This window comes from Fulvivirga sedimenti (assembly GCF_020328055.1).
Genome location: NZ_JAIXNE010000001.1, coordinates 1,208,370 through 1,266,040 on the forward strand (window position 1 = coordinate 1,208,370; position 57,671 = coordinate 1,266,040).

Annotated in this window: 51 protein-coding genes (1 of these 51 only partly in view); 30 read left to right on the forward strand and 21 right to left on the reverse strand. The window is 45.6% G+C overall.

The features are described from left to right. Positions 1-204, reverse strand: the beginning of a protein-coding gene (locus LDX50_RS05590; RefSeq protein ID WP_225697422.1) for a hypothetical protein. It extends 1,653 nt beyond the left edge of the window; only the first 204 of its 1,857 coding nucleotides appear in the window; it begins with the start codon at positions 202-204; its stop codon lies beyond the left edge, outside the window. 185 nt (positions 205-389) lie between these two features. Here LDX50_RS05590 and arfB point away from each other — a divergent pair, with 185 nt between their 5' ends. Both arfB and LDX50_RS05600 read left to right on the forward strand, forming a co-directional pair. Next, positions 390-803: an alternative ribosome rescue aminoacyl-tRNA hydrolase ArfB gene (gene arfB, locus LDX50_RS05595; RefSeq protein ID WP_225697423.1), complete on the forward strand. Its 414-nt coding sequence runs from the start codon at positions 390-392 to the stop codon at positions 801-803. Positions 804-902: 99 nt separating this feature from the next. Further along, positions 903-1,688: a hypothetical protein gene (locus LDX50_RS05600; protein WP_225697424.1), complete on the forward strand. Its 786-nt coding sequence runs from the start codon at positions 903-905 to the stop codon at positions 1,686-1,688. Positions 1,689-1,965: 277 nt separating this feature from the next. Here the strand turns inward: LDX50_RS05600 and LDX50_RS05605 are convergent, their stop codons facing one another. Then, on the reverse strand, positions 1,966-2,385 hold the full coding sequence (locus LDX50_RS05605) for a hypothetical protein (protein ID WP_225697425.1): 420 nt from the start codon (positions 2,383-2,385) through the stop codon (positions 1,966-1,968). Positions 2,386-2,394: 9 nt separating this feature from the next. Then, a complete protein-coding gene (locus tag LDX50_RS05610) occupies positions 2,395-3,102 on the reverse strand; it encodes a LytR/AlgR family response regulator transcription factor (RefSeq protein ID WP_225697426.1) in 708 nt (235 codons plus the stop codon). A 188-nt stretch (positions 3,103-3,290) separates the two neighbouring features. On the opposite strand from LDX50_RS05610, the gene LDX50_RS05615 reads away from it, so the two are divergent. Both LDX50_RS05615 and LDX50_RS05620 read left to right on the forward strand, forming a co-directional pair. After that, complete coding sequence (locus LDX50_RS05615) at positions 3,291-3,671, forward strand: MotA/TolQ/ExbB proton channel family protein (RefSeq protein WP_225697427.1); 381 nt, start codon at positions 3,291-3,293, stop codon at positions 3,669-3,671. 97 nt (positions 3,672-3,768) lie between these two features. Continuing rightward, entirely contained in the window at positions 3,769-4,662 is an 894-nt protein-coding gene (locus LDX50_RS05620; RefSeq protein ID WP_225697428.1) for an SDR family oxidoreductase, read from the forward strand. Here LDX50_RS05620 and LDX50_RS05625 read toward each other — a convergent pair. Then, the gene (locus tag LDX50_RS05625; RefSeq protein WP_225697429.1) at positions 4,654-6,096 is read right to left on the reverse strand and encodes a long-chain fatty acid transport protein; all 1,443 of its coding nucleotides are present in this window, start codon (positions 6,094-6,096) and stop codon (positions 4,654-4,656) included. The two genes, LDX50_RS05620 and LDX50_RS05625, sit on opposite strands and share 9 nt — an antisense overlap. A 108-nt stretch (positions 6,097-6,204) precedes the next feature. Between LDX50_RS05625 and LDX50_RS05630 the strand changes: the two genes are divergently transcribed. The 3 genes from LDX50_RS05630 to LDX50_RS05640 all read left to right on the forward strand — a co-directional run bounded on the left by LDX50_RS05630 (position 6,205) and on the right by LDX50_RS05640 (position 11,835). Further along, positions 6,205-7,761, forward strand: coding sequence for a M81 family metallopeptidase (locus LDX50_RS05630; protein ID WP_338029995.1), 1,557 nt, complete (start codon positions 6,205-6,207; stop codon positions 7,759-7,761). A 263-nt stretch (positions 7,762-8,024) separates the two neighbouring features. After that, positions 8,025-10,547 (forward strand): TonB-dependent receptor, encoded by a 2,523-nt coding sequence (locus LDX50_RS05635; protein WP_225697430.1) that lies wholly within the window; start codon positions 8,025-8,027, stop codon positions 10,545-10,547. Positions 10,548-10,551: 4 nt separating this feature from the next. Further along, positions 10,552-11,835 (forward strand): PepSY-associated TM helix domain-containing protein, encoded by a 1,284-nt coding sequence (locus LDX50_RS05640; RefSeq protein WP_225697431.1) that lies wholly within the window; start codon positions 10,552-10,554, stop codon positions 11,833-11,835. A gap of 105 nt (positions 11,836-11,940) precedes the next feature. Here the strand turns inward: LDX50_RS05640 and LDX50_RS05645 are convergent, their stop codons facing one another. Continuing rightward, entirely contained in the window at positions 11,941-15,078 is a 3,138-nt protein-coding gene (locus tag LDX50_RS05645) for a WD40/YVTN/BNR-like repeat-containing protein (RefSeq protein ID WP_225697432.1), read from the reverse strand. 198 nt (positions 15,079-15,276) lie between these two features. Here LDX50_RS05645 and LDX50_RS05650 point away from each other — a divergent pair, with 198 nt between their 5' ends. Then, positions 15,277-16,623, forward strand: a complete 1,347-nt coding sequence (locus tag LDX50_RS05650; protein WP_225697433.1) for a DUF418 domain-containing protein — start codon at positions 15,277-15,279, stop codon at positions 16,621-16,623. A gap of 134 nt (positions 16,624-16,757) precedes the next feature. Here LDX50_RS05650 and LDX50_RS05655 read toward each other — a convergent pair whose 3' ends face one another. Next, on the reverse strand, positions 16,758-17,219 hold the full coding sequence (locus tag LDX50_RS05655; protein WP_225697434.1) for a hypothetical protein: 462 nt from the start codon (positions 17,217-17,219) through the stop codon (positions 16,758-16,760). A 122-nt stretch (positions 17,220-17,341) separates the two neighbouring features. Here LDX50_RS05655 and LDX50_RS05660 point away from each other — a divergent pair, with 122 nt between their 5' ends. Continuing rightward, positions 17,342-18,670, forward strand: coding sequence for an adenylate/guanylate cyclase domain-containing protein (locus tag LDX50_RS05660; protein WP_225697435.1), 1,329 nt, complete (start codon positions 17,342-17,344; stop codon positions 18,668-18,670). An 8-nt stretch (positions 18,671-18,678) separates the two neighbouring features. Here LDX50_RS05660 and LDX50_RS05665 read toward each other — a convergent pair whose 3' ends face one another. The 6 genes from LDX50_RS05665 to LDX50_RS05690 all read right to left on the reverse strand — a co-directional run bounded on the left by LDX50_RS05665 (position 18,679) and on the right by LDX50_RS05690 (position 26,718). Next, positions 18,679-21,105 carry an ABC transporter permease gene (locus tag LDX50_RS05665; RefSeq protein ID WP_225697436.1) on the reverse strand — a complete coding sequence of 809 codons (2,427 nt, stop codon included), beginning with the start codon at positions 21,103-21,105 and terminating at the stop codon, positions 18,679-18,681. Positions 21,106-21,164: 59 nt separating this feature from the next. Beyond that, the gene (locus LDX50_RS05670; protein WP_225697437.1) at positions 21,165-22,466 is read right to left on the reverse strand and encodes an APC family permease; all 1,302 of its coding nucleotides are present in this window, start codon (positions 22,464-22,466) and stop codon (positions 21,165-21,167) included. A gap of 147 nt (positions 22,467-22,613) precedes the next feature. After that, the gene (locus LDX50_RS05675; protein WP_225697438.1) at positions 22,614-23,057 is read right to left on the reverse strand and encodes a cupin domain-containing protein; all 444 of its coding nucleotides are present in this window, start codon (positions 23,055-23,057) and stop codon (positions 22,614-22,616) included. Between the two features lie 11 nt (positions 23,058-23,068). Further along, complete coding sequence (locus LDX50_RS05680; protein ID WP_225697439.1) at positions 23,069-24,454, reverse strand: FAD-binding oxidoreductase; 1,386 nt, start codon at positions 24,452-24,454, stop codon at positions 23,069-23,071. A gap of 107 nt (positions 24,455-24,561) precedes the next feature. Continuing rightward, a complete protein-coding gene (locus LDX50_RS05685; protein WP_225697440.1) occupies positions 24,562-25,665 on the reverse strand; it encodes a nickel-binding protein in 1,104 nt (367 codons plus the stop codon). A 258-nt stretch (positions 25,666-25,923) separates the two neighbouring features. Next, the gene (locus LDX50_RS05690) at positions 25,924-26,718 is read right to left on the reverse strand and encodes a hypothetical protein (RefSeq protein WP_225697441.1); all 795 of its coding nucleotides are present in this window, start codon (positions 26,716-26,718) and stop codon (positions 25,924-25,926) included. Positions 26,719-26,807: 89 nt separating this feature from the next. Between LDX50_RS05690 and era the strand changes: the two genes are divergently transcribed. Next, entirely contained in the window at positions 26,808-27,692 is an 885-nt protein-coding gene (gene era, locus LDX50_RS05695; RefSeq protein WP_225697442.1) for a GTPase Era, read from the forward strand. On the opposite strand, the gene LDX50_RS05700 is transcribed toward era, so the two are convergent. Next, complete coding sequence (locus tag LDX50_RS05700) at positions 27,693-28,736, reverse strand: metallophosphoesterase (protein WP_225697443.1); 1,044 nt, start codon at positions 28,734-28,736, stop codon at positions 27,693-27,695. Positions 28,737-28,806: 70 nt separating this feature from the next. Here LDX50_RS05700 and der point away from each other — a divergent pair, with 70 nt between their 5' ends. The 3 genes from der to LDX50_RS05715 all read left to right on the forward strand — a co-directional run bounded on the left by der (position 28,807) and on the right by LDX50_RS05715 (position 31,148). Continuing rightward, positions 28,807-30,111, forward strand: a complete 1,305-nt coding sequence (gene der / locus LDX50_RS05705) for a ribosome biogenesis GTPase Der (RefSeq protein WP_225697444.1) — start codon at positions 28,807-28,809, stop codon at positions 30,109-30,111. Positions 30,112-30,178: 67 nt separating this feature from the next. Further along, the gene (locus LDX50_RS05710; RefSeq protein ID WP_225697445.1) at positions 30,179-30,442 is read left to right on the forward strand and encodes a hypothetical protein; all 264 of its coding nucleotides are present in this window, start codon (positions 30,179-30,181) and stop codon (positions 30,440-30,442) included. A gap of 61 nt (positions 30,443-30,503) precedes the next feature. Then, positions 30,504-31,148, forward strand: coding sequence for a SprT-like domain-containing protein (locus LDX50_RS05715; RefSeq protein ID WP_225697446.1), 645 nt, complete (start codon positions 30,504-30,506; stop codon positions 31,146-31,148). On the opposite strand, the gene LDX50_RS05720 is transcribed toward LDX50_RS05715, so the two are convergent. Genes LDX50_RS05720 through LDX50_RS05740 form a run of 5 tightly spaced genes read right to left on the reverse strand, consistent with a single transcriptional unit; the run spans position 31,121 to position 34,339 of the window. Beyond that, a complete protein-coding gene (locus tag LDX50_RS05720; RefSeq protein WP_225697447.1) occupies positions 31,121-31,687 on the reverse strand; it encodes a hypothetical protein in 567 nt (188 codons plus the stop codon). The two genes, LDX50_RS05715 and LDX50_RS05720, sit on opposite strands and share 28 nt — an antisense overlap. Next, positions 31,674-32,486: an N-acetylmuramic acid 6-phosphate etherase gene (gene murQ / locus LDX50_RS05725; RefSeq protein WP_225697448.1), complete on the reverse strand. Its 813-nt coding sequence runs from the start codon at positions 32,484-32,486 to the stop codon at positions 31,674-31,676. The genes LDX50_RS05720 and murQ overlap by 14 nt, the downstream gene beginning before the upstream one ends. 7 nt (positions 32,487-32,493) lie before the next feature. Beyond that, complete coding sequence (locus tag LDX50_RS05730; protein ID WP_225697449.1) at positions 32,494-33,339, reverse strand: N-acetylglucosamine kinase; 846 nt, start codon at positions 33,337-33,339, stop codon at positions 32,494-32,496. A 52-nt stretch (positions 33,340-33,391) separates the two neighbouring features. Then, on the reverse strand, positions 33,392-33,631 hold the full coding sequence (locus LDX50_RS05735) for a cytochrome b5 domain-containing protein (RefSeq protein ID WP_225697450.1): 240 nt from the start codon (positions 33,629-33,631) through the stop codon (positions 33,392-33,394). Next, a complete protein-coding gene (locus tag LDX50_RS05740) occupies positions 33,632-34,339 on the reverse strand; it encodes an RDD family protein (protein ID WP_225697451.1) in 708 nt (235 codons plus the stop codon). A gap of 175 nt (positions 34,340-34,514) precedes the next feature. On the opposite strand from LDX50_RS05740, the gene LDX50_RS05745 reads away from it, so the two are divergent. From LDX50_RS05745 to LDX50_RS05805, 13 genes are all read left to right on the forward strand, one after another. Further along, positions 34,515-35,735 carry a dipeptidase gene (locus LDX50_RS05745; protein WP_225697452.1) on the forward strand — a complete coding sequence of 407 codons (1,221 nt, stop codon included), beginning with the start codon at positions 34,515-34,517 and terminating at the stop codon, positions 35,733-35,735. Between the two features lie 14 nt (positions 35,736-35,749). Then, the gene (locus LDX50_RS05750) at positions 35,750-36,718 is read left to right on the forward strand and encodes a stage II sporulation protein M (RefSeq protein ID WP_225697453.1); all 969 of its coding nucleotides are present in this window, start codon (positions 35,750-35,752) and stop codon (positions 36,716-36,718) included. Beyond that, positions 36,696-37,673 carry a hypothetical protein gene (locus tag LDX50_RS05755; protein ID WP_225697454.1) on the forward strand — a complete coding sequence of 326 codons (978 nt, stop codon included), beginning with the start codon at positions 36,696-36,698 and terminating at the stop codon, positions 37,671-37,673. The genes LDX50_RS05750 and LDX50_RS05755 overlap by 23 nt, the downstream gene beginning before the upstream one ends. Next, positions 37,657-38,376, forward strand: a complete 720-nt coding sequence (locus LDX50_RS05760) for a DUF4129 domain-containing protein (RefSeq protein WP_225697455.1) — start codon at positions 37,657-37,659, stop codon at positions 38,374-38,376. Before LDX50_RS05755 ends, LDX50_RS05760 begins: the two co-directional genes overlap by 17 nt. Beyond that, positions 38,373-39,554 (forward strand): DUF4350 domain-containing protein, encoded by a 1,182-nt coding sequence (locus LDX50_RS05765; RefSeq protein ID WP_225697456.1) that lies wholly within the window; start codon positions 38,373-38,375, stop codon positions 39,552-39,554. The genes LDX50_RS05760 and LDX50_RS05765 overlap by 4 nt, the downstream gene beginning before the upstream one ends. Positions 39,555-39,559: 5 nt before the next feature. Continuing rightward, on the forward strand, positions 39,560-40,540 hold the full coding sequence (locus LDX50_RS05770) for an AAA family ATPase (RefSeq protein WP_225697457.1): 981 nt from the start codon (positions 39,560-39,562) through the stop codon (positions 40,538-40,540). Further along, entirely contained in the window at positions 40,537-41,865 is a 1,329-nt protein-coding gene (locus tag LDX50_RS05775) for a DUF58 domain-containing protein (RefSeq protein ID WP_225697458.1), read from the forward strand. The genes LDX50_RS05770 and LDX50_RS05775 overlap by 4 nt, the downstream gene beginning before the upstream one ends. Before the next feature lie 103 nt (positions 41,866-41,968). Then, a complete protein-coding gene (gene carB, locus LDX50_RS05780; RefSeq protein WP_225697459.1) occupies positions 41,969-44,782 on the forward strand; it encodes a carbamoyl-phosphate synthase large subunit in 2,814 nt (937 codons plus the stop codon). Between the two features lie 44 nt (positions 44,783-44,826). Continuing rightward, positions 44,827-45,087 (forward strand): DUF4834 family protein, encoded by a 261-nt coding sequence (locus LDX50_RS05785; RefSeq protein ID WP_225697460.1) that lies wholly within the window; start codon positions 44,827-44,829, stop codon positions 45,085-45,087. A 55-nt stretch (positions 45,088-45,142) separates the two neighbouring features. Further along, positions 45,143-45,928: a diaminopimelate epimerase gene (gene dapF, locus LDX50_RS05790; protein WP_225697461.1), complete on the forward strand. Its 786-nt coding sequence runs from the start codon at positions 45,143-45,145 to the stop codon at positions 45,926-45,928. Positions 45,929-45,987: 59 nt separating this feature from the next. Then, positions 45,988-49,338 (forward strand): preprotein translocase subunit SecA, encoded by a 3,351-nt coding sequence (gene secA, locus LDX50_RS05795; protein WP_225697462.1) that lies wholly within the window; start codon positions 45,988-45,990, stop codon positions 49,336-49,338. Then, positions 49,338-49,844, forward strand: a complete 507-nt coding sequence (locus LDX50_RS05800) for a hypothetical protein (protein ID WP_225697463.1) — start codon at positions 49,338-49,340, stop codon at positions 49,842-49,844. Before secA ends, LDX50_RS05800 begins: the two co-directional genes overlap by 1 nt. Next, positions 49,844-51,025, forward strand: coding sequence for a M20 metallopeptidase family protein (locus LDX50_RS05805; RefSeq protein WP_225697464.1), 1,182 nt, complete (start codon positions 49,844-49,846; stop codon positions 51,023-51,025). Before LDX50_RS05800 ends, LDX50_RS05805 begins: the two co-directional genes overlap by 1 nt. Here LDX50_RS05805 and LDX50_RS05810 read toward each other — a convergent pair. After that, positions 51,022-52,155, reverse strand: a complete 1,134-nt coding sequence (locus LDX50_RS05810; protein WP_225697465.1) for a hypothetical protein — start codon at positions 52,153-52,155, stop codon at positions 51,022-51,024. The two genes, LDX50_RS05805 and LDX50_RS05810, sit on opposite strands and share 4 nt — an antisense overlap. A 224-nt stretch (positions 52,156-52,379) precedes the next feature. Here LDX50_RS05810 and LDX50_RS05815 point away from each other — a divergent pair, with 224 nt between their 5' ends. The 4 genes from LDX50_RS05815 to LDX50_RS05830 all read left to right on the forward strand — a co-directional run bounded on the left by LDX50_RS05815 (position 52,380) and on the right by LDX50_RS05830 (position 55,484). Further along, positions 52,380-53,960 carry a Na/Pi symporter gene (locus tag LDX50_RS05815; protein ID WP_225697466.1) on the forward strand — a complete coding sequence of 527 codons (1,581 nt, stop codon included), beginning with the start codon at positions 52,380-52,382 and terminating at the stop codon, positions 53,958-53,960. Positions 53,961-54,060: 100 nt separating this feature from the next. After that, complete coding sequence (locus tag LDX50_RS05820; RefSeq protein WP_225697467.1) at positions 54,061-54,393, forward strand: phage holin family protein; 333 nt, start codon at positions 54,061-54,063, stop codon at positions 54,391-54,393. Further along, positions 54,383-54,751: a hypothetical protein gene (locus LDX50_RS05825; RefSeq protein ID WP_225697468.1), complete on the forward strand. Its 369-nt coding sequence runs from the start codon at positions 54,383-54,385 to the stop codon at positions 54,749-54,751. The genes LDX50_RS05820 and LDX50_RS05825 overlap by 11 nt, the downstream gene beginning before the upstream one ends. Beyond that, positions 54,723-55,484: a phosphoglycerol geranylgeranyltransferase gene (locus LDX50_RS05830; RefSeq protein WP_225697469.1), complete on the forward strand. Its 762-nt coding sequence runs from the start codon at positions 54,723-54,725 to the stop codon at positions 55,482-55,484. Before LDX50_RS05825 ends, LDX50_RS05830 begins: the two co-directional genes overlap by 29 nt. Here LDX50_RS05830 and LDX50_RS05835 read toward each other — a convergent pair. Beyond that, positions 55,470-56,390: a helix-turn-helix domain-containing protein gene (locus tag LDX50_RS05835; RefSeq protein ID WP_225697470.1), complete on the reverse strand. Its 921-nt coding sequence runs from the start codon at positions 56,388-56,390 to the stop codon at positions 55,470-55,472. The two genes, LDX50_RS05830 and LDX50_RS05835, sit on opposite strands and share 15 nt — an antisense overlap. Positions 56,391-56,506: 116 nt before the next feature. Continuing rightward, complete coding sequence (locus tag LDX50_RS05840; RefSeq protein ID WP_225697471.1) at positions 56,507-57,649, reverse strand: acyl-CoA dehydrogenase; 1,143 nt, start codon at positions 57,647-57,649, stop codon at positions 56,507-56,509. Positions 57,650-57,671: the final 22 nt, after the last annotated feature.

A 57,671-nucleotide genomic window follows, 5' to 3' on the forward strand; every position in this document is an offset into this window, starting at 1 on the left:
AAACGCCCAGGCCAGAATAAGGGCTATCGGAAAGCCAATGGCCACCAGGATAATAGTTGCCGTATCGAACCATGGCGGCAAAGAAAGCGGTTCATTAATGGCTACAACCACCTGAATGATCAGCCATCCAACAATAGCATAGGCAGTGGCTACTTTAATTACATTACGTCGCCGGAGCTCGGAAATTAATTTGTTAATATTCATAATCGCCCGAAGGCTAAGAAATCAATTGCGATAAAAGCGTAATATAATAAGAAGATATTTCTTTTGATAGTGGCCAGGCGCAAGCTGATTCGATTGGTTTCATTTGTGGTAAGGGTGACTGAAACCTATATCAGGATTTATTCTCGAAAAATTAAATTTATAAATTCACACTAAAGAACCCGTTGATGACACACCGCATATCCATCCACCGCATCAAAGCTGAGATACAGGTTAAAACTTCGCGCAGCAGCGGTCCGGGCGGACAGCACGTAAACAAGACGGAATCCCGTGTTCAGCTCATCTTTAACATCCGGGAATCAGCCATCCTGGAAGACCAGGAGAAGGAAACGTTGCTGGCATTTTTCAAATCTCAGCTAACGAATGAAGGGGCGATAATCGTCGCCTGCGAAAGCAATCGATCACAACTCAAGAACAAGGAAGCCGCTTTCAAAAAACTCGACCGGATGCTGGCAAAAGCATTCGCCAAAAAGAAGAAACGAAAACCGACCTCACCATCCAAGGCCGCAAAGCAGAAGCGCCTGAAATCCAAAAAGATCCAGTCGGAGAAAAAACAACAGCGGGGGAAGATCGATTTTTAGCTGATAGAGGCCTATTTCCCTTAAAATCAATTATTTATATATGAATTATCATATTAAATAGGTACATTCTTACAATTTAGACACCTTAACCAATCAATCATGAAAAGACTAATCTATGCCACGGGCTGTCTGGCCCTGTGGGTGGCACTTCTGTGTCCACAAAAATCAAGCGCACAAGAGCTTACTGCTTACCGTTACATTCATGTTCCTTCAGAGAATATGAGTGAATACATGGACCGGATGGAGAACTACTGGGCGAAGATCGCCGAGGCGGCAATTGCGAAGGGAAACCTTCAGTTCTGGGCTGTTCTGGTAAAACAGGGCGGCTTCGACATGCCCAATTCTCCGAATATCCTGATGCTCGTGAGATTCAAAGACTGGGATAACCGTCAGGGAACCTGGGATTCTAAGGCAGTATTTCCCGATGTGCCGATGGAAAAAATGGAGACCGGATCACTCGCTACCGTCATGCACCATATCTGGGTACAATCTGAGAACTGGGTGAACAAAGAAGGCGCCGTACCTGTAGATGATTACAAGTACATTTCCATGCTCTATCATGATACCAATTCTCCCGGAGCATTGATCGACCTGGAAAATGAGCATTGGGCACCATTCATTAAGGCTCAGATGGATGCAGGGCATACCAACCAAAATGCCTGGGGTAATGCCACGATTGTCTCGCCGCGCGGACCGAATGTTGGCGCTTCAACCATCTCATTTGATATTTACAGTACTCTTTCCGCGGCCCTCAGTCCGAACTGGTCGGATGATACAACTTTTCCGGACGAAGGTCTCACCAAAATCAATGAGCTGGAAAATACGCCCCGCAGGCAATACATCTACCGAATCGCCATGGTGCGCGATAACAGCAATATGAACTGAGCTGGATATTTATTCTGGTCGTAGGTAGGGAACCTACGACCAGGTTTTATGGGGAAAATCTAATGCTTATTCATGCGCCGTACCTACCCCGAAGGGATGCCATTGGCACGGCACGGATTTGTACCTAACATCTTTTGCTACCAATTCGTCGTCCCTACAGGACGGGGTTTGCTACTACCATATGACGGCCCGATGGGACGGTCCCGTCGTCCCCCCTCGAGGGGGGATTAAGGGGGGTGTCACCCCAGTCTTCTTATTCCTTATTCCCTATTCTCTGTTATTCCCCTGCCCGATGATTATCCGCCATTTCAAATACTGCCTTCAGCATACCGATCATTCCTACTCCCATCACAATCATCCCCAGGGATACTTCCGATAATTTCGCATCTGAAGCCGCAAACAATCCGATTAAGCCAACAACGAGGAAGAAAAGAATGAGCGCGATCATCACAATAATGAAAATCCTGGCGTAGGTTGGATTCTGATATATCCGGAGCGACAATTTGTTCTGTGTTTTAGTGGTATCCTGAAGTGTGGAAAAAGTAACACCAAGGCCCATAAATACCAGGCCCTTATTAATGTAACCCAAGGCATCCTGAAATCCATAGTAGGGCTGTATTATAAAATACAGCGCTATCAGCATAAGGGGATATTGCAAATAGCTGATCCTGTGAAAAAATAACGTGGCCTTTTTCATAGATAATCCTTAAACAGACGGCGATTCCATAAGTTTCAAATTGTCCTTATACTTCCGACCCACCGGAAGGACCTTTTCCCCTACGACTACCTCCTCCCGGCTGAATGAACTCACGCATGCCGCATTCACAATGAATGATCGGTGAACCCTGATGAAACTGGCGGGAAGTCTTTCTTCCAATTTACTGATGCGCTCACGGCTTACCACCACCTCATTTTCCAGGTTCACTTCAATATAATCAGCGCGGCTTTCAACAAAAAGGATGTCATCAAAATTCAGTAACCTGTTTTTTCGGTCTGCTTTTAACACCAGTTGCCCGAGGTCATGTTCGTCCCGCTGCTTCTCAAGTTTTTTTATTTCATTGCGGGTCGCTGCAAGACGAATGAACATATTGATGAATGCCTGTATGAATACGATCAGGTAGATGACGATGGCCAGCACTTCTACATTACGGATCATCGGATTGAGATTCGAAATGTTGTAATTACCCAGCACAACAAAAGCTACAAATACAATGATCAACTGAAGCCAGACAGAAATGACGCCTGAGTAAAAAAGATACAGCACAAATTTTCCATATCGCCCGGGAATCAGATACCGCGGTACGAGAACCTCATTAAAAAACCATGAGGTAGTGATCGCTACCGGAAGCAGCATACATACAAAGTAAAATGAAAGTCCGTAACGATGATCTGTCAGCCCGAAAATGAGCGTCATAAACAAGGTTACCGCTATCCAGAAATATATATGCTGCCGGAAAGTCATATCATGCAATTATGGCCTTTTTTTACAGATTATCCAGCTTTGAACGACAAACAACGGGTTTAGTACAGGATATGACATTGCCTTGCGAGGTTATCAGGCATACATTTGAAATATAAAATTTTTCATTAAACTGATATACTATGTTTGACTTATTTAATGAAGGCGGACCGTTGTTCATGGGCCTTCTCACCATCGAATTCATCCTCGTGATTGTGGTCGCTGTGCGAACTATGATCAAATACTCAGGAGATGCTCTTTCATATGCCGAGGCACAGAAAACCCTTGGATATGTCCGTTCGCTCGGCCTTCTTGCTTTTGTAACAGGGATATTCGGACAGTTAATCGGATTGTACGACGCTTTTACAGCCATTCAGGAAATCGAAAGTGTGTCACCTGCCATGCTCGCCGGTGGTTTGCGGGTATCCTTAATTACAACACTCTACGGAACTTTTATCCTTATGATCAGTCTGATCCTTTGGATGGTTCTGGACAACCGGCTTAAATCAAAGTCGGTTGAATAATAAACAGATGGTGGGTGAGGTGGTTGATTATAATCAATAATTATAGGTATATTGTTGGTATTGGTCTGACTTTCAGATCTTAACCAAATTCAACCTTATGAACCCCTACAAAATTCTTATTACCGGTACCAGCAGAGGGATCGGATTTAACGCAGCCATTGCACTGGCAAAAGCCGGCCATACCGTATTTGCCACCATGCGTAATCCGGCAAAATCTCCTGCACTTGCTGAACATGCAACAAGTGAAAATCTGCCAATTCATATTTCCGCTATGGATGTAGATAGTGATGAATCTGTTTCTTCCTGTATTCATGCTATCTATGAAAAGTATGGTGAAATTGATGTACTAATCAATAACGCCGGAATTGAAAAGCACGGATCGGTAGAAGAGCTTTCAATGGACGACTTCAAAGCGGTCATGGAAACCAATTATTTTGGTGTATTGCGCTGCATGAAAGCAGTCATCCCAAAAATGCGGGCAGCAAAAAAGGGATGCATCATCAACATCGCCTCCGTTGCAGGTAAAATCGCCAACCCTCCCCTTGCACCTTATTGCGCATCTAAATTCGCCCTGGAAGCGGTTACAGAAGCTATGGCTGCAGAGTTAAAGCCTTTTAACATACGGACCTATATTGTTGAACCGGGCATTATCGATACTGATATGGCCCATGACATTAGCGATTCCAACAAGTCGATTTACCCCCATGTTCATCGCTTTGCAGGAATGTTTTTAGCGACCCTTCAGAATCCCGCATCTCCGAATATCGTTTCAGACGCCATCGTGGAACTTATTGAAGGTGATTCAGAAACCCTCAGACATCCAGTAGGCCCCGATTCTTTGCCTTTCCTTGAATGGAGAGCCTCCATGACGGATGAGGAGTGGATTCAGTGGAATTCGCTGGAAGATGAGGAGTGGTTCGATTATGTGCTCAATACGTTCGGACTGGATGCTCGTGCCGCACTGGGGATTACTTCTGTGAAATCAGTTTGAATCGGATGATTTATTGAACTTACGTTTCGCGAATTCCTCCAGAAATGGTACGGATATACTGAACACAAACCGATACCGCTGCCATTTGAAGTTACTTTGATTTTCGGAATCAAATATATCATCATCGTTTCCTTCAGGCATCGAAACGGGACGGGGAAGGTTCTGCTTTGCCCTGGTATAGGATACGCCAAGTGTAAGATCGGCGCCTGTAAAACTTAGAACAACACCACCGGCATAGTGAAAATTATTGGCAGAAAATGTGGAATTAAATGCCTCTGATTGGTTTGCGATAAAATTTGTATTGTTCGGAATTGCAGCAGAAAAATCGGTACTGAAACTGGCGTAGCTGGTAACATGATCACTAAATTTCCAGGCTGCCCCAATGGCGACATTGAAAACCGGATCCAGCTCATCAACCAGTGAAAAGTTGATTACAGAATCCGGCTGACTCTGCATTGCGTGAGGTTCAGCATCCAGCAAGGTATACCTGTTAATTCCGCCAAAATATTCAGCGCTGAAAAAGATCTGACCGGAACCAACATGATACTCGGCGCCCGCTCCAATTGAATAGGGTGATTTCTTTTTAACCTTGAGATCTTTTTGATAACTGCTGGCGTATACATCATTTGCGGTTGAAACGGATATACCGGAATAATATAATTGATAATCATAGTCACCCTTGTCCATCAAATTCATCATTGGGCTGGTAACCGTGAGACCTAAGTTAATTCGCTCCAATTCATACGCCAGTGCAACTTTGATAAGTATACTATTCACATCGTAGGATACCGACCGTTTGTAATCATAAATTGCAACTTCTGAAAAACTCGAAAGTGCTCTCAACCGGATATGTGAAAGAACATCCTGATTATTCATACTTAAAAAACCTGTGGCGCCGATACTCAGTTTATCTGAAAGCCCATAGGACCAGGACAATCCCCACCAGATTTCCTTTATTCCACTGGTGATATTAATTTCTCCTTCGAATATTTCTTCCCCTTCCCATTGCTTCACAGCATCACCAATAAACTCCTCACGGTACCCGAAATCAAGATTGCTTCTGTTCCTTGATAGAACGGTATAGGCAAAATGATGCTTCGGCAAAAACCCTACTTTGAACATACCAGCGGCAAAGGAAGGTATTCCATCAAATTTTGATTTCGACAGATCTGCACGTTCTCCGAAGGCGTTTTCCACCCTTATGCGCTGCCATTGATAAACGTTGGCACTTATCAGGAAAGCAGGATTTTCGACGAGTGCCAGCCTTGCCGGATTGTAATAAACCGCACCCAGATCCGTTACACCACCAATGACTGAGCCCCCAAGGAGCATGGAGCGTGTGCCATATTGCTGACTCCAGTAATGTGCATTTTGAGATTTCAGTGGGTAATTTGAAATCAACAATATTCCGGAAATGATCAGGAGCCGTTTCATTATTAGATTAAATTCTGAGGAAATTTATAAGATAATATAGTTTATTTCCATGATCATATCCGCTTCCAATTCATGATAAATGTCTTATCTTATCAAACCATAATCTCTATGAAGCGCATGAATTACATTAAGGTCTCCTGCCTGCTGGCAATAATCTTCATCACCGGATGTCAAACCAGCGAACCAGTTTCGTCTCAGTTTCCAAAAATTGCCATTGCTGGCATCGGCATAGAATCGAGCACCTTCTCTCCGGCCCAAACGGAGGAAGAAGCATTTCATGCCAGTACAGGTTCCGATGTTTTTCAGATGTACTCCTTCCTCCATCAGGATTCAAGCCTTCGGAACCGGGCGGAATGGATCCCGACGTTGCGGGGCCATGCTCTTCCGGGTGGGATCGTAACACGGGAAGCATACGAATCCCTGGTAAGTAAAACCCTGAAAATGCTGCGTGAAAACGGTCCGTATGACGGACTCTTCTTTGATATTCACGGTGCCATGAGTGTTGTTGGCCTGGAAGATCCTGAAGGCGACATGATCGAAAGGATAAGGGAGGTGGTTGGTCCGGATGTGCTTATCTCCACATCCATGGATCTCCATGGAAATGTTTCGCAACGACTGGCAACTTATTCAGATCTGATTACCTGTTACCGGATGGCGCCGCATGAAGATGCAGTGGAATCCGACAGGAGGGCGGTTACAAATCTGCTGGAACGCCTTGAATCCGGCAAGGGAAAGCCCGCATTTAAGGCCTGGATCCCTGTGCCGATACTTCTCCCCGGAGAAAAAACCAGTACACGTATTGAGCCCGGAAAAGGTCTTTATGCAAAGGTTGATCCTGTGACCCGTCAGGATGGGGTTATTGACGCCGCCATCTGGATCGGATATGCATGGGCGGATGAACCCCGCAATCATGCCGTCGTAATGGTTACCGGAGATGACCGCGAACAGGTGGTTTCATCAGCGGAAATGCTCGCCAATGAGTTCTGGAAAGTGAGAAATGAATTTGAATTTGTGGCACCTACTGCCACGCTGGAAGAAAGCCTTGCTATGGCACTCACCAGTGACAGCAAGCCATTCATCATCAGCGATATGGGTGACAACCCAACCGCCGGCGGAGCGGGTGATGTAACATGGACCCTGCAACAGATCCTTGAAAGGCCGGAATTTAAGGATGAATCAGGCCCGCAACTCATTTATGCATCAATTCCCGGGCCTGACCTTGTTGCAAAGGCGGTTGATGCCGGCGAAGGACAAACCGTCACAGGCATGGTGGGCGCCATGGTCGATGATCGCTATGCCGGTCCGATTTCACTTACAGGTACCGTCACTGCAATCCGAACCGGAGATATTCATGCTGAAACAGAAGTGGTAGTAAGGGTGGGCAGCGTTCATGTGATCGTTACCAAAAAACGAAAGCCCTATCACCACGAGTCTGATTTTACCAACCTGGGGCTCGATCCGCGTAGTGCAGATATAGTGGTGGTAAAGATCGGCTACCTCGTTCCCGAACTATACGACATGCGTGGCGGCTGGGTCATGGCCCTCACGCCGGGCGGAGTTGATCAGGATCTTGAAAGACTGCCGTACAAACATATCAAAAGACCCATGTTCCCACTTGATAAGGATATGGAAGACCCGGATTTATCTGCACAACTGATGGAGTAATTTTAATTCAATACTCCTTTTTAAATACAAACCACTGTCCGTCACTGGTAAAAGCCGTCCCCACAAACCCCCATATCAGGGGAAAATATAGATGTATGCGGACAAACAAAACTTCCCGGACCGATTTTTTGGCCGACTACATTTGGTTAATTTCCTCAACATGAAATTAATTAGATTAATTCTAAATAAGTCTTGCATAATTTAGATGACCAGGATTATATTTGGACTTCTTTATTTTTAATTAGTCTAAATAGTCGTACACCATGGATTATATTTACAGGGTTTTTGCAGCCTTGCTATTTATTACTTTGTCCCATTCAACCATCGCACAAACAGGGTCCGTAAGAGGATTAGTTACAGATTCTGTTGGTTATCCCATCGCATACACCAATATTATTCTTGACGGAACTTCGCTGGGAACCGTTACTGATGATAAAGGAACCTTCCTCATTAAAAGTATCCGTCCCGGCAACTATACCCTCCTTGCCTCTTTCGTGGGTTATGATGTAATTAATCGCCCAGTCACTATTGAACCCGGCAAGGAGACTAATCTTGAGATCAGGCTTAGTACCCGCGCCGAATACCTTGAGGATATCATCATTACAGCTCAAACGAATAACCCGAATGAACGGTTTGTTCCCACAATATCCCGCCTGCCGGTAAAATTGAAATACCAGACTCAGTCGATCACAGTGCTGGATAATAAGCTCCTGTATGATCAGCAATTAATCAATCTTGATGAAGCCATCAATTATGCTCCCGGATTCAACCTGGAAAGTACCCGTGGAAACCAGTTTCCAAAAATCCAGATTCGCGGTTCTTCTGCAACACTCCTGATCAACGGCCTTCGGCTGGAGTCGGACACACGCAGCGGCGATGGAAATGTTGATTTTAACGCCGTTGATAATATCCAGTTCATCAACGGTTCTTCTTCAATCGGCCTGGGAAATGCCAGTATAGGAGGAGCTGTGAACATCATCACAAAAACTGCAACCTTCGAAAATAGCGGGAGGGCATTTTTGTCGGCCGGAAGCTTCGGAAGAACAAATTTGGGTTTCGACAAGCAATTCACCACCAGGAGTGAAAGGCTTGGAATGCGACTCAACGGAAGCTGGAACCGTGGAGAGACTTTTCGGAAAGACGTTGATTACCAATATTTCACTATTGCGCCCTCAGTCGCCTACCGGCTCTCCGAAAAAGACAGGATATCCGTTGATTACATTTTTCGATCAGATGAGCGCTCCCAGGATGTGGGCCAGTTACGCGTAGACAGTGCCTTGATGGCTACCGAAGGCATTACGATCCCCAATAGTTTCAGACCTTCGCAACGGCAATCGATCCGTGAGGACTTCATCGGATTCGGGGATGATTTTCAGCACCAGCTGGAAAATACACTCTTTGTGAATTATACCCGCGATCTGAATTCAAAACTGCAGTTCCAGGTAACTGGCGGACTTTACGACAAGGACCGCAGTTCACGCGGCATCAATACGCGTGGTGCTTATGCCGACACCAACCGCGACCGGATCACCGATTCATTTATCAGAAGTTCCGTTTTCCAGGAAACCGGGGCCGTATCAAAAACAATAAGGGCCGATCTCACAGGACGTGATATACAGACCGGACCAATACGCCACAATTTCCAGGTAAGTGCCGACCTTTATTCAAACCGAAATTTTGTACGCGGAAACGGATCACAAAGCAGGAATCCCGGTCCGCCGATCGATACAATCAATATCCTGAATCCTGTATTCATGAGTGATGTCGACGGCTTGTCGCCTGCCGCCAGAACAGCGTATTACACCAAGTTGCTGAATACTGAAAACGGACGTGAAAGGAACATTAACGGAATTACACTCCAGGACCAGATCGAGTTTACCAACCGGTTACGGGTAACCCTAGGCGGTCGATACACCTGGGGTCAAACAACAGAATTACTTACCTCCAACCTGGGTACAGATTCGGCGGCAACCGCGGTGAGCGACAAGCTGAGCTATGACGGATTTTCCCCCAGCATTGGTATTTTTTATGACCTCACCCGAAATATTATTGCCTATGGAAGCTATAGCAGCACGTTTGATGAGACATCAATTTCCCCGGACCGTGTGGACATTAGCGGCGACATCATAGGAAGTGAGGTATTTGAACAGATGGAATTTGGTCTGAGATCGAGCTTTTTCGATAACCGGTTTGGTGCAAACCTGGTCTTTTACAATATCTTCAACAACAATATTGCACAGCTGGCTACAGACATCGATGGTGAACCACTCACTTCTCCGGGAGCCGTAACACCTACCAATCCGAATGGTGAATATTATGTGCTGGTGGAACGCCAGACACGTCGCGGAGTTGAGTTAAGTCTTCAGGGCAAGATTGCAAATGGCTTCAATGTTTACGGAACCTATGCCTATTATCGATTTTCACAACAGGCCAATGAAGATCAGCCTGCGGTAGTTCTCTCGACTGATTACAATCCAACCCACAGTGCAAGTCTGATCACCAATTACGAATTCCAGCGCGGGATCCTTGATAATTTCCGCATCGGGGGTGGATTTGTCTACACCGGCGAGCGAACTGTGACAGCCCGCGGAAGAAACGGTTTTACATTCATTAATGAGGCCTTTACCACCTTTACCCTTACTGCCGGTTATCGCTACAAGCAGTTCGAGCTGGATGCAAAATTCAATAATGTTTCGAACGAGTTGAATTACAACTTCTTCGGAACCACATTCATCAACCCAATCAGTCCGTTCAATTTCGATTTCCGTCTCACCTATAATTTCTGATCCCATGCCGTCTCTGCTTAGAAAAAAGAAGAAAAAAGAATCCTGGTTTAAATACATGTTTTCCGTTGCACACCTGTGGCTCGGCCTGGCTTCTTCATTAGTCCTGTTTGTTGTATGCCTCACAGGTACAATCCTGGTATTTGAAGAACCAATCAAACATGCCATCAACGCGGAGGTTAGACATGTGGAACCCGGACCGGATCGCAAAACCACCGATCAGCTTCTTGCACTGTACACAGATCAGTTTGATCTTGCACCCGGCACAATTACTGTACCGGATGCTGAGGATCAAGCGGTACATTTCTTCGCATTTGACCGGCAAAGCGGGGAGCGGATTTCTGTTTATGCGAACCCGTATACCGGGGAATTCCTTGGTTCGGAAAACGAAGCCGCGATGACTTTCTTTTCAACGACACTCCGGCTGCATCGCTGGCTGCTGGTACAGGGAACAGGTAAGGCGATCGTTGGCGTCTGTACGATCATCTTTTTGTTTATGCTTCTTTCGGGTATCATCCTCTGGTGGCCGGGTGGAAAGCGTGAACTAAAAAACGGGCTTACAATCAAATGGAGAGGAAATGCATACAGGATCAATTATGATCTGCACAATGTATTAGGTTTCTACGCCATGATTGGTCTTTTCTTCATTGCCGCGACGGGACTGTTCTTTGCATATCCGTCAGTTAGAGATGGGTTGCGACTGGCCCTTGGCGGAGAAATTGAACAGACACAACGCAGTGAGGGTCAGCAGCGGGCAGGCGCAGATCGCCAGGCGAAAGAAAATAAAAAATCAGGAAGCAAGCGGAGTTCGCGGGAGAAAAAAAGTGGTAAAAAGGAGTCCACATCTAATATTCTCGAGCAAGGCCTGGCAGAAGTTAGGAAGCAACTTCCTTATTCATCCGACATCCGGATTTCCCTTCCCGGAAGAAGGAGTAATGGGTACAGATTTCAGAAATACAACACATCAAATATGCTGGGTGCACGCCTCCCGGAATATGTGGAGATCGATGATCAGGGAAAAGTACTTGGCACACAGCTATACCGGGATCTGCCGGCCGACCGAAAGGTTACCTCGATCATAAAGCCGTTGCATACCGGTGAAATTATGGGCTGGCCCAGCATGATTCTTTATTTCATCCTCTGTCTGATCGGCACTTCTCTCCCTGTGACTGGATTCATCATCTGGCTGAAACGCGACGCGAAAAAGAAAAAGCACCAGGCGCGGAAAAACCATATTCCAAAGATACAAATGGAACAAAAACCATTGCACGCAGAAGCATCCGTAAGCTGATGTCCGGAACAAAGGGGTGTCAACTATCCGCCAGTGGCGGATCTCTTCGGGACAGACTACTGACTACTGACTACTGACTACTGACTACTGACTACTGACTACTGACTACTGACTACTGACTACAATAGCTCCAAACCCTGACTCCCACAGCGCTTTATTCAGTGCCGGAATATCACCGTTGATCATTTCTTCCCCCCTTTTCCGAAGGACTTCCCATAGCTGATCCAGTTCTTTTCTCCGTTCTTTTACCGGGTTGGTAATACGGGGTATACCACTCGTGGCCTGGTTGATCATGAAAAGATATTCCGCAGTGAACTTATTCGGGAAATTCTCCACATCATCATAGGCTTTGGATTTGCGCTGAACCATGTCTTCATCCCATGCCTTTATCTTCTTCAGCAATGATTCACTCATCTTCCCTACTGTTCCTGATTTTTGTTCCTCTGTCATCCCTTCCCTCACTTCACGAATTTGCTGTTGAGCCTTTTGAAGCTTATTCACCAGACCATGCATTTCGCGCACCTCATCTTCAGCTGAAGTTAGAAACGCATCATACTCTTGATAATCCTTTTCAGACAGACCATAGAGCGGATTTTCTTTCAATTCAAAAGTCTGTGAAAATGAAGACACCACAGATTTAAGCATCACAGTATATTTACCCGGGACCGCTTTATGACCCCGGTATCCTGCCTCAATATAGGCTTCGGGCGCACCGGGCATGGTTTTATGGGCAAGGTCCCAGACAATCCTGTTGATGCCGGGCTTAGTTGTAAGAACCGGATCAGATGGCGGAGCACCATTATAGGACTTCCTGTTTTTATCAGGAACAGATGAATAGGAACGAATAACGTTACCCGCCTCATTTCTGATCTCAATAATGAGGGCCGAGGAATCCCTGTCTGACGGAACATTGTAATAAATGACAGCCCCATTGGCCGGATTAACCCCTGCGTGGAGATCCATTCCATCACCGGAATTACTGTTCATTTCACTGTACCAATTTCCTGCAACAACATCCTCAGGTTTGAACAGGGAAAGCTTATTCCCCGGATTTTCAAACTGACGGATCATTCCGAGATCATCCAGAATCCAGAAGGATCTCCCGGAAGTCGCCACGATCAGGTCGTCCCTGTGGATTCGGAGATCCGTAATGGGCGTCACCGGAAGGTTCAACTGGAATGATTCCCAGGATTTCCCCCCATTCCTGGATATATAAATTCCCGTTTCGGTACCGGCAAATAATAAATCCCTGCGTTCCAAATCTTCCCTAACGACCCTGGTAAATGCACCATAAGGAATGCCTTCGCTGATATTAGTCCAGGACTTTCCGTAGTTCGTAGTCTTGTAAATCGCAGGGGTATAATCATTGAACTTGTACCGGGTTGTAGCTATGTATGCCGTTGCAGGATCGTGCGGAGAAACCTCAATCGCATTCACCAGTGTTTCACCCAACCCTTTTGGTGTAACATCAGTCCATGATTCACCTCCATCCTTTGTAAGCTGCACAAGGCCATCATCACTACCGGTCCAGATGACACCTGCCTCATGGGGAGATTCAATGACATAACTGATCGTTCCGTAGTTTTCAGCACCTACCGCTTCATTGGTATACGGACCTCCACCCTTACCCTGTTTATCATCCAGATTTCTGGTGAGGTCAGGTGAAACCTCTTCCCATGTAATGCCCATATCTCGGGTTCGCAACAGGTACTGCGCAGCATGATAGAATGTGCCCGGTTCATGCCGGGACCAGATGATAGGCGCACTCCAGTTGTAAAGATATTTCATATCCCGCGCTGCCCGACCCAGGTATTGAATGGGGGCTGCCATGATATTCGTTCCTGCCTCCGCCCTGGTATCCTTCACATCGATGGTTCCGAGGTAACTTCCTCCCATGACATATCTCGGATTATCGGGATCAAATGCAAGAAAGGCGCTTTCTCCCCCCGCCGACGGCGACCAGTTCTGCTCGGTAATATTCGCTGCCCCAAGCGCCATACTGGCAATTTTAAGTGAAGAATTATCCTGTTGTCCGCCATAAATATTATAGGGAAACAAATTATCCACATTAATTCTGTAAATCTGTGCAGTTGGCATATTTGCCTGAGTAGACCAGGATGATCCCTGGTTGAAGGTGATCCCTGCCCCGCCATCATCCGCGATCACCATATTTTTTGAATTTTCGGGATTGATCCATAAATCATGATAATCACCATGCGGTCCCGACAGCGTCTCCCAGGTTTTACCTCCGTCAATGGAACGCAGGGCCTGTGCAGATAAAACATAGACGGTATTCTCATCGTTAGGGTCCGGGAAAACTTCGATATAATACCAGGCACGCTGAACTAACCTGTGATCAGCACTTACCCTCGACCAGCTCCCCCCGCCATTTTCCGAAACGAATAGTCCCCCCTGTTCTTTTTCAGAGTCGCTTTCAATGACCGCATAGACCTTTTCAGGATTCGCCCTGCTCACTGCAATGGCCATCTTACCCTTTTCCTCCGGTAATCCCGAATGGATCTTTTTCCATGAGTCACCTCCATCTTGAGATTTATATAATCCGCTTCCTTCACCACCACTGATCACAATCCATGGTTTACGCTGATGCTCCCACATTGCCGCATAAAGGACGCGCGGATTGGAATGGTCGATAGAAAGTTCTGAACTGCCGGTAAGGTCATTCACATAGAGCACCTTCTTCCATGTTTGCCCCCCGTCTACAGATTTGAAGACACCTCGATCCGGATTCGGACCATATAACGCACCCTGGGCAGCCACATAGACGATGTCAGGATTTTTCGGATGAATAATGATTCGGGAAATATGCTGGGTCTTTTCAAGCCCGAGATGCTGCCATGTCTTGCCGGCATCGGTTGATTTATAAACGCCATCACCATAGGATGTCATCACACCGCGGGGAGCATGTTCACCCATACCACAGTAAACCACATTAGGGTCACTTTCAGAAACGGCAACGGCACCCACTGAACCAGTCTTAAAATAACCATCAGAAATATTTTTCCAGGACTGACCGGCGTCTTCGGTTTTCCATAAACCTCCGCCGGTGGTCCCCATATAATAGGTTAACGGATCGTTCACAACTCCACTGGCTGATACTGACCTTCCGCCCCGAAAGGGCCCTATATTGCGATATTTTACCGAGGATAAAAGACTGTCAAGATCCTGGGCAAATATTCCGGGAGATAGTAATAATGCAACTGATAGTAGAAATAAAGCTCTCATTGTTTCTTATTGGTGGAAAATAAATATAGCTCTATTCTGCCGTGAATAAAATAAAATCACCCCTTCAGACAGGTATACAGCGGGATTTGACAATTATTCCTTTATTGTAAATATTAATCTTTCATGCTATATTCAGCTCTTCAGCACTGGTTCAAAGTGGACTTTTGCGTCCCCTAACCCCAACCCCCTTCAACAAACATGCTCAATCAGCCGACGACTACGCTTAATCCGGTTTTATCTGCAGATCGGATCTCAGCTTTGGATATCACCCGCGGAATTGCCCTGTTCGGAATTTTACTCATGAACATCACGGGCTTCGGCCTCGGCCCGGCCGCCTACTGGAACCCGGCTGTTGCAGGGGGAGATACCGGATGGAATCTTCGTGTTTTTGAAATAACCAGCATCTACTTTGAAGGGACGATGCGCGGACTGTTCAGTATGCTTTTCGGTGTGGGTATGGTCCTGCTCACCGACCGACTGCTCCGAAAAGAAGCGGGAATACGGGTGGCTGACATTTACTTCAGCCGGACCATGTGGTTGATCGTTTTTGGGATTATACATGCATATCTGTTGCTCTGGTGGGGTGAAATTCTGTATGCCTATGGTGTCATGGGTCTGTTGATATTCGCATTACGAAACGTAAAACCGGCGTATCTGATCATAGCTGCGGTACTGCTTCTAAGTGTCGATTCATTCAGGGGTTATCTTGACTACCAGGAGATGCTTGAAAACCGGGCCAAATACGAAGAATTTCAGGCGCTTAGCGAAGAACAGCAGGAAGCTGCTGATGAGGATCTTGTGAAGGCTAAAGAAGAATGGGAAGGGGTTCTGAAGGCTCCCAAGAAAAGCGCCGAGAACCTGGAAAACTACACAAAAGATACGCAGAAAGGTTACTTTGGGATGGTTGCAGCTTTCGCACCCATGAACAATTATATACAAATGCACCTGTATGACTGGGGCATTTACGACATACTGAGCATGATGATCATTGGGATTGCACTCTATCGTTTAAAGATCATTACTGCAGAAAAGTCTTATGTGTTCTACGGTATAATGATGCTCATCGGCTACCCGATAGGGATATTCATTAATTACTTTGAGTTCAATACCGCTGTGGAAGGGTCTTTCATGCCGCTGGCGATGTCAAAGGCACAGATCACCTATCCTGTCGGCCGCCTGTTCATTCTGGCAGGCCATGTCGGCCTCATTATGATATTCTGTAAATCACATATTCTTTCTTTTTTGCAGAAAGGCCTGGCAGCCGTCGGACGAATGGCACTCACCAACTATGTAATGCATTCGGTTATTTGCATGTTCCTTTTCTACAGCTTTGGATTCGGTTTGTTCGGAAAACTACAGCGGTATGAGCTCTATTATGTAGTGGCAGCAATTTGGGCTTTTCAACTTGTTGCCAGTCCGCTCTGGTTAAATTATTTCCGCTTCGGTCCGCTTGAATGGTTGTGGAGATCCCTGACATACCGTAAACTTCAGCCAATGAGGAAGCAAAAACTTATTCAACAACCTGTAACTGTACCGGAGGTCTGATCAATCGGTATTCCCGGAACTTATAACTTAGGCTTTTCCTGAACAGGGATAAATTCTTATATACATTTCCACCCCAAACCCCTTATTGGGGAAGATCGGTATCTGTACGGACATCAACAAGAAGAAACGCTTTCCTACAGAATCTCGACATCAAGCTGCCGGCCTTCCTCTGCGGCTTTCTTATCCAGGTTGGCGCCAACGGCCATTCCGATTACCATACCAATGGGCAACCCGACGCCTAAAAATGCCATATTGCCCATGCTCAAACCAAATGATACTCCCAGAGGAACCCCAAACACCGCCATACCTAACGCCAGCCACCGCATTTGATAATGCTTTTTTACAACCAGGTTTTGTTCTTTCTCAACGATCTGAAGTATGGCACTTTGAGATTTTCGGAGCTGTTTGGAGTATTTCTTCTGATCTGAAACGAACTTATTTACATTTTGGGTTTCATCATTAACCGACGAAATGAGGGCCACAGGAAGTTGCCTTTTCTCGAGTTCTTCCAGGAGTTTTTGAAAAGCACCGATCCTTTTAGACAGTCCTTTTTCCGGGTCCGGTCCGGCCATGGGTTGAAGTCTGGTATATTCCATAGAGAATAGTTTCTTATTGACAAGTTATGGAAGAATTGAGGCAATGCAAACCCACATACCTGAATTGAGAAAATCCTGAATACTTATTTAAAGATTTTGTATTTTACATTTAAAAAAACTCAATGTCCGAATCAACACATCCTGTAATCACTTACACAGGCATTAATCAGGAGGTTATATGTGAAGACCCTGATGCAACTCTCCTTGAAGTTTCCATCAGCAACCAAATTCCACACCTCCACGAATGTGGCGGCAACGGACAGTGCACTACCTGCCGTGTACGCGTAATTGACGGACATTCAAATTTAAGTCCGCGTACCATGAAGGAGCATGAGACCGCACGGTTGCGCAAGTGGGATCCTTCTATCAGACTGGCTTGTCAGTGTTATCCAAAAGGGGATGTGAGTATACAACGGCTGGTATGGACAAGTTCTGAGGTAAATAAGCTTCAGCTTGAAATGCTGCCCGATGGAGATGCCGAAGAACGCGCCATTGCCATCCTGTTCTGCGACATCAGGAATTTTACAAAAATGGCCGTCAGTAATAATGCATTCGATGTGGCCCACATTCTGAATCGTTTTTATACGGTGATCGGAGATCCCATTTTATTCAATAATGGAGTAATCTACCAATATGTTGGTGATGAAATCATCGGGCTTTTCGGCGTTTCCGGTGGTTTGAAAGAGAAAAATTGTACGGATGCAGTTCGGGCGGCACTGGGAATGTATTATGCCATAGAAAGACTGAACCACCTGGAGCTTGTAGATTTTGATATACGGATTCAAATGGGCATCGGCATCAATTTTGGAAAAGCCTTTATTGGGCACCTGGGACACCCGAAGCACAAACAGTTTGCGGTCATAGGTGATCCTGTCAATACCGCAAGCCGAATCCAGAATTACAATAAAGTAGCAGGAACGCACCTGCTCGTTTCAGAATCAATTTTCAAAGCTGTGCCAGAAGGAACCTTTGATATTGGACAGGAATTTCAGCCCCAGCTGGCGGGTCATGAACATGAAACTAAAATTTATGAAATAAAGGGATTTAAAAACCCTGATATCAAGCTTGCACTTCAGAGTTCGATGGATTATCTCCTCAGAAATGAAGATGAATTTGCCAGCCAATTCTACGAACGCGTCTTTGAGAAATCACCAGAAACCCGTTCTCTGTTTAAGAAGAATATGAAAGACCAGGGGCGCCTGTTAACGCATATGCTGGGAGGGATCATCTATTCCATGAGCCGCCCTGAAAACCTTGATCTTGGATTGAAATTCCTGGGCGAAAGTCATTCGAAATACGGTGTGACCCAGGCACATTATCCCATAGTAATGGAATCGCTTATGGAAACCATTGAAGATCAACTCGGTGAATTTTCATCACCTGAACTTCTGAATGCTTGGCGGGAGACGCTTACAATGGTTACCGACCAGATGCGCCATTACAGTCACTAACCTGATGATTACTCACTTCGCAATGAATCCACCGGATTCGTGCGGGCAGCCCGTACGGTCTGATAGCTGATGGTAATCCAGGAAATGATGAGCGCCAATACACCTCCAACAACAAAAGGCCAGATGCCAATAGTCATCCTGTAGGCGAAGCTGTCCAGCCACATGTCCAGTCCGAAATAAGCCACCGGTATCGCAATTATCAGCGCAATGATGACCAGGAACGTGAAATTCCTGCCCAGCAAAATCAGCAGCTGCCAGATAGAAGCTCCCATAACCTTCCGAATACCCAGTTCCTTGGTCCGCCGCTCTGCAACAAACGTGGCCAGTCCGAATAATCCCATCGCCGCGATCAGCACGGCAAGTACCGAGAACGATGTAACGAGATTCGCAAGCCTTTCTTCATTTTCATACTGCGAATTGAACTGGCTGGAGATTTCACGATAATCAAATGGAAATCCGGGCCGGAAATATGACCATTGCTCCTTGAGGTACGCCACAACCTCATCCTTCTGATCGGGATCATATTTAATTGAAACGAGATTTGCACGCCCCTGTGTTATCACGAATACGATGGGAGCAATGGATTGATGCAAGGATTCAAAATGGAAGTCCTTTACAACCCCGATAACCTGTCCTTTTCGTCCGCCATAATTGAACTGCTTTCCAATAGACTCCTGGGGGGAATTCCACCCGATGGCCGCTACAGCCGCCTCATTCAGAATGAAGGACTCCGATGAGTCACTTGCAAGCAGTGGATCAAAATCCCTTCCGGCGGCAAAGGGCACTTTGTAGGTTTTCATATAATCGAAATCCACATGAATATCCGCTACACGAACATCAAGGACTTTCATCTCACCGTCCATTTCCACTTCACCTCCCTGCGAATCGAGCAATCGTCCGGATGGCACGCGGCTGGAAAGACTTACCGAATTAATTCCGGGCTGCTGCAGGAATTGTTGCTGCACGTCGCCAAACCGCTCGTATATTTCATCGGTTGATGGCAGAACAATGATATGATCCTTATCGAAACCAAGGTTTTTACTCCGCACATAATCCAGCTGATCTCTCACCATTCCCACACCGATGATCAGCACAATGGAAATGAAAAATTGAAAAACCACCAGGGCAGACCGGATTGAAAGTTTCACTGAAGGACTTTGACCTCCTCCTTTCAGGATACTTGCCGGTTGAAATTTCGTAAGATAGAATGCCGGGTACAGTCCGGCCAGAATCCCGGCGAAAAGTACAATCCCGAAAAGAAGGAGCCACAGAAAGGAATTTTGTGTAAAGTCAATGGTAATCTGCCGCTGGAAAAATTCATTGAAATAAGGAAGTACCAGGAAGATTATCACAAACGAAAAAATCAACCCCAGCAATGCAAACACAACAGATTCAGTGAGAAACTGCCGTACAAGTCCGCCTTTCATTGCCCCCATCACTTTGCGCATTCCTACTTCACGGCTTCGCTGAGAAGACTGGGCGGTCGACAGGTTCATAAAATTAATACAGGCAATAATGAGTGTGAACATTGCGATGATCCCATAGAGGTACACATAGGCGATATCTCCGTTGGCTTCAATTTCTGAATCAAGATGAGAATAGAGATGAACGTCTGTCAAGGGCCAGAAGTGGAGGCGGTTATACGTACTGGCGGGTTCACCGTCATTACTGGTGCCCAGGTGCCTGTCAAAAAAATCAGGGATTCCCGATTCAAGCACCGAAATATCTTTTCCCTCCTCCATCAGTATGTAGGTGGAATAATTATTACTGCCCCAGTTCTGCATCATTTGCTCCCTTCCGAATGCTTCCTCCACTGCCCGGAAGGACGCCATGAATTCCCAGGAGAAATGGGAATTTCCAGGAATATCTTTGACAACTCCTGTCACCTTGAAGGGGAATGACATGCCGTAGTTATTGAATATCATTTCCTCACCCATCACATCGGTACGGTCGAAATATCGTTGCGCTGCTGATTCTGTGATCACGATGCCATTGGGAGAATTGAGGGCTTGAGCGGGATCACCGGCCACAAACTCCCAGGAGAAAATGGAAAAGATTTGGTTTTCCCCGAAAAAGAAATCCTCCTCCTCGAATTTCTTGTCATTCGCTTCGACAAGCGTTCCCCTTGCTTCAGTGATCCGTCCGGATTCTTCGATGATCCCTTCAAAATCATTCTTCAGGAGCGGACTGAAAGGTGGTGCCAGGTGACCGAGGTGTAACGCTGTTACTCCCTTATCATCCACCCACTCGCGCGATGCCCGATAAATCCGATCTGATTTCTCATGGTATTTATCATAGCTCAGTTCATTCTGAACAAACAGCAGCATAAGAATGGTTGCAGCCATACCAATGGCCAATCCGAAAATATTTATAAATGCATATGCCTTGTACTTACGAAGATTCCGTAAGGCGATTTTAAGGTAGTTGGTAAACATGGGTTGGGTTGGGTCTTTATTATACAGACTGATTTCTGTAAAAAAGGTTGCATGAAATACTATTCAGCTGAATATCTTCTCACCAGGTACAATCCTGTGCCCAGACCCACATATCCAATGGTCGCCAGTATTGAATCAAAGGAAACCTGGAACATCAGCCAGACACATGCCAGAATGGCGATAGCTGGTAAAAGGTAGCCAAATGGAAGTTTGAAACTCTCAGGCGTACTTCGCGTTTTACGCAATTTTGGAATGGATGCTATGGAAATGATATAAAGGAATAGTCTTGACAATACCGTAGATGCTGCCAGCCAGATAAAGGAACCAAAAGCCGCCAGAACAAAGGATAAAACACCATAAAAGATAATCGAATTAGCTGGTGTCAGAAATTTCGGATGTACCCTTCCAAACCAGCCCGGAAGATGTCCGTCATTCGCCAGTGCATAGGTTAACCTGGGTGTCGAGAATATGGCGGCTATCAGGTTTCCCCCCACCGAGGCAACCACTCCGATCATTAAAATGACCGCCCCGGCGCTTCCCATCAGCCCGTTTGCAACATCCAGCAATGGAGTTGTTGTGGAGGCAATGTCTGGTACAACTGCCATACTCACCGCCTGTATCAGAATGTAAAGAATCGTTACCATCCCGATGCCAAGCAACAGTGCGCGGGGCATATCTCTTACCGGATTTTTAGCCTCCCCGGCATTGACTACTCCCCCTTCGAATCCTACAAAAGCATAGATCAGGAGCAATGCTGCCTTACCAAGGTCATTAATCTCCGGTAATGGGGAATTAAAGGATGGTATGATTTTCCCTCCGTACAGAAATATGCCGGTGAGAACAAGCAGAATCAGAACGAAAAATTTAACGAACGTGACGCCTGCAAGCGATCGTATCGAACCTACGGCACCCAGCACATTTACCAGCGTAAGCAACCCGCAAATCAAAGCCAGCAGAACAAGTCTGTACGAACCCGTGGCCAACGACGGGAAGAAGTATCCAATACTGTCTACAAGGAGCACGCTGTTAGCTGAAAATGAAACCACGCGGGCTATATAAAAAAGCCAACCAGCCTGAAAACCCATGAACGGATTGAAAGCAGTTGTCGCGTAACGAATAGGTCCTCCTGTTCCCCTGAAATAGCTGGCTAGCTCTGCAAAGCAGAAAATCACCGAAAGAATCAAGGACGCACAAAAAAGGTAAATAAATATGCTGTATTCCCCGGCCAGGGCAGCCGCTCCGCTCGGTAATCCAAAAATCCCCGCACCGATAAGTCCGTTTACCACCAGCAACCAGATACCCCACATCCCTAATGTTCTGGGTAGTTTTTCTTCCGATTCTGGCTTCAGGGAATTACTCAATCTGATTCTGATGGTTGAATCGGGAAGATAAGGAATTAAACGGATATGTAAACCCGTTCGCTATGGGCTGGATAGTCCTCCTGAAAATAAAGAAGACAGCCGGTTGGCTGTCTTCTCCTTGAAAAATCTGCAGTACGTGAACTGCAATTATTCTACGCTTTCAAAGGGGAATGCATCCAGCGGATCTTCAAAAGCAATAAAGATCACGCAGGGATCACCACCTTTGCAGGTAGCAACATGTGGCTTCTCTGCAGGACCATAGGCGTATGTTCCCACTTTCATTACGCTCGTCTTTTCGCCCTGATAGGTGACATGCAGTTCTCCGGAAACCAGGACCATCCGCTCCGGGGAGGTATGATAGTGATTGGGGATATCATAATTCGGGGGAACCTTGAAAAATACATCAAAATTGCCCCTGGAAGGATCTCCCTGAAGAACTGCAATCTGACAGCCGGCTGGCATGAAAGGTGGACACTCTCCCCATTCCAGCATTTTACTTTTGGCCGTTAACGCAATAGAATTCTGCGCCTGGGCAATAAAGCTGAACAGGCTCAAAATAAAAATGACTGGAATTATTCGTTTTAGTTTCATCGTTTTTTCAATTAAGGTTTAATGTTCTGATTCACTCGAAACAGATTTTCCGGATCATATTTCTTTTTGATCTGTACGAGCCTGTCATAATTCTGACGGAAGCTCGCGCGGACCCGGTCATTCCCTTCGTCCATCATAAAGTTGGAATAGGCTCCTCCGGCAGAATAGGGATGCAATGCTTCCCAGTAATCCTTGCACCAGTCAGTAATCAGTTCTGCATTTCCCGGATCCGGATCCACACCTACGATCACTCCTGAATATTTCGCATCGCGATATGCCCAGGCCGTGTCTTCATTCCCAGGGCGTGCCGCCGCTCCGGTAATTGGATAGAGGTGCATCTGAGACAAAGGAGTTGGAATTTTCGATCCGAATTCACGGTGTACTTTGCTGATTTCCGGTCCGATCTCATTGAAAAAATCAGCGCGCCAGTACCATTGCAAACCCGGAGGCATCATCCCATCAAATAAGGTCTGGATTGAGGGGTATGGCATACGGCCAACATGCTGAAAAATTGGGTTTTTAGCGAGAATCGGTGCAAATGTTTCCGCATCTGTCGCCTCATCACCTGTATAACACCATACAATTCCACAAAACTGTTTATTGTGCAGTGATTCCGGAAACGGAGGTCCGGGAATAACCATTGTGGCAATAAACCCATTCAGATCTTCAGGAGCGTTCTGAATGAATTCGTGATACCAGGCCATGATCTCTTCGGTTTGTTCGATAGGCCATAGTGTTGGTCCGCCAAATACAGTTTTCACCGGATGTGCCTGAAATTTAAAAGAGGTAACAATTCCGAAATTGCCGCCGCCCCCGCGAATAGCCCAGAAAAGATCCGGATATTTATCCTTATTTACGGTAATGACCGAGCCGTCGGCCAGTACCATATCGGCCTCCAGCAAATTATCAATGGTAAGACCGTATTTACGGCTCAGATATCCAACTCCCCCTCCCAGGGTAAGTCCGCCTACCCCCGTACTGGATATGATTCCTGCCGGTACGGCAAGTCCGAACGGATGTGTGGCGTGATCAACCTCGCCCCAAACATTACCTCCGCCTACCCGAACAGTGTTGTCTGCCTGATCCACCCTGACCGATTTTAATCCCTCAAGGTCAATAACAATTCCATCATCGCAGATTCCAAGTCCTCCACCATTATGCCCCCCGCCACGCACGGCGACCAGTAAATCATGTTCTCTTCCAAAATTCACCGAGTGGATCACATCGGCGACATCTACGCACTTGATGATCATAGCTGGATGCTTGTCGATCATCGCGTTATACACCTCCCGTTCATCAGCGTAATTCTCACTATCGGGAAGTACAATCTTTCCCCTGAGCCTGGAAGCTAATTCAAGGATCAGGGATTCATCAATTTGTAGTTCAGATTTTATCATGCTGGTAATTTTTTATTTACCACAAGGTATCTGAACCTTAAAAGATAGGATGCTACGTTTGATTCAAAGAATCCTAATTATGATGCAGGACAGGTTTATGGGATGCATTAATCCACTTCCGCAAGCCTTTTGGCATAGGCCGAAGGAAGGATTCCATATGCCTCATAGAAGCATTTGGAAAAATAGGAAGGGCTGTTAAACCCGGTATCGAAAGCGATTTCCGCAATATTCTGACTCGTACTTTCGATTAACTCGAGGGCCTTTTTAAGCCTGAACTTCTTGATGAAGGTATTAGGAGACTGCCCGGTAAGTGAAACAATCTTTCTGTACAACTGAGATTTACTGTATCCCAGGTTTTTGCTCAGATCGGTAATTTTGAATTCCGTTTCATTCCAGGACTGCTCAGTATAATCCATGAGCATTGTCAGGAATTCAATCTCCATCATACGCAGTGTTGTAATGAAGCCGTGCCTGGGGAAATCTTCAAGCGTTTCGTCCTCATATAACGATTTAACCTCTGCGGTAACCAGGATACAATTCTCTCCAGCCATACACATACGTCGTGCAAGCGTTATGGTTTCTCCAAAAAGTTCATCTTTATCGGTTACAGGAGATCCGGCACTCAGGCTTATGGTACAATGTATATTGTCCGTATTTTTGTTTTCAAGATACTTCTTCAGCTCAGCATGAGTGGAAACCGCTGCTTTCACAGCATTCCTGGCGGTGGCAAAGGACAGCATAACACCGGCAGTACTCATTTCCACAACACTGCCCTGAAAAGGGCCTGCAACTTGCTCAATAATTTTCGCACACTCCCGTACAGATTGTGTTCCGGTGAAAAGGCTGGGGTTCTTATCAAAACTAATCACCATAATAAACCTGAAAGCAGATTCGGTAATTACATTCAATTCAGTTCCCGATGTGTTTTCAGGATCTTCGATCCTTCCCAGGAAAGATTCCACCAAACGATCATCCACTTCAATAATCTGGTGGGGGATTGCCCCATGTGCGTGATCATGCATATCCTGTAACGCCTTTTTATTCGGCGCTTCAATTAAACAAAAAGCTGTCTTTCTGTTTTCATCGCACCAATAGGTAAGACCCTTGCATCCGTACAGATGCTGAATTTTCATATCCGCCTGATGCATTTGAGCAACGTGTTCTGCATGAATATTGTCAGGCACCTCATGTCGGTCCATGTAAATTGGCATAGTCGTAATTATTAAGACCGGCCGGTATCGAATTTCAGAACAACACTACTGCGCTTTTCTTACCCACCAATTCAACCGGCAATCAGGATTCGTGTTAAAACAAGTATCGGAATATACGAAAATGCAAAAGAGCAAACAACCGGCTACGCAAAAGATAATAATGTTGAACAGGCTGAAAAGCAAACTTTATTTTGCGCGTCAGCCGAAAAAACCACTGTCAATGAAATAATTTTGCGCACTCCCAGATGGAGAAATCTGTTACTTCAGGCGATTCAACGCCCTTCTCTCCTCAGCAATAGGTTTCCTGAAATCAAAAATATAATTGATTCCTTCCACAGGTAGAATGATTCGGTAGTATTTGAATTCCGGTGAGTATTTGAAAAATACCTTCCCCCGCATATGAGCGTCAGGATATAATATTTGTTGATGCAGATATTCATCAGGCAGGTAGGCAAGGTCTTCACTGACTTTCAAATTCTTATTTTCAAGCGCTTGTCCAAGAAAATCAACCGTCATCAATCCTGTAAATGTAGCTACATCGCGGGCAGCCATACGTCTTTCATCCTGCAGGGTCCAGAATTCTTTCCGGCTGTCTTTTGAATCCTGAACGGCATCATTTACTGCAAGGGCTACCCCCACTACCAGCAGCGCAATCTGTGCGGCTTGCTGAGACCGCAGACGCTTCTTAAAAAAAGCGTTCACGTCTTCCTTTGAAGACGCAAATTTCCCCACATTCCCAGCCACCGCCACTGCCTGTTGAAATGCATCGCCTTCAGACGGAACAGGAAAGGGTTTATCGGAGCCAAAAATCATGGCAGATTGAGGTATAACCGTCAGAAAATCTTCACTGGTATTCCAAACGTCTAGATCGAATACCATTTGTTTGGAATCATCCGGGATGTGTTCCAGGTAAATCTCAGCCATGCCATCGTTTACAAATGAAATGGTCTCTGCCGGTTCGTTCACTGTATACCCCGAAGGAACAAGCCGGGCTGTTGTGCAGGAAATAAACACTGAGGCTAATAATAAAAGGGTATAAAACGGTGGTTTCATGACAGTCTTATTCTACTAAATACCCCCAATATTTATGCCATTTTTACCTAAATTAAAATCCGATCGATTAACTTAGATAAAAAACAAAATTGAGCAGTCCCCATCACAAAGCTGGATTTGTCGCGATCATAGGTAAGCCCAATGTGGGTAAATCCACCCTGATGAATCAGATGATCGGAGAGCGACTTTCCATCATCACCTCCAAAGCCCAGACCACCCGGCATCGTATCATGGGAATCCTGAGCGGTGAGAATTTTCAGCTTGTCTATTCTGATACACCGGGTATTATCCGGCCTGAATACCGACTGCAGGAATCCATGATGAGGTTTGTCAAATCTTCACTCGAGGATGCAGATGTGGTGTTGCTTGTGACCGATCTGTATGATACATACGATGAAAAACTGGCAGAGAATCTTGTGCAAATTCAGGCGCCCGTCATACTTGTGATGAATAAGATCGACCAGGCAAAGGGCACGCAGGCCGAGGATAAATTCGAATACTGGAAGGAAGCAGTGGATGCAGAGGAATATTTTATGATCTCGGCAAAGGAAGGAATTAATATCGAACCTGTTTTTAATGCGATTATTTCCTATTTGCCGGAGCATCCTCCTTATTTCCCAAAGGACCAGATCACCGACAGGCCGGAGCGCTTTTTCGCTGCCGAGATCATCCGTGAAAAGATATTCCTGAATTACAGAAAGGAGGTTCCCTACTCAACCGAGGTAGAGATCGAAGAATTTCTGGAAGATGAAACCATTATTCGCATAAGGGCTTTGATCTATGTCGAGCGAAAAAGTCAGAAAGGAATTTTGATCGGAAAGGGCGGTGATGCCTTAAAAAAGACAGGGATCATGGCGCGTGAGGAACTTGAGAAATTTTTCAGGAAGCAGATCCACCTGGAAACCTTCGTAAAAGTGGCAGAGGACTGGCGAAAAAAACAACGCATGCTAAAGGGATTTGGCTATCAGCAATGATCACTCAGTACCAGAAGTGATCTGCGCATCCAGGTCCAGCAGTTCAAAAATCCTCTTCAGTCGCTCCTTCTGAATGATCTTACGCTGTCCGTCCGGGGTCCATTTGATCAGTCGTATCTCCCGATCCACGATTTCGATCCCCGTAATTTCACCATCACTAAAGGAACAACATCCGGTATTGAAATAACAGGGAATGGCCCGGCCCCCGGGGTTGAGCAGGGTGGCGTCATGCTTTGTCAATGCGTCAGTGCGCTTCCTTACCTCATCCAGTGAAGCAGCTTCCCGTGGTGTCAGAATTCCTGCCCGTTCCTTTTCGCTGAGCCTGGAAAGATCGACCCGCAACCGGTCGGCATAGGTGAATGAATTAAAGACCGGTTCATGTGAATGCCCGGTGATAACAATTACATCATGATTATGCCCCCTGGCCCATCCATAATATTTGCGGTCATGTTTTGATCTCATACGCGTACTGGTAGCCGCTGTGTCAAGTGGTTTATTAAAGATCCGCTGAAAATGACGCCAGAAATAACGCACAAAGAACTTGCTGAACCGAGCATATTCATCACTAAATGTAGAACCCTGATGCCCGTGTATCAGGAAAATATGACCAAGCAACCTCCCCTCGTCCATGACCTGAAGCTTAATAGCTTCATGGGCCGGTCGTTCAGAGCCAAGATATCTCTTTACAAATTTCCTGCTCCTCCATTCGGCATCATGATTCCCCCAAATTCGCAAATACCTGGAATCTTCATCGAATTTCATTTCCTGTGAAGTGATTTCCTGATAGTATTCAAGAACTGAGTGTATCGGGTTCTCCCACAACTCCTCCACATCACCCAGTAATACCAGGGTGGCATCAGACTGCTCATAATACGACAACGCCTGCTCATAGGTCGCAGAAGCAAAACGATGATCGTCGGCCCGATCACCTGTCCCCCTATGATGATCTGAAAAAATGATGTAATTCATTGAATCCAAATCTACTTCAACGAGCAACGCCTTATCAAATGCCTTCTGAATTGTATCGAGAAACTTGAGCTTCATTTGAACTCTTTCGCGACAAGATAAATAAACCTCGTATCTTTGCAGCTAAATTATAATTGAACTTTTCGCTGTGGCAAATATTGTAGCTATCGTAGGTCGGCCGAATGTCGGTAAATCAACACTTTTTAACCGTCTTGTAGAAAGACGAAAGGCCATTATGGATGATGAGTCGGGTGTTACCCGTGACCGTCACTACGGATATGCCGAATGGACCGGAAAACATTTTACGGTGGTTGATACGGGAGGATATGTTACCGGTTCTGAAGACAAGTTTGAAAGTGAGATCCGGAAACAGGTTGAAATTGCATTGGAAGAATGTACTGCCGCCATATTTATGGTAGATACCCATTCGGGACTCACAGATCTTGACAAGGATTTTGCCAATGTGCTGAGGGCATCTAAAAAGCCCGTATTCCTGGTGGCCAACAAAGCTGATACTACGGAGCGAATTCACGAATCGGTTGAATTCTATGAACTGGGAATGGGTGAAGTGTATCCGGTTTCAGCGGCTACAGGCTCCGGAACCGGAGAATTACTGGACAAGGTAGTGGCAGAATTTGACGAAGGTGAAGAGGACCCCGATGGAGGTATTCCGAGGCTTGCAATCCTTGGCCGTCCGAATGTTGGAAAGTCGTCATTCCTCAATGCCCTGTTGGGCAAGGAGCGGACGATCGTTACTGATGAAGCAGGAACAACGCGTGACGCCGTGAATACGCGGTACAAACTCTATGGTAACGACTTCATTCTCACAGATACTGCAGGGATCCGTAAGAAATCAAAAGTTAAGGAGGATATTGAGTTTTATTCCGTACTCCGTTCACTGCAGGCGCTGCAGGACAGTGACGTTTGCATCATTCTGCTGGATGCCGAACGAGGCCTTGAGGCGCAGGACATGAACATTATCAGTCTGGCCAACAAATACAATAAGGGTATCATGATCATGGTGAATAAATGGGACCTTATCGAAAAGGACAGTAAGACGGCCGACGCATATAAGAAAGCACTCATGGACAAGCTCGGACTTCTCGACTACATTCCGATCATATTTACCTCGGTGATCAGGAAGCAGCGGATATTCCAGGCCATTGAGCTTGCCATCCAGATCAATGAGAACAGAAGTAAAAAAATTGCCACTTCACAGCTTAATGATGTGATGCTGCCAGAGATCGAAAGAAACCCTCCACCAGCCATAAAGGGTAAATACATAAAAATTAAGTACATCACCCAGCTTCCGGGGAGTGTGCCTACTTTTGCTTTCTTTTGCAACCTTCCTCAATACATAAAAGCGCCTTACGAGCGTTTCCTGCAAAATAAAATGCGAAAACACTTCGATTTTACCGGCGTCCCGATTCGACTATATTTTAGAAAAAAATAACATCTGGTTGATTGATATGGGTTTTTGTATATAACTTTGACCCCTTTAAAACAAAAACCTGAATTCAATGAAAAAGATTTTAACATTTTTTGTAGCGATTGCGTTCGCTGTGGCATTTACTGCCTGCGGAGCAAAGACTGAAAGTGCTGCTGATCAGATGGAAGAAGCAGCTGAAGAAGCAACTGAAGTAGTAGAAGAAGCAGCAGAAGAAGCGGTGATGGAAATGGAAGAAGCAGCTGAAGACATGGAAGAAGCAGCTGAAGACATGGAAGAAGCAGCTGAAGAAGTTGCTGACGAAGCTGCTGATGCAGTGGAAGAAGCTACTAACTAAGTCTTAGCAAAAAACACATAAAGGGCTCCGAAATTCGGAGCCTTTTTTGTTTCTTCGCTGTGTGACAGAAGATCAGATCCGGCATTATAAAAACAGGCTTGCAAAATTCATCCCCGAAGAATCTGTAAGCTACTGCTGCCACCTCTGGCAAAAATTCCCATTTCACTTAAAGATCACCCGACCCAGAAAATCCAAGCTGGGTGATTATCGCTATGATCCCGGAAAAAGACAGCATTATATCTCTGTCAATTTAGATCTTAACCCATATGCCTTCCTGGTCACCTATCTTCATGAAGTGGCACACCTGGTAGCCTTTCAGAAGTATGGCAGAAAAGCAGCACCTCACGGGCAAGAATGGAAGGCCGTGTTCAGTCACCTCCTTGAGCCTGTGATACGCCGCCAAATGGTCCCGGCAGATGTCCTCGATGCCCTCGCCCGATACATGAAAAATCCCAAGGCATCTTCCTGTTCCGATGCGAATCTAACCCTGGTACTAGGGAAATATGACCCGGTACCCAAAAAATACCTCGACGATATTCCAAGCGGTGAGGTATTTCAGTTTCAGGACAGGATCTTTAGAAAAGGTAATCTGAGGCGAACACGGTACGTCTGCGCAGAAGTGAAAAGTGGGAAACAATACCTCATCTCGAAGCATGCTGAAATAAAATCCGGTGAAGATCAGCCCAGGCGACGCACGATGAGCTGATCCACGCGCTCAAAAAAGCGTTGAGGCGGTAAAGTTCGCCAGTTTTCAATTTGAAGCGTGCCACCCATATTCACGTAACTGTCCAGGTTATAGAGCTGCATTTCACTCCTGACAAATTCGGGAAAGTTTACCGCGGCAATCCACCCGTCTTCCACATCTTCGAACCATTCCTCGTAATAGCAGTCATCAGAACCATGAAAATTCATGACATTCTCGCCGATCAGAATGTATTTGTTAATGCCCTGCATAGAAAGGTGATCAATAATATTCCGCTTCAAATGCATTATATCATTATTGATCGTATCATTCCATTCGCCAATAAATTCAATGATTACAAACTGATGGTCGTAATCTGCAAATAGTATCTTGATGTAGAGTGTTTCAGACCCCATAAAATCCCAGGAGGGATCAATGTAGTAACCATAAATTGTATCACTGTAAACATCAAAATTATATTCCTTGCCATGGAAGGGAGACCTCTCATCTTCGGCAGGGTTATAATATTGCAGCCATCGGTAATATGGTTCAATTTCGTGCATCCAGGTAATGATTAACAGCAGCACGCACCGAACCATGTTTTTCAAGGAGGTCACGGGCGTCATCCACACCTATCTGTAATGCTTCCATGATCATTCTGGTTCCCCGATCGACCAGTTTTGTATTGCTCAGCTGCATGTCAACCATTTTATTCCCCTTCACACGTCCCAGGCGGATCATTACCGAGGTTGAGATCATGTTCAATGCCAGCTTTTGCGCCGTTCCGGATTTCATTCTCGTACTGCCGGTAACGAATTCCGGTCCGACGATCAATTCCACGGGATATTCAGAAACGCTGGCAAGTTCAGAATCCGGGTTACAAACAATGCATCCGGTAACCAGCCCATGACTGCGCGCTTCCCGGATTCCGCCAATTACGTAAGGTGTTCTTCCAGAGGCCGCAATACCGATGAGTACATCGGCATCGGATATATCTAATGCCTGAAGATCCTTCCAGGCCTGTTGCTGGTCATCCTCTGCAAATTCCACTGCCTTTCTGATTGCTTCGTCGCCGCCGGCCATAATTCCGATCACCTTGCCGTGGGGCATACCATAGGTTGGCGGAATCTCTGAAGCATCCAATATTCCCAAACGGCCTGAGGTACCTGCACCTATGTAAAATAGCCGTCCACCAGCTTGCATCTTTAACACAATCTGCTCTACCAGCGGCACGATCTGATCGATCGAACGTTCCACTGCCAGGGGCACAGTCTTATCTTCGTTGTTCATATTCACAAGCAGATCCCGAACAGCCATGTGTTCAAGGTCTTCATAGTTGGAGCTCGACTCTGTGATACTCATAAATTTCCTATTTCTGGTGATAAAGAGTAAGACCCGCAATAGGGCCTTCAACAATATTTTTTACAAAAACGCCATGATCGCTCGCGGCTTTCCTGAGAATGGTGCTGTAATAGAAGCCGACAGATCCGCTGAAATGCACCGGATACTTTTCAAAATTTTCATATCGCTTTACATTCTTCTCCAGAAAGATACTGAAGCCCCTGTAAACAAGCTTGTAAAGGAAAGGATCCTCGCGGTGATGAAAGATAAATTTACTAAAGCCCGCAAGGTAGAATGCCGCATTACCACCGGAATAAACCTTATCAATAATTTGCGACCTGTCGAGATTAAACCGCTTCACAAAAGCATCATGAATTCCTGCCGGCAATTCCTTCCTCAGGTAAGCTGCAAGGAGCTCCTTGCCCAACCATGCCCCACCTCCTTCATCACCAAGAATATAACCCAGTGCCGGAACCTTGGAAGCAATTTCCTGACCATCATAGAAACAGGAATTGGTACCCGTGCCCAGGATGCACGCGATACCCGCTTCATGACCGCAAACCCCCCGGGCAACGGCTAGCAGATCATCAGAAACCTCCACATGCGCCTCTGGAAATAAATTTTTCAGAACACCGGCTAATCGTTCGGAAGGAAGTCCGGGCACGCAGCCTGCACCGTAGAAATAAACCTCTTGAATCAGAGCTTCCTCTACCGGCAAATCCCTCACTAACTGATCTTTCAAAATCGAGGCAAGCGCTTCAACATCCTTATGAACCGGATTCAATCCATCGGTCAAATACTGGGAAATCTCACCGTCAGGACCTCTCAGCCTCCATGCGGTTTTTGAACTTCCACTGTCTGCGATCAATATCATGCCTTGAAGTTATAAAGATTTTAAGGTAGTTACAGCGCAATTGATCAATTCTTCACGACGAAATAAGACGCCCAACGACCCGGAATTTATCAAAAACATATTCGTCATGAGGCGCATCTGTGAACTCAGCTGATAAATCCTGTCCGGCCCAATGCTCGTAATGTTTGCCATCCTTCCAAAGTCTGGATTTTGTTACGTCATAGATGAGACCTTTGAATGCGATCCAAATTTCCTCCCGGTCCTGGCCGTTCCTGAGTGCAAGTTGATTCAGGGTAAATTCCGGCAATGCCATTTATTGCGAATTGAGGTAACTGTAATCCTTCAGAATTGTATAAAGAAAAGTTACGGGCGGCATGTCTGATTCAATCTGCAGATGCTCCTTCACTTTCTCTGTGATGGCAAGGATCGGCTGGACGTTCCCGGTAGATTTGTATGTTGAAAGCGCCTGCCGGATGAGTTCGATATCCTCGGCACGAAGACTGGCCGCTGATTTAAATTGAGGAACATAGTCGCTGTCAATCTGCTCGATTACCTGGTGTGACTGTACAGGACGCTGCTCGCGAAGTCTTACCACCGTGGTTCCCGCTGCAATGTCACCTATGCGCTGACCTTCCTTTGTAACGGCAATTGACAACAACGCCACGGCCCCGGACGTAATTGAAATGTCAACAAGGCGGAGAATCCACCGCATTACATAATTGCCGAGGGTGACCGGATTACCATCCAGCCGCACTACCTTCAGACCGAATTGCTTTTTCCCTATGGATTGTCCGTCCATTAACGCTTCGCTTATCAGATGATAAAAGAACGCAGGCAGGTAAAAAAGAATGAAGATCCAATATGTATTTATGCCAACCGATGTCAACAAAAACATCACAATGATAACATACGCCCCAATGATCACCGAATCCAGCAGATAGGCACCGATCCTTTCACCAAGGCCCGCAACGGCATATTGAATTCCAACATTTTGAGTGGTCTGAATTTGTATCGTTTGCATAATAAATTAATCATCCTGACCGGCTTTTTCCACCGGATATATCTTTCAATCGCCTCTCCGATAATTTATGTTAAGCGGCTAAAATAATAACTTTATTTTGAAAATAAGTTGAATGTAACCCTACCGGGGTTTATAATTACCTTTGGTTTAAAAATACAATGAGATCCGAGTAACCATGAACAAAGCCCTGACTTTATTAATTCTTTTATTTCTGCTGGGATGCCAGTCGAAAGAAAATTCCGAAACCTCAGCCACAACGGAAGCCTCCGATCTTATGGCGATCGCCGATAGCCTTGCGCATGCCTACATTATCACAGACGGTCATGTGGATCTGCCCTACCGCCTTAAAGAGACAAATTTTGATTTACTAACAGATGGAGAAATACTTTTGTCTACGGAAGAAGGTGATTTCGATTATGAACGTGCCAAAAAAGGCGGTCTCGATGCACCCTTCATGTCGATCTACATCCCGGCAGAATACCAGGTGACAGGCGGTGCCAAGGAACTGGCTGATTCTCTGATCGACATGGTCGAAGGGATCACGAAATTGTATCCTGAGAAATTTGCCCTTGCTGTAACCCCTGAAGAAGTGCGGAGGAATTTTACTGAAGGAAAAATTTCCCTGCCCATGGGAATGGAAAACGGGGCTCCAATCGGTGACAACCTCTCCAATGTAGAATATTTTCGTAATCGGGGCATCCGTTATATCACGCTCACCCATTCAAAAAACAACCTGATCTGCGATTCATCCTATGATACCACCCGGCTCTGGAATGGTCTTTCTCCATTCGGACAGGAAGTGGTTAAAGAAATGAACCGCGTTGGCATTATGGTGGATATTTCCCACGTAAGTGACAGCACCTTTTATGATGTTATGGATCTTACCGATGTGCCGGTTATCGCCTCACACTCCTCATGCCGCCACTTTACACCCGGCTTTGAACGTAACATGGCCGATGACATGATCAGACGTCTCGGTGAAGAAAATGGCGTCATTCAAATCAATTTTGGCTCTACATTTCTTGATGAACATTCTCAAAAGGTCTCTAATGATTTGGGGGATTTTATGGAGAGCCATCCCGACCTCAGCGATTCAGCCAGGGATGCCTACCGGCAAAAGTTTATGACCGATAATAATTTCTGGTCGAATGTTTCCAAAGTGGCTGATCATATCGATCATGTTGTTGAGCTGGCCGGAATCGATCATGTTGCTATTGGTTCCGATTATGACGGGGTTGGCGACAGTCTACCCGTCGGGCTTAAGGACGTTTCCATGTTTCCAAATCTCATCGCTGAATTATTGAAAAGAGGCTACAGCTACGAGGATATTGAAAAGATCTGTTACAAAAATGTTTTCAGAGTATGGCAGGCGGTGGAGGATGCCGCTTCCATTTAATCAAAAATAAGGGTATGAAAGAGGCAGCTTTTGTAAAACAAAATATGCGCCGATGGAAGGAGTTTGAAAGTGTTGCTGCAAATGCATCCAATGCAAATCCCGACCAGCTTGCTGACCTTTTTATCCAGGTGACAGACGACCTGTCCTTTTCCCGAACCCAATATCCTAAAAGTGAGACAACCCAATATCTGAATAACCTGGCATCTAAGCTGCACCTGAGTATTTATCGCAGTAAGCAGGAAGACGGAAAAAGGATTGTCTATTTCTGGAAAACAGAACTTCCTCTGTTGATGTATGAGGTTCGGAAACCATTGCTCTATTCCTTTTTAACCTTTGCAATTGCTATTTGCCTTGGTATAATTTCAACCCTGAATGACGAAACCTTCGTTCGCCTGATTTTAGGTGATGGGTATGTGAACATGACACTTGAAAACATCGAGAACGGCAATCCACTTGCCGTGTACGGAGATATGAACGAAGCAGACATGTTTTTCGCTATTACGTTCAACAACGTGCGTGTTTCATTCATGGCATTTGCCGCAGGGCTCGCCACCGCACTGGGGTCCGGCTGGATTCTTTTTCAGAACGGAATTATGGTGGGTGCATTCTTTACTTTTCTGGCGCAGGAAGGTTTCATTCTGAATGCCTTCCTGGTGATCATGCTTCATGGAACGCTCGAATTATCTGCCATCGTTATTGCAGCATCTGCAGGCTTTGTTATGGGGAATAGTTTCATATTTCCAGGGACCTATACCCGGCTGGAATCATTTAAAAACGGGGCAAAAAAAGGATTAAAAATAATTATCGGACTGATCCCTATTTTCATTACAGCAGGGTTTATTGAATCATTTTTCACACGATATACCCAAATGCCCTGGATCATCAGCCTTCTAACCATTCTGCTGTCGGCCACCTTCATTGTCTATTATTTCGTTATCTATCCGGCAAAAATTTTTAAAAATGCAACAAGGAAACTTACTTGAACTCCATAAAAGGCGTGACTTCAGCGCCAAACTGAGTGCTTCAGTCGACTTTATCCGGCTGCATGCCCGTCCGTTTATCAAGGCCCTGACTTTCATTTCTGGTCCGTTCATTATCCTGGGCGCCATACTTATGGCAGATGGGTACGGACAGCTCATGAATCTTAGCGCATTGTCAGATCCCGGAACAGCACCCGTTGTGCTGGAAAATATGTTCGGACTGGGAATTCCGATTATTTCCGGATTGATTTTCCTCTTTGTGGCCGGAACCCTGCTCATCGCTACGGTGTACCAGTATGTTGTCATCTATGATGAAAAGAAATCAACGGATATTTCCGTTTCGGAAGTGTGGCAGCGGGTAAAATCCTTTATGTGGACTGTACTGGGCAGTCTTGTTATCTGGTCAATAGCACTTGTGATAATTTACCTGGGCGGTGTATTCCTGGTCGTGGCATTTTCACAAGTCAACACCTTTTTTGGGGTTATCACCGGAATAGCCCTGGGGATCATATTAATTTATCTGATCGTTGCTTTCTCCCTTGTATTTGTCGTTCAGGCATATGACAAAACAGATGTTTTTACCTCTTTCGGACGAGCCCTGAAACTGATTCGCGGCAAATGGTGGAGCACATTCGGCCTGATTTTCGTGGCCGGACTTATTCAAAGTTTCGTTTCATACATTTTCATGATTCCATGGTACGTTACTTTCTTTGCTGGCACATTGCATGCCGCCGAAGAAACCGGTCTTTCCGAGCCTTCCCTTCTCTTCCAGATCGCAAATTATACTACGCTAAGCCTTGCGTTTCTTGCCAGCAACCTCTTAAATGCATTTCCCCTGCTGGCACTGGGATTTCAGTATTTCAACCTGGTGGAACTGAAGGAGGCACGCGGACTCATGAATAAAATTGAGACCTTTGGACAGCAGGATACATCTGATGAGGATGAAGAACATTATTAGATTTTCTATTCTCTATATTCTTTTGATATTACCCTCCTGGCTTTCTGCACAGGAGGCCGATTCTCTTGTATTGGTTGATGAAACGCCCGTAGAAGTTCGTCAAATAGACAGTGAGAAAATACATGACTTTCAAACTGATAGTGATTTTGATTATGCCGCGGCCAACATACCCGGGAAAAGCCTCTGGGAAATGTTCAAAGATGCTCTGAGACGTTTTTTCCAGAAACTATTCAGTATTGAGGTTGGACGGGTGAATATTGTAAATATCATACTTTATACGATCTGTATACTGGCTGCATCCTACGCGATTTACAAACTCATCCAGATGCGGTCACAGAAGGCTTTTGTTACCGACAAGGAGAAAGGTCTGGATTACAGCGTACATGAGGAAAATATCCATATACTTGATTTTGAATCCCTCATATCCGAAGCTGCCAGCCAGGGACAGTATCGTCGTGGGATCCGGTTAATTTACCTACATGCATTAAAGAAGCTGTCAGACGCGCAGAAGATCGATTGGCAGCCAGGGAAAACAAATCATGACTACCTGGCTGAACTATCCGATGAAAAGCTTCAGCCCGGCTTTGGAGATCTGAGCTACTTTTTTGATTACGCCTGGTACGGTGAATTTGATGTGGAGGAAAAACACTTAATCCGGGTTCGTGAAACATTCGACAACTGGGCAAAATTCATCCGCACGTGAGAGGAGAACGTAAATACCTGATCGTCCTGTTGCTTGCATTCGTTCTGTATGTGATCATCCAGATCTTTAATCCCAAACCAATCAACTGGACCATTTCACTGGCGCACGAAGACAAAAATCCGTTTGGAGCCTTTATCCTTGATCAGGTCATTGCTGATGTTTTTCCGACAGGAAAAGTAGACAGGTCCTACATCACGATGTATGAACAGCAGGACACCCTTCGCAACAACCAGCTGATTCTTACAACCGGATATTATCCGGATGAGCAGGATCTTGACGTAATGCTGGAGCATGTCTATTCAGGTGGAAATGTACTTATAAGCGCCCATGTATTTTCTCCGCTTCTGGAGGACACGTTAAACTTCACCGTCGCTGACTATATTTTCGACGCAGATTTTATGAAAAATCTGGAAAACAGCGACTCCTCCTATATTCATTTCGTAAATCCGGCATTGCCTGTCGCTGGTGATTTTTCCTATCAGCGCAACAATGCATATCGCAGGTTTAGTGAGATCGACACAGCCTCCATGTACGTGGTTGCCACCAATGACCTTGGCCAGCCCGTTACAGTTCGCGTGCCACATGGCAATGGAAACCTGTACCTGAATACAACACCACTGGCTTTCTCCAATCTATATTTACTTTATAAGGAAAACAGGGAATTTGCTGCCGCTACCTTGTCGATGCTGCCGGACAGGCCCTTGCACTGGGCTGAATACTACATGCAGGGAAGAAGGGAAAGTGCAACCCCGCTCCGCTACATTCTAAAAGAGCCCGCATTGGCATGGGGTTATTATATTCTGCTTGCAGCTCTCATCATTTATATGGTAGTGGAATCTAAACGAAAACAACGGGCCATCCCTGTGATCAAACCACTCCGCAATTCATCAGTCGACTTTGTGAATACGATCAGCAGTCTGTATTATAAACGAAAAAATCATCGCAGTATAGCGGATAAACGAATCAGCTATTTCCTCGACCAGCTGAGAACAAAATATTATTTACCCCAGAATCTCGAGGGTAAGCCGTTATATGAAAAAATCGCTTCCAAGTCGGGACACTCCACCGAAGAGGTAGAAACCTTAATGACCGCCATCATGGATGTCAAAATGAAAAGGGAGATTTCAGAACAGGAGTTAAAAAATATTAACAGGTATATCGAAGAATTCAAATTATAGGAGAAATGGAAAATAACGAGATGTTTGAAAACCGCATCGATCTTTCAAAGCTTAAAGAAAGCGTAGATGCCATCAAGGCCGAGATCGGAAAGGTCATTGTAGGACAGCATAAAATGATTGAGCTGTTCCTGGTGGCACTGCTCGCCGACGGGCATGTCCTCATCGAGGGAGTTCCCGGCGTGGCAAAGACATTGTCGGCAAAATTACTCGCGCGGATCATCAAGGCCGATTTTTCCCGCATCCAGTTTACTCCTGATCTCATGCCTTCGGATGTACTGGGGACATCGGTCTTTAATCTGAAGGATAATTCATTTGAATTTAAGCGCGGACCGGTATTTTCCAATCTCATCCTTATTGACGAGATAAACCGTGCTCCGGCAAAAACCCAGGCAGCCTTGTTTGAAGTAATGGAAGAGCGCCAGGTAACAATGGACGGCAAGACTTACCCTATGGAGTTCCCTTATTTCGTGATGGCAACACAGAACCCGATCGAGCAGGAAGGAACCTATCGGCTTCCCGAGGCGCAGCTGGACAGGTTCCTTTTTAAGATAGGTATAGAATATCCTTCCCAGGAGGAAGAAATTATGATCCTTGAAGGACATCAGCAACGAAAAGATATGCTTCCGGTAGATAGCATCAATCCAATACTTTCATCGGAACAGCTGAAAGAGTACAGGGATGCCATCTTCAACATCCATGTTGAACATGATATGCTCAACTATATTGCGCGTCTTGTTCATGAGACACGTAACAGTCCGGATATTTACCTGGGCGCTTCGCCCCGGGCATCCATAGCCATGTTGCGTACAGCCAAGGCATATGCAGCAATCCAGGGACGTGATTTTATTACTCCGGAAGATATCAAGGAAATGACGCCACCCATTCTTCGCCACAGAATTCTTCTGAGTCCGGAGAAAGAAATGGAAGGCTTCGACGCTGACGATATCATTGCGCAGGTAATCGATAAAATCGAAATCCCACGATGAAAATCGGGTCACTTTTTGTACGAAAAAGATTCTTCCAGACCATTGGGATTCTGGTACTCATTTTTCTGTTGTCCCATTTTCTGGACATCAGCCTGTGGGTTCCCAGGGTACTTTTCTTTATTTTTTCTGCATTATTACTGGGCGACCTGCTGCTGCTTTTTCTTCCCGGAAAGCCTGTACTGGCGAGAAGGTTTACACCTGAAAAATTATCCAACGGCGATGAAAACCCTATCCGGTTGTACATCGAAAATTTCTATTCTTTCCCGGTGGACATTTCAATAATCGATGAAATTCCTTTCCAGTTCCAGCGACGGGATATTTCGTTTGAAGCATCCCTGAAGCCCAGGGAGAGCAAGGTCATCGAATATCACCTCCGTCCGGTTAAGCGTGGTGAATATGATTTTGGCCGTATCAATGTGTTTTCTTCTTCACAGATCGGACTGGTACAAAGAAAATCGGTCTTCGACGCAGCGGCCATTGTACCGGTCTATCCCTCCTATCTGCAAATGCGTAAGTATGAGATCATGGCCTTTACAAATCGTTTGGTAGATCTGGGGATTAAAAAAATACGACGGATCGGTCATAACATGGAGTTCGAACAAATCCGGGATTATGTGCTGGGGGATGACATTCGAACGATTAACTGGAAGGCAACCGCGCGAAGGGGTGATCTGATGGTGAATAATTACCAGGACGAAAAGTCACAGCAGGTTTATTGCCTGATCGACAAGGGCCGAACCATGCAGATGCCCTTTGAAGGGATGAGCCTTCTGGACTATGCCATCAATGCCAGTCTTGTGATTTCGAATATAGCAATCAACAAGGATGATCAGGCCGGTTTGATCACATTCCAACACCGGGTGAATACTGTGCTGCCTGCCAGCAGACGTAATAAACAGATGAAACTGATCCTGGAAACGCTCTATAACCAAAAGACCGCGTACAAAGAATCTGATTATTCGGCGCTCTATACCCGCGTTCGACGGGATGTTACCCGAAGGAGCCTGTTACTGCTCTTTACAAATTTTGAGAGCCTGAGCAGCATGAAGCGCCAGTTGCCCTATCTCAGGCAAATGGCGAAAAGCCACCTGGTGGTTACGATTTTCTTTGAGAATACCGAAATGCGATCTATTCTCAATAGAAAAGCCTACAAGACAAAAGATATTTACAATAAGGCTATTGCGGAAAAACTTGCCTACGAAAAGAAATTAATTGTGAGAGAACTGCAATCCTACGGTATTCATGCCATTCTTACCAGTCCGCAGGCCCTCACTGTGAACACGATCAACAAGTATCTTGAACTGAAAGCAAGGGGACTGATCTGAAAGTATCGAATAAGGTTGAATTCACATTTTTATTATAGGCATTTTCACATAACTTTGTGGCAATTTGTTCAGGCCCTGATCTTTCCATATTTAACCACTACAAATGCCAAGAGACAGAAGTATACGAAGCGTTCTTATCATCGGGAGCGGACCAATTATTATCGGACAAGCATGTGAATTTGATTATTCGGGATCCCAGGCGGCACGTTCGCTGCGTGAAGAAGGAATCGAAGTTATCCTGATCAACTCAAATCCGGCCACCATCATGACTGATAAGGTGACCGCTGATCATGTTTATCTCAAGCCCCTTACCAAATCATCCATCCGGTACATACTGGAAAACCATAATATTGATGCCGTGCTGCCTACGATGGGCGGCCAGACGGCCCTCAACCTGGCCATTGATTGCGATAAGGCCGGTATTTGGGATCATTATGGCGTTCGGATCATTGGTGTTGACATCAATGCCATCGAAACCACTGAAGACCGGGAGAAGTTCCGTCTGAAAATGATGGAGATCGGCGTGAACGTTTGTAAAGGCGAGACCGCCACAAGCTTCCTGCAGGGAAAAGAAATTGCACAGGAAATAGGATTCCCCCTCGTGATCAGACCTTCCTATACACTGGGAGGTTCCGGCGGAGGATTTGTAGATAATCCGGATGAGTTCGAAAAAGCGCTCACCAACGGACTGCATACATCACCCATCCACGAAGTGCTCGTTGAGCAAAGTATCCTCGGTTGGAAAGAATATGAAGTGGAACTACTACGTGACAACCTTGGTAATATCATTATCATCTGTAGTATCGAAAACTTCGATCCTATGGGTGTACATACCGGAGATTCTATAACGGTGGCCCCTGCCATGACACTCCCGGATACCGTCTACCAGGAAATGCGGGATCTGGCAAAACTGATGATGAACTCCATCGGGCAATTTGCCGGCGGATGTAACGTACAGTTCGCCGTAAATCCTGAAAATGATGAAATTATCGGTATTGAAATCAACCCCAGGGTTTCCCGTTCATCTGCACTGGCATCAAAAGCAACCGGATATCCGATTGCAAAAGTGGCAGCAAAGCTGGCGATCGGATACAATCTCCATGAACTCAATAATGCCATCACAGGAACAACGTCCGCCTTTTTTGAGCCGGCACTTGACTATGTGATCGTAAAAATACCCCGCTGGAACTTCGATAAGTTCGAGGGATCCGACCGTCGTCTTGGCCTGTCGATGAAATCTGTTGGCGAGGTAATGGGAATCGGAAGGAATTTCCAGGAGGCATTACAAAAAGCCTGTCAGTCACTGGAGATCAAACGTAACGGACTGGGTGCCGACGGCAAGGAACTGACCAAGCAGCAGGATCTTCTAACCAGTCTTGAAAAGCCGAGCTGGAACCGTCTGTTCCATATTTATGACGCCTTCAAGTTGGGTATCCCGTTCAAAACCATACAGCAACTAACAAAAATTGATGCATGGTTCCTGAACCAGATCGAGGAACTTATTCATCTCGAAAAAGAGATTGAAAAATATACGATCGAAACAATCCCGGCTGAATTACTTCAGAAGGCCAAGGAAAAAGGTTATGCCGACAGGCAGCTGGGCCACCTGATGAAATGCTGGGAAAGTGAGGTCCATACCAGAAGACATGAGCTGGGCATCAAGCGGGTTTACAAATTGGTTGATACCTGTGCGGCAGAGTTTGAAGCACAGACGCCCTACTACTATTCAACCTTCGACGACGAGAATGAATCTCCGGTAACCGACCGGAAAAAGATCATCGTGCTGGGTTCAGGGCCGAACCGCATTGGCCAGGGTATAGAATTCGATTATTCCTGTGTTCACGGTATACTCGCCGCCAAAGAGTGTGGGTACGAGACCATCATGATCAACTGTAACCCGGAGACGGTTTCAACAGACTTCGATATTGCGGATAAGCTTTATTTCGAACCTGTTTTCTGGGAGCATATCTTTGATATTATCAAGCATGAAAATCCGGTAGGGGTTATTGTTCAGCTGGGCGGACAAACCGCGTTGAAGCTTGCCGAAAAGCTGGATAAATACGGTATAAAAATTCTGGGGACTAATTTTGAATCCCTTGACCTTGCCGAGGACCGCGGAAGTTTCTCCACCCTGCTGAAGGAAAACGGAATTCCGTATCCTGAATTCGGGGTGGCCGAGGATGCCGAAACAGCGATTGAGCTTTCAAAGGATATCGGCTTCCCGCTGTTGGTACGCCCTTCTTATGTACTGGGAGGTCAGAGTATGAAGATTGTGATCAACGAGAAAGAGCTTGAATCACACATCATCGATATTCTCAAAAAGATCCCCGGTAATAAAGTGCTGCTGGATCATTTCCTTGACGGAGCGATTGAGGCTGAAGCGGATGCGATTTGTGACGGAGAGAATGTCTACATCATCGGCATCATGCAGCATATTGAACCGGCGGGAATTCATTCCGGAGATTCCTATGCGGTGCTGCCTCCCTACAACCTGGGTGATCTTGTAATCCGCCAGATTGAAGACTATACAAAACGCATTGCACTCGCGCTGAATACGGTGGGATTGATCAACATCCAGTTCGCCATAAAAAATGACACGGTGTATATCATTGAGGCAAATCCGCGTGCGTCCAGAACGGTTCCCTTTATTTGTAAGGCATATGATGAACCTTATGTGAATTATGCCGTAAAAGTAATGTTAGGGGAGAAAAAGGTCACAGACTTCAAGTTCAATCCGAAAAAAATCGGATATGCGATCAAGGAGCCTGTCTTCTCTTTTCACAAGTTCCCGAATGTTAACAAGGAACTTGGTCCGGAAATGAAATCAACCGGTGAAGCTATTTACTTCATTGATGATCTGATGGATGACTATTTTCTTAAAATATACGGTGAACGAAACCTATATTTGAGTAAATAGGTTTTACTTATAGGATTCCGGCCATGGCCGGTAAATAAGCAGCTATGTTTAAATTTCTGTTCATCGCTTTATTGGTTTTCCTCGTCTTTTTCAGGGCCATAGGCTTTCTTATGCGATTGTTGACCGGCAGTTCCGTTGGGAATAAGTCACGCAACAATCCATATGCCAGGACCAACCATCAGGATACATATCAGCGCCCTGCCAACGGCAATGTGAATATTGATTATGTGCCGGAGAAGAATGGCGTAAAAAAAGGCGAGAAATTCACGGGCGGAGAATACGTTGATTTTGAAGAAATTGAATAATTATCGAGATAATAAGTAGATTTGAGCCCCAACCGGGGCTTTTTTATTTTTAGACATGCCGACCATCATATTTGAAAAATACCAGGCGACAGGAAATGATTTCATTCTGATTGATAACCGTCAGAAAATTTTTCCCAACCAATTAGATCTGATCCCCAGGTTATGTGACCGGAAATTTGGAATTGGAAGCGATGGGCTGATACTGATTCAGGAACATCCTGAATGTGATTTTGAGATGGTCTTTTACAACCCTGATACTTCGCAGAGCCTGTGCGGAAATGGCAGCCGCTGCGCGGTGAAATTTGCCAGGGAACTTGGTATGATCCGTGATACGTGCCGGTTTATGGCCTACGACGGCATTCATGAAGCGTCAATCGATGAAGCAGGTATTGTGAAGCTTCGAATGCAAAACGTACAAAATGTCAGGTCGTTGGAAGATGGTATGCTTGTTGATACCGGTTCACCGCATTTGATTCGTTACGTGCAGGATATTGAAGCAGTGGATGTAGCTGGCAGAGGCCGGGAAATCCGCTATAGTGATCCTTTCAAAAAGGGCGGGGTGAATATCAATTTTGTGGAAGTACAGGGAGACCAGTCGATCTTCGTGCGCACATATGAAAGAGGAGTCGAAAACGAGACACTGTCATGTGGTACAGGTGTAACCGCTGCTGCTATCGCTTGTGGACTCCGCTCGATGGCAAGCCCCGTTCAGATCAAAACAAAGGGCGGAAAGCTGGAGGTGGCCTTCAATGAAAACACCGATCAGACGTTTACAGATGTTTACCTTATCGGGCCGGCACAACACGTGTTTTCGGGAAAGGTCGATTTGGCTACAGTTTAAAGGAATTAAAACAAAAAACCCTGTAACTTTACCAGTTGCAGAAAAGATTCGGGAAGAACATGTTAAATTTTATAGCAAAGATATTCGGCACCAAGTCGGAAAAAGATATTAAAAAGGTAATGCCCCTGGTTGAAAAGATCAATGAGGCATTCAATTCCTACAGTTCATTAACTCACGACGGCCTCCGGGACAAGACGGCTGATGTTCAGCGAAGAATTGATGAGCATCTGCAGGATATCGACAATCAGATCGCAGAACTGCACAAGCAGATTGATGATCAGCCGGAGCTCGATATCCAGGAAAAGGAAGATATATTCGCCAGGATAGATCAGCTTGAAGAAGACCGCAACAAGGAACTGGAAAATGTGCTGATGGAAGTTCTTCCGGAGGCATTCGCCATCGTTAAGGAAACCGCTCGTCGTTTCAAGGACAATGAAGTCATCGAAGTTACCGCCACAATGGCAGACAAGAAGTTTGCCGCCACCAAGGGACATGTTTCCATTGAAGGAGAAAAAGCCTTCTGGAAAAACCGATGGATGGCTGCGGGCAACGAGGTAACATGGGAAATGCTGCACTATGATGTTCAGCTAATCGGTGGAATCGTACTACACGAAGGTAAAATCGCCGAGATGGCTACGGGTGAAGGTAAGACGCTGGTAGCCACGTTGCCGGCATTCTTAAATGCATTGTCGAGACGCGGCGTGCATATCGTTACCGTGAACGACTACCTTGCACGACGCGACAGCGAATGGATGGCGCCTATATTTGAATTTCATGGCCTGACAGTAGATTGTATCGACCGTCATCAGCCAAATTCAGACGAACGCCGCAATGCATACCTTGCAGATATCACCTACGGCACCAACAACGAATTCGGGTTTGATTACCTGCGCGATAACATGGCGAGGGATCCCCAGGAACTGGTTCAGCGAAAGCATCACTATGCCATGGTCGATGAGGTGGATTCGGTACTCATCGATGAGGCTCGTACTCCACTGATAATTTCAGGTCCGATCCCCAAAGGAGACGAACATGAATATTACGATCTGAAGCCGCGTATCGCCAAGTTGGTGGAAGCACAAAAGAAAGTTACTCAGCAATTCCTGAGCGAAGCCAAAAAACTCATTGCCGAAGGAAACGAAAAGGACGGTGGTGTAGCGCTTTTCCGGGTTTATCGCGGACTTCCAAAGAGCAAGCCGCTGATCAAATTCCTAAGTGAAACGGGTATGCGGCAGATCCTTCAGAAAACTGAAAATTTCTTCCTTCAGGATAATCAGAAGATGATGCCTGAGGCAGATGAACCACTGTATTTCACAATTGATGAGAAGCATAACAGTATTGATCTTACTGAAAAAGGTATTGACCTGATCACCGGAGCCGGTGAAGACCCTAAATTCTTTATCCTGCCCGATATCGGAACCGAGATTGCCAACCTGGAGAAGGCTGAAGAGTTGTCGGACGAGGAAAAAGTAAAGCAGAAGGACGAGCTCATCAAGGACTATTCTATAAAGTCCCAGCGAATTCACTCAGTGAACCAGCTGCTGAAAGCCTATACACTCTTTGAAAAGGATACCGAATACATCATTGTGGATGGTAAGGTAAAGATCGTGGATGAGCAGACAGGACGTGTGATGGAAGGAAGGCGCTATTCTGATGGCCTCCACCAGGCGATTGAAGCAAAGGAAAATGTGAAGGTGGAAGATGCTACACAGACCTATGCCACCATTACGCTTCAGAACTATTTCCGGATGTATCATAAACTGGCCGGGATGACCGGTACTGCAGAAACCGAAGCCGGTGAGTTCTGGGAAATTTACAAGCTTGATGTGGTGGTTATTCCTACCAACCGCCCGATCGCCCGGGATGACCGTCAGGACATGGTGTACAAGACAATGCGTGAAAAATTCAATGCGGTTGTTGATGAGATCGTTACCCTTACCAGCCAGGGACGTCCGGTGCTTGTGGGTACTACCTCTGTCGAGATTTCCGAAGTGTTGAGCCGTATGCTCAATATGCGTAAGATCGATCACCAGGTACTGAACGCCAAACAACATCAGCGCGAAGCGGAAGTTGTTGCCGCAGCAGGTAAACCGGGAACTGTTACGATTGCCACCAACATGGCCGGCCGGGGAACGGATATCAAACTTACGGAAGAATCCAAGAAAGCCGGAGGCCTCGCCATCATTGGTACGGAACGACACGAATCACGGCGTGTTGACCGTCAGCTGCGCGGTCGATCCGGACGTCAGGGAGACCCGGGATCATCCCAATTCTTTGTTTCACTGGAAGACAACCTGATGCGAATGTTCATGCCGGAACGCATGGCACGGGTTATGGACCGCCTCGGGCTGCAGGAGGGTGAGGTGATCTCCCATAGTATGGTTACTAAATCCATCGAACGCGCGCAGAAGAAGGTGGAAGAAAATAACTTCGGTATCAGAAAGAGGCTGCTGGAATATGATGATGTCATGAATTCCCAGCGGGAAGTAATCTACAAGCGAAGAAGAAACGCACTCTTCGGTGAACGCCTGCAGCTGGATATTATGAACATGCTCTTTGATACCTGTGAGGATATTGTCCTGAACAATCCGGGTAATTATGAAGGGTTTAAAATCACTGTACTGGGTGTCCTGGGTATCGATTTTGAGATCATCAGGGAAGATTATGAGAATTCATCGCAGGATGAATTGACCCAAAAACTGTATGAAGCCGCACTGGGTGGATATCGTCGCAAAAACAAATCTGTTGCAGACCGGGCATTTCCGATTATGCAGAACATTCAGGAAACGCGTGGCGCCACTGTGGAAAATATACTGGTTCCTTTTACCGATGGAAAGAAACAGATTGGTGTCGCTGCCAACCTCAAGAAGTGTGTGGAAACGCACAATGCTGAACTGATCCGAAGCATGGAAAAAATGGCCACCCTGGGCATTATCGATCAGCTCTGGAAAGATCACCTGCGCGAAATGGATGACCTGAAGCAAAGTGTTCAAAATGCCGTTTACGAACAGAAGGATCCGCTTTTGATTTATAAATTTGAAGGCTTTGAATTGTTTAAGCGATTTATTGCGCGCGTGAACGAAGACACTGTCGGATTTTTGATGAAGGCTGACCTCCCTGTCCAGCAGGCAGACGAAGTTCGTGAAGCACGTGCTGTAAAGGAACGTCGCCAGCAGCTTAAGGAGCAGAAGGATGAGTCCAGATCCCTGCTAAGCGGTGGCGGAAATCAGGCCGCACAGGCTAACCGGCCGCCTGCCGAAAAGACCATGCCCATCAAGACCGATAAAGTTTTTGGAAGAAATGATCGCGTTACCGTACAGTATTCAGACGGAAGTTTGAAAAAAGACGTTAAATACAAAACGGTTGAAGAAGATATTAAAAGTAATAAATGTGTACTTATAGAAGACTGATGAGAATACAATTCATTTTGTGGTTGTCTGCTTTAGTTGCCCTGGCGTCCTGTGCCAGTCTGTCTACATCCAAGCCTTCTGACGATGAAGTTTATCGAGAGGACCTGGCTGTGCACCGTCCAACCTACGAGGTTCCCGCCGATACGGTCGGAAGTGAGCGGGTTATTCAGGCGGATTACGGTGCAATTACACCTTCTAATGATATCACGGATCAACTGGATGCTGTCCTGGAGAGCAGTGATCAGTATAAGGCTGAAACAAAGTTCGTCGATGGATATACCATTCAGATTTATACAGGCAGCAGCAGTGATGAGGCACGTATCATCAGGGGGAAAGCAATCTCATTGCTGCCCGATCAGGAAGTTGAATTGTTCTATGACGAGCCCAGCTTCAAGGTAAAGGTTGGTCAGTATTTTTCCCGACTCGAAGCACAGCATGATTATGCGAATCTGAAAGGAAAATTTCCCACGGCGATAATTATTCCTGATAAGATTCCGATACCCTGATGGAATTACTGGATAAAATAAAAGGGCTGGCGAAAGAACTGCACCCTGAGGTGATCAGGTTACGACGTCATCTACATGCTCATCCGGAACTGAGTTACCAGGAATTTGAAACGGCACGTTTCGTGGCAGATACCCTGAAATCCATGGGGCTGGAGCCTGTCGAAGGCATTGCAGGAACAGGTGTTACAGCGCTAATCGAAGGCCGGAACCCATCGAGCCGCACGATAGCCCTCCGGGCAGATCTGGATGCCCTTCCAATTGCAGAAAAGAATGATGTACCCTATAAATCAACAAAGGAAGGCATCATGCATGCTTGCGGCCATGATGTTCATACCTCTTCACTGCTGGGAACAGCGATGATTCTTTCGCGTCTCCGGGATGAGTTTGAGGGTACGGTAAAATTGATCTTTCAGCCGGGTGAGGAAAAAAACCCCGGTGGTGCCTCACTGATGATCAAAGAAGGTGTGCTGGAATCTCCCAGACCGGATTATATCTTCGGGCAGCATGTGATGCCCCTGATGCCGGTAGGAAAGATTGGTTTCAAACCAGGCATGTACATGGCCAGTGCGGATGAAATTTACCTGACAGTCCATGGCAAAGGAGGTCACGGTGCATTGCCAGAAATGGCAATAGACCCGGTACTCATTGCCTCTCATATCATTGTGGGACTGCAGCAGGTCATCAGCAGAAATGCAAACCCGAAAAAACCTTCTGTACTTACGTTTGGAAAGGTTATCGCCAATGGCGCAACGAACATCATTCCCGATAAAGTGGAAATTGCCGGTACATTTCGTGCATTGGATGAAGAGTGGCGGGCAAAGGCACACGTATTAATTCGTCAGATGGCAGAACATATTGCGCTTGGCATGGGCGGTTCTTGCGATGTTAATATCGATCGCGGTTATCCTTTCCTAAAGAACGACGAAGCACTTACAGCGCGTGCCCGGAACTTTGCAGAGGCCTATGTTGGCAAGGATAATGTGATCGACCTGGACATCTGGATGGGTGCCGAAGACTTTTCCTATTATTCCCAGGAATTACCCGCATGTTTTTATCGCCTTGGAACCAGAAATGAAGCACGGGGAATCACCAGCTATGTTCATACTCCTACCTTTGATATCGACGAAGCTGCCCTGGAAATTGGTATTGGGTTGATGGCCTGGATGGCTATTAATGCTTAATAGCCGAAATATTCGAGAATTTGCTCCCGCATTTTGTTATTGGCCAGAAAGGCAAGTAAGAGGGAAATGACTAATCCAATAAATGCCTTTGACGCATCTTTGAAGATCATTCGTAATGCTTTTTTGCTCTTCCGCGCTTTAATCTTCTGACGCTTTTTATTGATGGCTATAGCCAGTTCACGTCCTCCCAGTAAGCCAATAAACACCCATGTGGTACTAATTGGAATGTTACTCTGGACCTTGAGGTAATAGATCAGTCCGGCATAAACAAAATCTACCAGTGTAGCCGCACGAATATCCGAAACCCCCGCCTTCTCGTCTACGATGGATTGAATTTTATCCCCTTTAAGGTAAAAAAGCAGCCCCAGTCCGAAAAACACCGTAGAAGCAAATATGATGAACTGGGTCGTGGATAATTGTCTTGGAAGGTAAATTGCTATATTGGCCGCATCCTGCATGATCCAGAAAGACCAAAGTGCACCGCTTGTAATCCATTGAAGCGGAAGCCATATATTTGAAGGTTTTCCTGAAAATGCTTTGCGAGCATACTTAGTGACAAGGAACCAGATCAGAATGGCAGCAAAAAATGCCATAAAATAGCCTCCAAGGCTTTTTGTAATCACACTTACAATAGCTTCATTTTTTGTTGAAAATGAGCTAAGGAGCAAAAATGTAGTTGATACAGGCATTCTTGCCCTTGTGAGTACAAGCAATACGATCGGGGCCGCCAGCTGAAGGAAGTTGAATTCTGTTGGGCTCTCAGAGAAGCCTTTCACGGCGAGTCGCTGGTAGGTAACGTCTCCATTGTATGTTATCCAACTATACGCAACGGTGGCTACAAAGATTAAGCCCATGAAAAGCCAGAGGAAGTACCACTGTCTTTTCTTGTTGGAGGCAATAAAAGTACCAATGGTCTGGATACTGTCGTTGGCAACTGCAGAGTAGGCCGCAAGGCTAAAACCCACCCACATCGCTATTTGAGGGTATGGGTAAATGGCACCCACGAGAACTACGAGTAATCCGATAATAATCAGAAATGTACGTTCCGCCTTAGCAAGATCGAAAATCTGATATACCAGTTTCGCGAGTTCTGAAGGCTCTACATCTTGATTCGCTTTATTTGCTGCCATTGAAGTGGTGCAGTTTTGCAGGCATAAACTTAGTGATTACTCACAAAAATGTAATATTAACAAATTGTTAATAAATTGAATGGCATTTGTCTTTTGAACCACTTCTAGGCCTAATCAGGCTCCAAATATATACTTTTACATTCTGGTTTTACAAAACCTTAAATTCACTAAATATTCTATAATAATATTGTAGTTAAATTCACACCCGAAAAGTGGCATGACCTGTGAGTAAGTCTGTACCTCAGTATTCATTATCAATACGGATCCTGGTGATCCTGTCGGCAGTTTTCATATTTCTGTTCAGTATTGAATTGATGGGGGAATCTTTTGGCCGTCTCGGCGAGGAGGTTGCAGAGTCGATCCTTACCGCTACTTCCAACCCATTCATTGGCTTGTTTATCGGTCTGCTTGTTACAGCATTAATTCAAAGCAGCTCCACCACAACCTCTATGATCGTTGCCCTTGTGGCCGCTGGCTCCATCACACTTTCCAATGCAGTACCCATGATCATGGGGGCAAATATTGGAACAACCCTCACCAGCACAATAGTTTCTCTGGGATATATTGCCAAACGTGATGAATTCAAGCGCGCCATTGCAGCAGGTACGGTCCATGATTTCTTCAATATTCTAACGGTTCTGATACTATTCCCCCTGGAATACTATTATGGACTCATATCCTCCCTGGCACAGGAAATCACTTCTTTACTGGGTATTGTATCCCCGGCACAGGAATCAATAGATGTAGGCTTTAAGTTATTCAGATTGATACCGGTTACTGAGGTTATCGTTGAAAAAATAGGAATGCCCTTTGTAAGTATAGCCCTGTCCTTCGTCTTACTTTTTGGCTCGATCAAAATACTGTCTAACATCATCTCAAAAATTCTCATGGGCGAATCACAGGAAAAACTGCGATTGTTTTTATTTGAGCAGCCATTTAAATCCTTCCTGTGGGGAATTCTTGTGACGGGATCCGTACAATCAAGTTCGGTAACCACATCCCTGGTGGTTCCGTTTGCTGCAACTGGAAAAGTTCGTATGGATGGTATCATGCCCTTCATCCTGGGGGCGAATATCGGAACGACTATTACCGCCTTTATCGCAGCTATGTTCAAGAGTGAGTTGGTAGTAAGTATTGCCATCACTCACCTTATCATTAACGTGATCGGTGTACTAATTTTCCTGCCGATCCCATTCATGCGTCGTTCATTGATTCGACTGGCAGAATTATTCGGTGAACTTACTGCCAGATACCGGATCACGGGTTTCATGTATATCATTTTAATGTTCTTTCTGATCCCGTTCACATTGATTTATACAAACCGTGATACAGCGGTCGTTGAGGAGCTTGTTTACACCGTATGGCAGGACGGGCGGGAAAGTGAAAAGAGCGTCCTCGCAAAAGTGAACAGAAAAGGCAAGGAGCGTATTTGGGGAATGAATATTACAGGTAATGAAGGGGCACAAAGTAATATCTACGACATTTACAGGGATAATAACATTATCTTCATCAACAATAACTTCTTCCTGATCAACAAGCCGGGATTCTGCTGGGATGATGAGAAGAACCGCGGAAAATTTAAAATGTGTATTGAAGAAATTCTTGATGAAGTGAGAATAAACGAGAACATGACGGTCGATTCAGTTCTCATTATCAAAAAAGAATACTACCAGCCCGAAGCACTGGATTCAATTACATTCAAATACTATCTGAGTGCTTCGGAAAAATTGCTCATACGCACCGAAAAAATGAATAAGCATGGAATAATCGTTGAATATGAGCAATTAACAGATATAAAAAAGTAACAACTCCCATTCACATCGTCTTATATAGACTTATGCTTTATAAACTGCAGGAAAGTATTTAATTTTCTGCTATATTAATCGTGAGGCAGTTCAGATATTTATGACCATTATTGAGCACATTATTGGCCTGGTGGAAACCAAAATCGCCCTGGCTAAACTGGAAGTAAAGGAAGAGGTTTCCTCCATCGTTTCCCGTTTACTGGTGGCCGTACTGATGGCAATATTACTGTTCTTTACATGGTTTTTTCTCTGTCTCGCTTTCGGCATGTTCCTGAACCATACATTGAATTCCGATTATACAGGAACTCTTATTATTGCCGGAATTCACGCCTTTCTGCTCGTAATTTTATATTTCTTTCACAAAAAACTCGGGCTTAGAAAAGCAATTGCGAATGCCATGGATCGAATTTTAAATGCGAAGGATGAAGACTAAGGAAGAACTTAAGCGACAGTCGAAGATTCATCAACAGGCACTCGAGCATGACTTTGAGGAGATCATTGTTGAAGGTAAACGAACCGCTAAAAAAGCAGCGTTGGTAGCAGGAGGCATTTTGCTTACCTACCTGGTTGTTCGTGCAATTACACGAAAAAAAGTTGTTGTTAGGGAATCTGCAGGCTCTCAGAATTTTTATGAGAATCCACCCCAGAAATCGGGAGTTGTAGGTACCATGGGAAAAATGATCCTCACAGAGGCGGCGATCCTCGGCATGAAGTTCGCGAAGGAAAAGGTGAAAGACTACATTGATAACCTAATGGAAACTGATGACGATCCGGAAGACCCTACAAAATAATCTGGAAACAGGACGAAAAGCCCTGGCTGTTCTGATCGATCCGGATAAAGTACAAACCCCCAATGAACTCGCACCGATCCTCAGAATGGCGAGTGAATGTTATGTTGACTTTCTGTTTGTTGGAGGAAGTCATCTCATGCAGAATAATCTTTCTGAAGTAATCACTGAAATTAAGGAGAGTACCGACACACCTGTAGTGCTGTTTCCCGGAAGCACAATGCAAATCGACAAGAATGCGGACGCTATCCTTTTTCTGAGCCTCATTTCTGGTCGTAACCCCGAACTGCTGATCGGGCAGCATGTGGTTGCCGCTCCCATACTTAAAAACAGCGGACTCGAAATAATTTCTACCGGATATATGCTCATAAGCGGTGAACGGAATTCTTCCGTAGCTTATATGAGCAATACCGCACCGATTCCACCTGATAAATACAGCGTAGCCGCGTCCACAGCCATGGCCGGTGAAATGCTGGGCCTGAATACAATTTATATGGATGCCGGCAGTGGTGCTCCTGAAATCATCCCCACCAGAATGATTTCTGCCGTTCGAAAAAATATCTCCCTCCCACTGATCGTAGGTGGCGGGATTAATACGGTGGAAAAAGCACGAAAAGTACTGGACGCAGGCGCAGATGTAATCGTTGTGGGAAATGCCTTTGAAAAAAACCCCGACCTGATGATCGGGGTTTCTGAATTAATCTATTCCAATAACAGAACGTTAGACGTTCATTAGCGTTTCACGCTTTCTCATTTTTCCTGCCGGTATGCCATACATCATCTTAAATCTCCTGCAGAAATAAGCTGTATCCTTGTAGCCGCAGGCCCTCCCAATATCCCGGATACTCATTTTTGTGGTACGCAATAAGTCCACAGCATGTTCCATGCGCTGATACTCAATATAATCCTGCGGGTTAATGCCGGTTAAAGTTTTAAAATACTGACCAACATAGTCCTCCGAAACATCAGCGATTTCCGACAACCTCTTATTCGTTAGCTCACCATCCAGATTGTCCTTGATGAATTTTAACAGCGAGATCAACCTGGGATCCTTGAAGTATGTGCTGTTCGTAGTCATTTGCTCTACAAACAGCTGCCGCGTCAAAATATGACGAATAATCTCAATGCATAATAATTCAGTTCGCAACTTGATCATGCGCTGACTACCAACAAGTGCCTGTGACTGTTCCTTCATGATCTCGTAGATCAGGGTATTCACCTTTGGGTTCTCAATGGAAAATGGAGGAATGTCAAGCGTAGAAAAGAAATTTACCGTATCAAAAACCTTGGTCTCGAATACAACCATGGAAAAGTCGGAAACAATATGCTCATCCGTCCGCCCATCTGTATGGAAAAACTCCATCTGCCTGTATCCAAACTCTTCCTGTGTTAATTGTGCATCCAGATTTGCCGGATCCCCGAAAGTTATAGGCTGAATTTTCCCGGCAGGGATAAACAACGCATGCCCCTCCTTCAGTTCATTTCGTTCCTCACCATAAAAAAGTTTGCCACGCTTCAGAATCAAAATGGCGTTATCGGTTTCCTGATAATCAACGATTTGAAACGGACTGTTAACGATGATGTTATTGGATTTCAGGTATCTGATACCTAATGATTCAATGATTTTATTGTAGTCTTCCATCACACTGCCCAGTTATATCAATAAAAATAAACAATAATTCCGCAAATACTGCATTATTCTAAGGAATATTGTAATATTCCCAGAAAAGTATTTCCAACCATTGACACAATAAATAATCAGCTGTCAAGCAATCCGCGGGCGATCACGATTCTTTGAATTTCGGATGTTCCCTCATAAATCTGGGTGATTTTCGCATCCCGCATCAGACGTTCGACGTGATACTCTTTCACATAGCCGTAACCGCCATGTACCTGTACAGCTTCAATAGTAACGTTCATTGCAACCTCTGAGGCATATAGCTTGGCCATGGAGCCAGCCTGTGCAAAGTCCTTTCCCTGATCCTTTAAAAATGCTGCTTTCAGACACAACATTCTAGCTGCTTCGATCTGGGTAGCCATGTCAGCAAGCTTGAACTGAATGGCCTGATGATGCGCAATCTTCTTCCCGAAGGCCTTTCTTTCCTGTGCATAGGCGAGTGCCAGTTCATAGGCCCCTGATGCAATACCCAACGCCTGTGCAGCAATTCCAATACGGCCTCCATTGAGCGTTGTCATTGCGAACTTAAACCCGAAGCCATCTTCTCCGATCCGGTTCTCCTTTGGAACCTTTACATCGGTGAACATGAGTGAGTGTGTGTCTGATCCGCGAATACCCAGCTTGTCTTCCTTCTTTCCAACAACAAATCCAGGCATATCCTTTTCAACAATGAGGGCATTAATTCCTTTATGGCCCTTTTCAACATGGGTCTGTGCCATCACTATATAAACAGATGCACTGCTACCGTTGGTGATCCAGTTCTTGGTTCCGTTCAAAAGGTAGTAATCTCCCATATCTTCGGCAGTAGTACGCTGACTGGTAGCGTCGGATCCTGCTTCAGGCTCAGAAAGACAAAATGCTCCGATAATTTCGCCGGTCGCCAGGCGCTTCAAATATTTCTCTTTTTGCTCTTCCGTTCCGAATTTCTCCAGGCCCCAGCAGACCAGGGAATTGTTTACAGACATCGCTACAGAACACGATGCATCAACCTTGGAAAGTTCTTCCATTGCCAGGACGTATGAAACGGTATCCATTCCGCCACCGTTATATTTTGGGTCAACCATCATACCCATAAATCCCAGCTCTCCCATCTTACGGATTTGCTCCGCAGGAAATTGCTGTTTATCATCCCTTTCTATAACACCGGGCAAGAGTTCCGTTCTTGCAAAATCACGTGCCGCGTCCCGCACTGCAATCTGTTCTTCCGTAAGATCAAAATTCATAGGTTTCTTTGATTTTTAAGCG

Coding starts and splice junctions, on each gene's coding strand:
- arfB (WP_225697423.1), top strand. CDS start 390: ATGACACACCGCATATCCATCCACCGCATCAAAGCTGAGATACAGGTT.
- LDX50_RS05600 (WP_225697424.1), top strand. CDS start 903: ATGAAAAGACTAATCTATGCCACGGGCTGTCTGGCCCTGTGGGTGGCA.
- LDX50_RS05605 (WP_225697425.1), bottom strand. CDS start 2,385: ATGAAAAAGGCCACGTTATTTTTTCACAGGATCAGCTATTTGCAATAT.
- LDX50_RS05610 (WP_225697426.1), bottom strand. CDS start 3,102: ATGACGCTCATTTTCGGGCTGACAGATCATCGTTACGGACTTTCATTT.
- LDX50_RS05615 (WP_225697427.1), top strand. CDS start 3,291: ATGTTTGACTTATTTAATGAAGGCGGACCGTTGTTCATGGGCCTTCTC.
- LDX50_RS05620 (WP_225697428.1), top strand. CDS start 3,769: ATGAACCCCTACAAAATTCTTATTACCGGTACCAGCAGAGGGATCGGA.
- LDX50_RS05625 (WP_225697429.1), bottom strand. CDS start 6,096: ATGAAACGGCTCCTGATCATTTCCGGAATATTGTTGATTTCAAATTAC.
- LDX50_RS05630 (WP_338029995.1), top strand. CDS start 6,205: ATGAAGCGCATGAATTACATTAAGGTCTCCTGCCTGCTGGCAATAATC.
- LDX50_RS05635 (WP_225697430.1), top strand. CDS start 8,025: ATGGATTATATTTACAGGGTTTTTGCAGCCTTGCTATTTATTACTTTG.
- LDX50_RS05640 (WP_225697431.1), top strand. CDS start 10,552: ATGCCGTCTCTGCTTAGAAAAAAGAAGAAAAAAGAATCCTGGTTTAAA.
- LDX50_RS05645 (WP_225697432.1), bottom strand. CDS start 15,078: ATGAGAGCTTTATTTCTACTATCAGTTGCATTATTACTATCTCCCGGA.
- LDX50_RS05650 (WP_225697433.1), top strand. CDS start 15,277: ATGCTCAATCAGCCGACGACTACGCTTAATCCGGTTTTATCTGCAGAT.
- LDX50_RS05655 (WP_225697434.1), bottom strand. CDS start 17,219: ATGGAATATACCAGACTTCAACCCATGGCCGGACCGGACCCGGAAAAA.
- LDX50_RS05660 (WP_225697435.1), top strand. CDS start 17,342: ATGTCCGAATCAACACATCCTGTAATCACTTACACAGGCATTAATCAG.
- LDX50_RS05665 (WP_225697436.1), bottom strand. CDS start 21,105: ATGTTTACCAACTACCTTAAAATCGCCTTACGGAATCTTCGTAAGTAC.
- LDX50_RS05675 (WP_225697438.1), bottom strand. CDS start 23,057: ATGAAACTAAAACGAATAATTCCAGTCATTTTTATTTTGAGCCTGTTC.
- LDX50_RS05680 (WP_225697439.1), bottom strand. CDS start 24,454: ATGATAAAATCTGAACTACAAATTGATGAATCCCTGATCCTTGAATTA.
- LDX50_RS05685 (WP_225697440.1), bottom strand. CDS start 25,665: ATGCCAATTTACATGGACCGACATGAGGTGCCTGACAATATTCATGCA.
- LDX50_RS05690 (WP_225697441.1), bottom strand. CDS start 26,718: ATGAAACCACCGTTTTATACCCTTTTATTATTAGCCTCAGTGTTTATT.
- LDX50_RS05700 (WP_225697443.1), bottom strand. CDS start 28,736: ATGAAGCTCAAGTTTCTCGATACAATTCAGAAGGCATTTGATAAGGCG.
- LDX50_RS05710 (WP_225697445.1), top strand. CDS start 30,179: ATGAAAAAGATTTTAACATTTTTTGTAGCGATTGCGTTCGCTGTGGCA.
- LDX50_RS05720 (WP_225697447.1), bottom strand. CDS start 31,687: ATGCACGAAATTGAACCATATTACCGATGGCTGCAATATTATAACCCT.
- murQ (WP_225697448.1), bottom strand. CDS start 32,486: ATGAGTATCACAGAGTCGAGCTCCAACTATGAAGACCTTGAACACATG.
- LDX50_RS05730 (WP_225697449.1), bottom strand. CDS start 33,339: ATGATATTGATCGCAGACAGTGGAAGTTCAAAAACCGCATGGAGGCTG.
- LDX50_RS05735 (WP_225697450.1), bottom strand. CDS start 33,631: ATGGCATTGCCGGAATTTACCCTGAATCAACTTGCACTCAGGAACGGC.
- LDX50_RS05740 (WP_225697451.1), bottom strand. CDS start 34,339: ATGCAAACGATACAAATTCAGACCACTCAAAATGTTGGAATTCAATAT.
- LDX50_RS05745 (WP_225697452.1), top strand. CDS start 34,515: ATGAACAAAGCCCTGACTTTATTAATTCTTTTATTTCTGCTGGGATGC.
- LDX50_RS05750 (WP_225697453.1), top strand. CDS start 35,750: ATGAAAGAGGCAGCTTTTGTAAAACAAAATATGCGCCGATGGAAGGAG.
- LDX50_RS05755 (WP_225697454.1), top strand. CDS start 36,696: ATGCAACAAGGAAACTTACTTGAACTCCATAAAAGGCGTGACTTCAGC.
- LDX50_RS05760 (WP_225697455.1), top strand. CDS start 37,657: ATGAAGAACATTATTAGATTTTCTATTCTCTATATTCTTTTGATATTA.
- LDX50_RS05770 (WP_225697457.1), top strand. CDS start 39,560: ATGGAAAATAACGAGATGTTTGAAAACCGCATCGATCTTTCAAAGCTT.
- LDX50_RS05775 (WP_225697458.1), top strand. CDS start 40,537: ATGAAAATCGGGTCACTTTTTGTACGAAAAAGATTCTTCCAGACCATT.
- carB (WP_225697459.1), top strand. CDS start 41,969: ATGCCAAGAGACAGAAGTATACGAAGCGTTCTTATCATCGGGAGCGGA.
- LDX50_RS05785 (WP_225697460.1), top strand. CDS start 44,827: ATGTTTAAATTTCTGTTCATCGCTTTATTGGTTTTCCTCGTCTTTTTC.
- dapF (WP_225697461.1), top strand. CDS start 45,143: ATGCCGACCATCATATTTGAAAAATACCAGGCGACAGGAAATGATTTC.
- secA (WP_225697462.1), top strand. CDS start 45,988: ATGTTAAATTTTATAGCAAAGATATTCGGCACCAAGTCGGAAAAAGAT.
- LDX50_RS05800 (WP_225697463.1), top strand. CDS start 49,338: ATGAGAATACAATTCATTTTGTGGTTGTCTGCTTTAGTTGCCCTGGCG.
- LDX50_RS05805 (WP_225697464.1), top strand. CDS start 49,844: ATGGAATTACTGGATAAAATAAAAGGGCTGGCGAAAGAACTGCACCCT.
- LDX50_RS05810 (WP_225697465.1), bottom strand. CDS start 52,155: ATGGCAGCAAATAAAGCGAATCAAGATGTAGAGCCTTCAGAACTCGCG.
- LDX50_RS05820 (WP_225697467.1), top strand. CDS start 54,061: ATGACCATTATTGAGCACATTATTGGCCTGGTGGAAACCAAAATCGCC.
- LDX50_RS05825 (WP_225697468.1), top strand. CDS start 54,383: ATGAAGACTAAGGAAGAACTTAAGCGACAGTCGAAGATTCATCAACAG.
- LDX50_RS05830 (WP_225697469.1), top strand. CDS start 54,723: ATGACGATCCGGAAGACCCTACAAAATAATCTGGAAACAGGACGAAAA.
- LDX50_RS05835 (WP_225697470.1), bottom strand. CDS start 56,390: ATGGAAGACTACAATAAAATCATTGAATCATTAGGTATCAGATACCTG.
- LDX50_RS05840 (WP_225697471.1), bottom strand. CDS start 57,649: ATGAATTTTGATCTTACGGAAGAACAGATTGCAGTGCGGGACGCGGCA.